General features: G+C 67.2%; 49 protein-coding genes, 1 other RNA gene, 1 pseudogene and 1 riboswitch (1 of these 52 cut by a window edge). Of the genes and pseudogenes, 20 read left to right on the forward strand and 31 right to left on the reverse strand.

Annotated elements, in window-relative coordinates:
• On the reverse strand, positions 1-878 hold an 878-nt coding region (locus DI041_RS14275), incomplete at its 3' end, for an MFS transporter (protein ID WP_136640142.1).
• Positions 879-973: 95 nt separating this feature from the next.
• Between DI041_RS14275 and DI041_RS14280 the strand changes: the two genes are divergently transcribed.
• From DI041_RS14280 to DI041_RS14300, 5 genes are all read left to right on the forward strand, one after another.
• Positions 974-1891, forward strand: a complete 918-nt coding sequence (locus tag DI041_RS14280; protein ID WP_136638876.1) for a LysR family transcriptional regulator — start codon at positions 974-976, stop codon at positions 1889-1891.
• A gap of 81 nt (positions 1892-1972) precedes the next feature.
• Complete coding sequence (locus DI041_RS14285) at positions 1973-2413, forward strand: hypothetical protein (RefSeq protein ID WP_046982725.1); 441 nt, start codon at positions 1973-1975, stop codon at positions 2411-2413.
• Positions 2414-2572: 159 nt separating this feature from the next.
• Entirely contained in the window at positions 2573-3568 is a 996-nt protein-coding gene (gene dusB / locus DI041_RS14290) for a tRNA dihydrouridine synthase DusB (RefSeq protein WP_046982740.1), read from the forward strand.
• A gap of 60 nt (positions 3569-3628) precedes the next feature.
• Positions 3629-4456: a class I SAM-dependent methyltransferase gene (locus tag DI041_RS14295; protein WP_046982724.1), complete on the forward strand. Its 828-nt coding sequence runs from the start codon at positions 3629-3631 to the stop codon at positions 4454-4456.
• A gap of 222 nt (positions 4457-4678) precedes the next feature.
• Positions 4679-6427 (forward strand): DUF7657 domain-containing protein, encoded by a 1749-nt coding sequence (locus DI041_RS14300; RefSeq protein WP_248298475.1) that lies wholly within the window; start codon positions 4679-4681, stop codon positions 6425-6427.
• A 31-nt stretch (positions 6428-6458) separates the two neighbouring features.
• On the opposite strand, the gene DI041_RS14305 is transcribed toward DI041_RS14300, so the two are convergent.
• From DI041_RS14305 to DI041_RS14315, 3 genes are all read right to left on the reverse strand, one after another.
• Positions 6459-7523, reverse strand: a complete 1065-nt coding sequence (locus tag DI041_RS14305; protein ID WP_136638875.1) for a metal-dependent hydrolase — start codon at positions 7521-7523, stop codon at positions 6459-6461.
• Between the two features lie 220 nt (positions 7524-7743).
• Positions 7744-8544 (reverse strand): UDP-2,3-diacylglucosamine diphosphatase, encoded by an 801-nt coding sequence (locus DI041_RS14310; RefSeq protein WP_046982721.1) that lies wholly within the window; start codon positions 8542-8544, stop codon positions 7744-7746.
• Positions 8541-10256: a bifunctional ornithine lipid synthase OlsF gene (locus tag DI041_RS14315; RefSeq protein ID WP_046982720.1), complete on the reverse strand. Its 1716-nt coding sequence runs from the start codon at positions 10254-10256 to the stop codon at positions 8541-8543. Before DI041_RS14315 ends, DI041_RS14310 begins: the two co-directional genes overlap by 4 nt.
• 333 nt (positions 10257-10589) lie before the next feature.
• Here DI041_RS14315 and metK point away from each other — a divergent pair, with 333 nt between their 5' ends.
• Positions 10590-11801 (forward strand): methionine adenosyltransferase, encoded by a 1212-nt coding sequence (gene metK / locus DI041_RS14320; RefSeq protein WP_012510070.1) that lies wholly within the window; start codon positions 10590-10592, stop codon positions 11799-11801.
• A 139-nt stretch (positions 11802-11940) separates the two neighbouring features.
• Positions 11941-12447 (forward strand): acyl-CoA thioesterase, encoded by a 507-nt coding sequence (locus DI041_RS14325; protein WP_046982718.1) that lies wholly within the window; start codon positions 11941-11943, stop codon positions 12445-12447.
• A gap of 63 nt (positions 12448-12510) precedes the next feature.
• On the opposite strand, the gene ppc is transcribed toward DI041_RS14325, so the two are convergent.
• Positions 12511-15222: a phosphoenolpyruvate carboxylase gene (gene ppc, locus DI041_RS14330; protein WP_136638874.1), complete on the reverse strand. Its 2712-nt coding sequence runs from the start codon at positions 15220-15222 to the stop codon at positions 12511-12513.
• A 126-nt stretch (positions 15223-15348) separates the two neighbouring features.
• Positions 15349-17871 carry a S9 family peptidase gene (locus tag DI041_RS14335; protein WP_136638873.1) on the reverse strand — a complete coding sequence of 841 codons (2523 nt, stop codon included), beginning with the start codon at positions 17869-17871 and terminating at the stop codon, positions 15349-15351.
• A 120-nt stretch (positions 17872-17991) separates the two neighbouring features.
• Positions 17992-18074: riboswitch (S-adenosyl-L-homocysteine riboswitch) on the forward strand.
• Positions 18075-18110: 36 nt separating this feature from the next.
• Here DI041_RS14335 and ahcY point away from each other — a divergent pair.
• The 3 genes from ahcY (at position 18111) to DI041_RS14350 (ending at position 20697) form a co-directional block, all read left to right on the forward strand.
• Positions 18111-19556, forward strand: coding sequence for an adenosylhomocysteinase (ahcY, locus tag DI041_RS14340; protein WP_136638872.1), 1446 nt, complete (start codon positions 18111-18113; stop codon positions 19554-19556).
• A gap of 182 nt (positions 19557-19738) precedes the next feature.
• Positions 19739-20212 (forward strand): Cys-tRNA(Pro) deacylase, encoded by a 474-nt coding sequence (gene ybaK, locus DI041_RS14345; protein WP_136638871.1) that lies wholly within the window; start codon positions 19739-19741, stop codon positions 20210-20212.
• Positions 20212-20697, forward strand: coding sequence for a hypothetical protein (locus tag DI041_RS14350; RefSeq protein WP_136638870.1), 486 nt, complete (start codon positions 20212-20214; stop codon positions 20695-20697). Before ybaK ends, DI041_RS14350 begins: the two co-directional genes overlap by 1 nt.
• Positions 20698-20767: 70 nt before the next feature.
• On the opposite strand, the gene DI041_RS14355 is transcribed toward DI041_RS14350, so the two are convergent.
• Both DI041_RS14355 and DI041_RS14360 read right to left on the reverse strand, forming a co-directional pair.
• Positions 20768-21376, reverse strand: a complete 609-nt coding sequence (locus DI041_RS14355; protein ID WP_248298474.1) for an energy transducer TonB — start codon at positions 21374-21376, stop codon at positions 20768-20770.
• 135 nt (positions 21377-21511) lie between these two features.
• Positions 21512-22069, reverse strand: coding sequence for a DUF3228 family protein (locus DI041_RS14360; protein WP_046982711.1), 558 nt, complete (start codon positions 22067-22069; stop codon positions 21512-21514).
• Positions 22070-22205: 136 nt separating this feature from the next.
• Here DI041_RS14360 and DI041_RS14365 point away from each other — a divergent pair, with 136 nt between their 5' ends.
• Positions 22206-23720, forward strand: a complete 1515-nt coding sequence (locus tag DI041_RS14365) for an amidohydrolase family protein (RefSeq protein WP_136638869.1) — start codon at positions 22206-22208, stop codon at positions 23718-23720.
• Positions 23721-23726: 6 nt separating this feature from the next.
• On the opposite strand, the gene DI041_RS14370 is transcribed toward DI041_RS14365, so the two are convergent.
• Genes DI041_RS14370 through DI041_RS14380 form a run of 3 tightly spaced genes read right to left on the reverse strand, consistent with a single transcriptional unit; the run spans position 23727 to position 26467 of the window.
• Positions 23727-24458, reverse strand: coding sequence for a LytR/AlgR family response regulator transcription factor (locus DI041_RS14370; protein ID WP_136638868.1), 732 nt, complete (start codon positions 24456-24458; stop codon positions 23727-23729).
• The gene (locus tag DI041_RS14375; RefSeq protein WP_136638867.1) at positions 24455-25504 is read right to left on the reverse strand and encodes a sensor histidine kinase; all 1050 of its coding nucleotides are present in this window, start codon (positions 25502-25504) and stop codon (positions 24455-24457) included. The genes DI041_RS14370 and DI041_RS14375 overlap by 4 nt, the downstream gene beginning before the upstream one ends.
• A 36-nt stretch (positions 25505-25540) precedes the next feature.
• Positions 25541-26467, reverse strand: coding sequence for an alpha/beta fold hydrolase (locus DI041_RS14380; RefSeq protein ID WP_136638866.1), 927 nt, complete (start codon positions 26465-26467; stop codon positions 25541-25543).
• Positions 26468-26672: 205 nt separating this feature from the next.
• Here DI041_RS14380 and metF point away from each other — a divergent pair, with 205 nt between their 5' ends.
• Positions 26673-27500 carry a methylenetetrahydrofolate reductase [NAD(P)H] gene (gene metF, locus DI041_RS14385; RefSeq protein WP_004143823.1) on the forward strand — a complete coding sequence of 276 codons (828 nt, stop codon included), beginning with the start codon at positions 26673-26675 and terminating at the stop codon, positions 27498-27500.
• A gap of 40 nt (positions 27501-27540) precedes the next feature.
• Entirely contained in the window at positions 27541-28125 is a 585-nt protein-coding gene (locus DI041_RS14390; protein ID WP_136638865.1) for a DUF4124 domain-containing protein, read from the forward strand.
• A gap of 98 nt (positions 28126-28223) precedes the next feature.
• Here DI041_RS14390 and DI041_RS14395 read toward each other — a convergent pair whose 3' ends face one another.
• The 3 genes from DI041_RS14395 to DI041_RS14405 all read right to left on the reverse strand — a co-directional run bounded on the left by DI041_RS14395 (position 28224) and on the right by DI041_RS14405 (position 33232).
• Entirely contained in the window at positions 28224-29180 is a 957-nt protein-coding gene (locus tag DI041_RS14395) for a Nudix family hydrolase (protein ID WP_046982705.1), read from the reverse strand.
• A 112-nt stretch (positions 29181-29292) separates the two neighbouring features.
• Positions 29293-32025 (reverse strand): preprotein translocase subunit SecA, encoded by a 2733-nt coding sequence (gene secA / locus DI041_RS14400; RefSeq protein WP_136638864.1) that lies wholly within the window; start codon positions 32023-32025, stop codon positions 29293-29295.
• A gap of 250 nt (positions 32026-32275) precedes the next feature.
• Positions 32276-33232, reverse strand: a complete 957-nt coding sequence (locus tag DI041_RS14405; protein WP_012510051.1) for a M23 family metallopeptidase — start codon at positions 33230-33232, stop codon at positions 32276-32278.
• Between the two features lie 12 nt (positions 33233-33244).
• Here DI041_RS14405 and DI041_RS14410 point away from each other — a divergent pair, with 12 nt between their 5' ends.
• Positions 33245-33694, forward strand: coding sequence for a DciA family protein (locus DI041_RS14410; protein ID WP_012510050.1), 450 nt, complete (start codon positions 33245-33247; stop codon positions 33692-33694).
• 282 nt (positions 33695-33976) lie between these two features.
• On the opposite strand, the gene lpxC is transcribed toward DI041_RS14410, so the two are convergent.
• The 15 genes and pseudogenes from lpxC to mraZ all read right to left on the reverse strand — a co-directional run bounded on the left by lpxC (position 33977) and on the right by mraZ (position 50814).
• Positions 33977-34888 (reverse strand): UDP-3-O-acyl-N-acetylglucosamine deacetylase, encoded by a 912-nt coding sequence (lpxC, locus tag DI041_RS14415; RefSeq protein WP_046982702.1) that lies wholly within the window; start codon positions 34886-34888, stop codon positions 33977-33979.
• Between the two features lie 192 nt (positions 34889-35080).
• Positions 35081-36316: a cell division protein FtsZ gene (gene ftsZ / locus DI041_RS14420; protein ID WP_004143720.1), complete on the reverse strand. Its 1236-nt coding sequence runs from the start codon at positions 36314-36316 to the stop codon at positions 35081-35083.
• A gap of 170 nt (positions 36317-36486) precedes the next feature.
• Positions 36487-37722, reverse strand: a complete 1236-nt coding sequence (gene ftsA, locus DI041_RS14425) for a cell division protein FtsA (RefSeq protein ID WP_005408083.1) — start codon at positions 37720-37722, stop codon at positions 36487-36489.
• Positions 37723-37790: 68 nt separating this feature from the next.
• Positions 37791-38468, reverse strand: a pseudogene (locus DI041_RS14430) (cell division protein FtsQ/DivIB); the annotation flags it as partial.
• Positions 38465-39427, reverse strand: a complete 963-nt coding sequence (locus tag DI041_RS14435; RefSeq protein ID WP_136638863.1) for a D-alanine--D-alanine ligase — start codon at positions 39425-39427, stop codon at positions 38465-38467. The gene DI041_RS14435 and the pseudogene DI041_RS14430, both read right to left, overlap by 4 nt.
• Entirely contained in the window at positions 39424-40860 is a 1437-nt protein-coding gene (murC, locus tag DI041_RS14440; protein ID WP_012510048.1) for a UDP-N-acetylmuramate--L-alanine ligase, read from the reverse strand. Before murC ends, DI041_RS14435 begins: the two co-directional genes overlap by 4 nt.
• 40 nt (positions 40861-40900) lie before the next feature.
• Positions 40901-41989: an undecaprenyldiphospho-muramoylpentapeptide beta-N-acetylglucosaminyltransferase gene (gene murG, locus DI041_RS14445; protein ID WP_136638862.1), complete on the reverse strand. Its 1089-nt coding sequence runs from the start codon at positions 41987-41989 to the stop codon at positions 40901-40903.
• Complete coding sequence (gene ftsW, locus DI041_RS14450; RefSeq protein WP_004143661.1) at positions 41986-43311, reverse strand: putative lipid II flippase FtsW; 1326 nt, start codon at positions 43309-43311, stop codon at positions 41986-41988. The genes murG and ftsW overlap by 4 nt, the downstream gene beginning before the upstream one ends.
• Before the next feature lies 1 nt (position 43312).
• Complete coding sequence (gene mraY, locus DI041_RS14455; RefSeq protein WP_004143659.1) at positions 43313-44398, reverse strand: phospho-N-acetylmuramoyl-pentapeptide-transferase; 1086 nt, start codon at positions 44396-44398, stop codon at positions 43313-43315.
• Positions 44388-45782, reverse strand: coding sequence for a UDP-N-acetylmuramoyl-tripeptide--D-alanyl-D-alanine ligase (locus DI041_RS14460; RefSeq protein WP_046982699.1), 1395 nt, complete (start codon positions 45780-45782; stop codon positions 44388-44390). The genes mraY and DI041_RS14460 overlap by 11 nt, the downstream gene beginning before the upstream one ends.
• Positions 45779-47287 (reverse strand): UDP-N-acetylmuramoyl-L-alanyl-D-glutamate--2,6-diaminopimelate ligase, encoded by a 1509-nt coding sequence (locus tag DI041_RS14465; RefSeq protein ID WP_136638861.1) that lies wholly within the window; start codon positions 47285-47287, stop codon positions 45779-45781. The genes DI041_RS14460 and DI041_RS14465 overlap by 4 nt, the downstream gene beginning before the upstream one ends.
• Positions 47284-49128 (reverse strand): peptidoglycan D,D-transpeptidase FtsI family protein, encoded by a 1845-nt coding sequence (locus DI041_RS14470; protein WP_046982697.1) that lies wholly within the window; start codon positions 49126-49128, stop codon positions 47284-47286. Before DI041_RS14470 ends, DI041_RS14465 begins: the two co-directional genes overlap by 4 nt.
• Positions 49125-49388, reverse strand: coding sequence for a cell division protein FtsL (gene ftsL / locus DI041_RS14475; RefSeq protein WP_005412242.1), 264 nt, complete (start codon positions 49386-49388; stop codon positions 49125-49127). The genes DI041_RS14470 and ftsL overlap by 4 nt, the downstream gene beginning before the upstream one ends.
• Positions 49385-50353: a 16S rRNA (cytosine(1402)-N(4))-methyltransferase RsmH gene (rsmH, locus tag DI041_RS14480; RefSeq protein ID WP_136638860.1), complete on the reverse strand. Its 969-nt coding sequence runs from the start codon at positions 50351-50353 to the stop codon at positions 49385-49387. The genes ftsL and rsmH overlap by 4 nt, the downstream gene beginning before the upstream one ends.
• 14 nt (positions 50354-50367) lie before the next feature.
• Positions 50368-50814, reverse strand: a complete 447-nt coding sequence (gene mraZ, locus DI041_RS14485) for a division/cell wall cluster transcriptional repressor MraZ (RefSeq protein WP_004143635.1) — start codon at positions 50812-50814, stop codon at positions 50368-50370.
• 323 nt (positions 50815-51137) lie between these two features.
• Between mraZ and DI041_RS14490 the strand changes: the two genes are divergently transcribed.
• Together DI041_RS14490 and DI041_RS14495 are read left to right on the forward strand one after the other, a co-directional pair.
• Positions 51138-51914, forward strand: coding sequence for an NRDE family protein (locus DI041_RS14490; RefSeq protein ID WP_136638858.1), 777 nt, complete (start codon positions 51138-51140; stop codon positions 51912-51914).
• A gap of 101 nt (positions 51915-52015) precedes the next feature.
• The gene (locus tag DI041_RS14495) at positions 52016-52495 is read left to right on the forward strand and encodes a DM13 domain-containing protein (protein ID WP_046982694.1); all 480 of its coding nucleotides are present in this window, start codon (positions 52016-52018) and stop codon (positions 52493-52495) included.
• Positions 52496-52581: 86 nt separating this feature from the next.
• Here the strand turns inward: DI041_RS14495 and rnpB are convergent.
• Positions 52582-52933: RNase P RNA component class A (gene rnpB, locus DI041_RS14500), an RNA gene on the reverse strand.
• A 134-nt stretch (positions 52934-53067) separates the two neighbouring features.
• Positions 53068-53886: a 16S rRNA (cytidine(1402)-2'-O)-methyltransferase gene (gene rsmI, locus DI041_RS14505; RefSeq protein WP_136638856.1), complete on the reverse strand. Its 819-nt coding sequence runs from the start codon at positions 53884-53886 to the stop codon at positions 53068-53070.
• 81 nt (positions 53887-53967) lie between these two features.
• Between rsmI and DI041_RS14510 the strand changes: the two genes are divergently transcribed.
• The 4 genes from DI041_RS14510 to DI041_RS14525 form a co-directional block, all read left to right on the forward strand.
• Positions 53968-55689, forward strand: coding sequence for a penicillin-binding protein activator (locus DI041_RS14510; protein WP_136638855.1), 1722 nt, complete (start codon positions 53968-53970; stop codon positions 55687-55689).
• Positions 55679-56047, forward strand: a complete 369-nt coding sequence (locus DI041_RS14515; RefSeq protein WP_211195200.1) for a YraN family protein — start codon at positions 55679-55681, stop codon at positions 56045-56047. The genes DI041_RS14510 and DI041_RS14515 overlap by 11 nt, the downstream gene beginning before the upstream one ends.
• A gap of 110 nt (positions 56048-56157) precedes the next feature.
• Positions 56158-56802 (forward strand): metal-dependent hydrolase, encoded by a 645-nt coding sequence (locus DI041_RS14520; RefSeq protein WP_136638853.1) that lies wholly within the window; start codon positions 56158-56160, stop codon positions 56800-56802.
• Positions 56799-56884 carry the 5' end (the start) of an FAD-binding oxidoreductase gene (locus tag DI041_RS14525; RefSeq protein WP_136638852.1) on the forward strand. The gene runs 1300 nt beyond the window's last position, so only the first 86 of its 1386 coding nucleotides appear in the window; it begins with the start codon at positions 56799-56801; its stop codon lies off the right edge, out of view. The genes DI041_RS14520 and DI041_RS14525 overlap by 4 nt, the downstream gene beginning before the upstream one ends.

The raw sequence follows: 56884 nt of genomic DNA on the forward strand, positions 1-56884 counted from the left end.
CCCAGCGCCAGCACCGTGCAGAACGCCAGCGTCGCGGCCAGCGGTGCACGATCCACCCAACGCCCGCCCAGTGCATTGCCAAGCAACCCGACCGCACCGAAGCCCATCAGCCACCAACCCACCTGCGCGGCGGGAACCTGCAACAGGCGCTCGAGCACGTCAGCCAGATAGGTGTAGGCGGTGAACATGGCGGTGAACACCAGCACCGACAGCAGCACGTTGCCCAGCAACCACGGCTGCCGCAGCACGCGCGCCTGTTCGCCCAGCGCGCGCCGTGACTCTACTGCGGTGCCCGGCATCCACAGTGCGAGTGCGCCCGCCATCAGCAGTGACAGCGCCGACAGCAGCCAGAAGCTGCCGCGCCAACCGATGGCCTCGGCGGCCAGCGTACCCAGCGGGATGCCGAACAGCATCGCGGCGGTGATGCCCAGATAGACCCGTGCCACCGCACGCCCCCCCTGCCCCGCCGGCGCCAGCTGCGCGGCAGTCTCGCTGGCCGTGCCCCAGAACACCGGCAGCGCCAACGCAGGCAGCACCCGCGCCAGGGCCAGCAACCACGGCAGCGTGGCCACCGCCGCGAGCGCGTTGGAGACCGCAAACAGCAGCAGGATGGCCACGAACAGGCGACGCCGGTCGAGATGCGCCAACAGTGCGGTCAGTGGTGGTCCGGCCAGCATCACGGTGAACGCGAACAAGGTGACCAGCTGCCCGGCGCGTGCGATGCCCAGGCCGAGATCGCGCGCCAGCGCCGGCAGCAAGCCGACGATCAGGAATTCGGTGGTGACGATGACGAACGCGGAGACCGCCAACAGTGCAACGGACAGGCGGGCACGGGCAGCACGGTGACCGGTGGCAACGGAACAATCGAGGGAAGACATGCAGGACCGCCAGGGACAAGGGCCGCCCAGCCTATTCCCTCCCCCGATTCCGATTACTGCTATGTTTTCCATCCATTCCGGACAGATATTCGCCCATGCTTCCCAACGAACGGCTGCGCGGCATCGAGGCCTTCGTCGCCACCGCCGACGCTGGCAGCTTCACCGCCGCCGCGGAGCGGCTGCATCTGACCAGTTCGGCGGTCGGCAAAACCGTTGCCCGGCTGGAAGCGCGCCTGGGCGCGCGGTTGTTCGAACGCAGCACCCGCCGCCTGCGCCTGACCGAGGCCGGCGAGGGCTTTTACCGCACGTGCGTGCGCGTGCTTGGCGAACTGGCCGATGCCGAATCGGTGCTGGCCGCGCATGCCGATGCCGCGGTGGGCCGCCTGCGGGTGGACGCACCGGCCACCTTCGGGCGATTGAAAGTCTGGCCGCTGCTGCTGCAGCTGGCCGCCGAGTTTCCCCGGCTGCGGCCACAAGTGACCTTCAGCGACCGCTTCATCGACCTGGCCGAGGACGGTATCGATCTGGCCGTGCGCATCGGCGGCCCGGAACCGTTGCCGGCCACCCTCGGCAGCCGCCTGCTCGGTTACGAATGCCTGCGCTTCTGCGCCTCACCGGCCTACCTGCAGCAGCACGGCCTGCCGACCTCCGGGGCGGAGCTGGCCGACCACGATGGCGTGCTGTTCGGCCGTGCCGACGGCAGTATCGGCCCGTGGCAGGTGGCCGATGGCGGGCAGCGCAGCGCACCGCTGCAGGCCCGCGCACGGCTGGTGGTCGGCAGTGCCGAAGCACAGGTGGCGGCCGTCGAGGCGGGCTTCGGCATCGCCCAGCTGGCCAGCTGGCTGGTCGATGACGCGCTGGCACGTGGCAGCCTGGTCTCGATCCTGCCGGCGCTGGACTGCCGTGGCCTGCCGTTGCGGCTGTTGTGGCCGCAGGGCCGGCAACGGCTGCCGCGTGTGGATGTGGCATTGGACCATCTCGGCACCGGATTGCGGATCGACCCTCCGCACTGATTCCGGCTGCGACCACCCGTCGCATTGCCCGCACTGCGGCCCTCGCCCACCATCCGCGCAGCTTCCTTGCACGGGCAGGACATGGACGGATTCCCCTGGCTGCTGGTCGCAGCCGCTGGCAGTGCCATCGCAGCACTGCTGCACATCGGCTGCATCGCCTTCGGCGCGCCGTGGTACCAGCGTTTCGGCGCTGGCTCGCGCATGGTGCGGCTGGCCCGGGCCGGCCACTGGTGGCCACCACTGATGACCGCCGCCATCACCGCCGTGCTGGTGGCCTGGACGCTGTATGCGCTGGCAGCCGCCGGCTGGCATTCGCCGCTGCCGGCCAGCCGTCTGGTTCTGCCCTGCATCGCTGCATTGTTGCTGCTGCGTGCAGCGATGGGCTTCGGCCTGGCGTTGTTCCGGCCGGGGTACAACGGCTCACGCTTCTGGGTGACCAGCTCATTGGCCTGCCTGGGGCTGGGCCTGGCCTTCGCCCTGGGCACCCGCCAGGCCTGGCAGGCCTGGCAGGCGTTGGGCTAGGCCCTCACCCAGCCGCCTACCATCGCCTGCCCATGGGGGCGGCGGAAGCAACCGTCAAGCATCTGCTGATACCCGTGCGGCATGAGAACGGTCCGGATCGGCCTGAACCCGGCCGTGCCGGACACGTTCGCGTGGGCGCCCGCGCCCTACAATGGGCGCATGCAGATCGGCCCGTACTCCATTGCTCCCAACGTCGTGCTGGCGCCCATGGCCGGCGTCACCGACAAGCCCTTCCGCCTGCTGTGCAAACGGCTGGGCGCGGGACTGGCTGCCTCGGAAATGACCATCAGCGACCCGCGCTTCTGGAACACGCGCAAGTCGATCCACCGCATGGACCACGACGGCGAACCGGCACCGATCAGCGTGCAGATCGCAGGCACCGAGCCGCAGCAGCTGGCCGAGGCCGCGCGCTACAACGTCGACCACGGCGCGCAGATCATCGACATCAACATGGGCTGCCCGGCCAAGAAGGTGTGCAACGCCTGGGCCGGTTCGGCACTGATGCGCGACGAGCAGCTGGTGGCGCGCATCCTCGAAGCCGTGGTCAACGCGGTGGACGTGCCGGTCACCCTGAAGATCCGCACCGGCTGGGACTGCGACCATCGCAACGGCCCGCTGATCGCGCGCATTGCCGAGGACAGCGGCATTGCTGCGCTGGCCGTGCACGGCCGCACCCGCGACCAGCACTACACCGGCCAGGCCGAGTACGCCACCATCGGCGAGATCAAGGCCGCGCTGCGCATACCGGTCATCGCCAATGGCGATATCGATTCGCCGCAGAAGGCCGCCTTTGTGTTGAAGCAGACCGGCGTGGATGCAGTGATGATCGGTCGCTCGGCGCAGGGACGGCCGTGGATCTTCCGCGAGGTGGCGCATTACCTGGCCACCGGCGAGGAACTGCCGCCGCCGTCGCTGGCCGAAGTACGCGACATCCTGCTCGGCCATCTGCACGCACTGCACGCGTTCTACGGCGAGCCACAGGGCGTGCGCATCGCACGCAAGCACCTGGGCTGGTACGCCAAGGACCGGCCGGAAAACGCGGCGTTCCGTGCGGTGGTCAACCGTGCCGAGGATCCGGCCAGCCAGATCGCACTGACCACCGACTACTTCGACCGCCTGATCGCTGGGGAACCGGCGCTGTCTTCGGCGGCCTGAGCCGCCCGCCCCGCGTTTCCGAACAGTCGAGCCAGCTCGACGCTACAAGAGCCCGCCGTCATGACTCCGCCGATCTCCTCCCCGACCTACCTGCACGGATTCTCCGGCACCGAGCAGCAGCGCCTGATGACCCAGGCCCGCCTGCTGGAATCGAGCATCTTCGGCCAGATCGACTACAGCGGCGCGCGGCGCCTGCTGGAAGTCGGCAGCGGCGTCGGCGCACAGACCGAGATCCTGCTGCGCCGCTTCCCGGAGCTGCACGTGACCGGTGTGGACCTGAGCGAAACGCAGCTGGCCACCGCACGCGAGAACCTGGCGCGCACGCCGTGGTGCAGCGACCGTTACACCCTGCAGCAGGCCGATGCCGGCGAACTGCCGTTCGAGGCCCGCAGCTTTGATTCGGCGTTCCTGTGCTGGGTGCTGGAGCACGTGCCGTCACCGGCGCGCGTGTTGAGCGAAGTGCGCCGGGTGCTGGCCCCGGGCTCGCCGGTGTACATCACCGAGGTGATGAACGCTTCGTTCCTGCTCGACCCGTACTCACCGCACATCTGGCGCTACTGGATGGCCTTCAACGACTTCCAGTACGACCACGGCGGCGACCCGTTCGTCGGCGCCAAGCTGGGCAACCTGCTGCTGGCCGGCGGCTTCCGCGATGTGCAGACCGAGATCAAGACCATCCACCTGGACAACCGCGAACCGGCCCGTCGCAAGACGATGATCGCGTTCTGGGAACAGCTGCTGCTGTCGGCGGCCGACCAGCTGCTGCAGGCCGGCTCGGTGGACGAGGAAACCGTGGAAGGCATGCGCCGTGAATTCCGCCTGGTGCAGAACGACCCGAATGCGGTGTTCTTCTACTCGTTCGTGCAGGGCCGCGCGACGGTGTATTGAACGCAACCTCGCCGCGGCGAGGGCAACCCGCTAGAATTTCGCCAACATGGCTGCACAAGGTGCATGCCGCGTCCCATGCTGCCAGCCGGATTCCGGACGGCATGCGCGCCACACCGGCGGCACCTGATCTGTGAGCGAAAGATGACCGACAGCGGACGACCGCCAACGCCTGCGCACGATGCGGGCCTGCCAGGTGGATGGAGTACAAATCAGGCAAGGCTCTTGCTGGGCCTGCTGGCCGCGTTCTGCATCCTGTATGTTGCTTTTGCGTTGACTCCTTCGTCCTACGCGCTGGCATTCGAGCGTATGGGCCTGGAACCTTTGCAGCCGTTGCTCGGCTCTGCCCGGTCTATCCGCTCGGATGAGTGGATGGTTTACACGCCCTACGTACAGATCGCCGTCGCTAACGATTTCGGCCAGATGAATGCGCACTCACCCTATCGTGAGTCGCTGCGCACCTTTCAGGCGCTTCCGCTGCTTGACTGGGGTCTATTGTTCAAGCCTTACCACTGGGCGTTCTTCATTCTGCCTCCGGCAAACGCCTATTCGTTCTTCTTCGTTTTCATGGCCGTGGCATTCCTGTCCGGCTGGACAACGTTCCTGCGTCAACTTCGATTACCTCCGCTTCCCGCACTGCTGATCGCCAGCATCCTGTTCTTCTCGCCGTTCGTGCAGGTCTGGTGGTCCAGCAACGCTGGTGCGTTCGCCCTTGCACCCTGGTGCGCAGTCGCCTGGCTCGGCATCGGCAACCGCTGGCTGCGCATACTGGCCAGCGCATATGCACTGTCTGCCTGGCTGGTGGCAGCAACCTATCCCCCGTTCACCATCGGCTCGCTGCTGACGATGGGTTTACTGGTTCTGGCATTTCGCCGTGAGACGTTGTCGCTTCCCCGGTTGCTCGATGCAGTTGCCGCCGGCCTGCTTTCGTTGGCGGTGTTCTTCGGCTACTTTCACGAGATCATCCAGATCGCCCGCGACACGGTCTACCCTGGGCAGCGTGTGAGTGCAGGAGGTGGGGTAAGCCCGGTGTCCCTGCTGGCGCATGTATTTCCCAACCTGATGACTTACAAGTTCGTGCCGTTGCCGTCCTTCACGACATCCAACGAATGCGAGATCGCAGTACTGGGCAGCCTGTTGCCGCTATTCACGCTGGTGCTGATCGACGGGAGCCGGTTCCGTTGCTGGGTGCGCAACAACCGCCGCGCGCTGTCGATCCTGGTCGCAGGCCTGCTTTTGGTGGCGTGCTGGATGTTTCTGCCGGTTCCGGCACTGATCGGCAAGCTCACCGGCCTGTCGCTGGTACCACCTATCCGTGCCCTGCTTGCCTTTGGCCTGCTGCTCAACATCGCCTGCGCCATTATCCTCATCCAGTGCGGCGCGCTTCTTCAACGCGGGCGCCTACTGCTGCTAGCAGGTCTGCTGGCCATCGGCAGCCTGGCCAAGTACCCGCTCGGTAACGATGGTTTCCACCATTTGTATAGCGCCTACGACATAGTTCCTTATCTCTGCCTTGCCGCTCTCGCAGTTGCTGCCAGCCGCCCTCAGTGGTCGAAGAATGCACCCACGCTGGTACTGGCCGCCGCCGCATTGACCAATCTGCTGGGCAACGGCCTGTTCAATCCGGTGCAGCCGGCGGGGCCCATCTTTTCGATTGATCGCCAGGCGGTGCTGCAGGCACAGCAGGCGCGCGGCGCGCGCATCAATGCGGATGGCGCGCTGGTCGCGACGGGCAGCTTGGGTGGTCTCCTTCCCGGCGCTGGCATTCCGGCAGTAAACCACGTGTTGTATCTGCCGCAGATGGGTTACTTCCGAAGGTACTTCCCGACGATGCCGGAACGAGATTTCAACTTCATCTTCAACCGCTATCATCATGTCAGCGTGAACCCAAGCAGCGATATCCCTCGCCTGTTGCAGGCAGATCTGGTGGAAGTCCCAGCGAAGGTAATGCTGGCTCCGCCCACCGAACGCTGAGCATCTGCCGCAACCGCCAATCACCGCGCGATCAATGCACAGCAGTGTCATCCCCCCGGGGCTGCAATGCCGGAACCTGCCAGATCCGCTGCCACATCGCTGCCAGCCGGCGCCCGGCATCGGCACGCGCGGCCGGGCTGCTGTAGTCCACCCGGAGCTGTTCGGGCGTGATCGCCCGCCACTGGCCATCAACCTGTTCGGCCACCGCGAAGTTGAAGGTGTAGTCCGGTTCCAGGCCCATGCGTAGATCACTAAGCACCAGCCGGCCGTCAACCACCCGCGCACGCATGAAGCCGCGGTTGAACCACTGCAGCTGCTGCACCGCAGGAATGCCCTCCGCTTCGCGCAATGCCTGCACGTTGGACGCATACCCTTCGAACTGCATCGGCCCATGGTCGGCCACCAGCGAGCGGTCGCCCACCACGTAGCCGTTCGGCGTCATCGCCACCACCCGCCACAGCAGCGTGTTGAACGGCATCGGCACCGAGAAGCGCGGCGCATCGCCCAGGCCCATTGCAGCCAGGCTCTGCTCCGCGGCACGGTCGACCTGCGCCTTGGCGATCAGGCCCCAACCCAGGTAGCCACTACTGATCAGCAGCGCCACACCCAGCACCTTGCCAGCCCAGGGACGGGCGCGGCCAAACCAGGCCAGCACGCAGCCCAGCAGCAGCCACACCGTGTAGCCAGGATCGATGATGAAGACGCTGGAACCCATGGTCGGGTGTGGCCGCAACGGCCACCACAGTTGGGTGCCGTAGACGGTGAACGCATCCAGCACGGGATGGGTGACCAGCGCCAGCTGGATCGCCCAGAACCAGCGCACCGGTGACTGCGCGACGCGGCCATTGCCGAAGCGCTTGAACAACCACCAGATCAGCGCGGCCACCCACGGCAGCACCAGCAACGAATGGCTGAAGCTGCGGTGCTCCACCATGTTCGCCACCGGGTCTGCGGCAGTGAAGCCCAACCACAGAGCATCGAGGTCCGGCAGGGTGCCAAGTGCGGCACCGGCCAGCAGGGCCGCGCGGCGATGGCCGGGCGGAGCGATGACAGCGGCGACGGCGCCACCGAGCACGATCTGGGTCAGGGAATCCATGGGCCGATGCTAGCGGCTTGCGCGCGGTGTATGTAGAGCCGAGCCGCGCCACCATTGATCAAGGGCGCCAGTCCGTAGGGCGCATCGCAATGCGCGGGGAAGCATCCGCCCCGCTCGTGCCCTTGTGGAGTCGAGCCATGCTCGACTGTTTTTCGGTTCGCCCCCCGTCGCGCCACGTCCGCAGAGCATGGGCTCGGCTCTACAGGAGGACAGACGCGCGTTACGCCGCCTGCGACAGCCGCGCGCCCGGCAGTTCCACCAGGGTCTGCCCGTTGTGGTCGAGCAGGCGCAGCGCGCCATCGTGGTCTTCGACCAGCGCGGTCAGGCTCTCCACCCAGTCGCCATCGTTGGCGTAGACCAGGCCATCGCGCTCGATCAGCGCGGCGCGGTGGATGTGGCCACAGACGATGCCATCCAGGCCGCGCCGGCGCACGTCGTCCAGTCCGGCCTGCACGAAGCGCTCGATGTAGCGCTCGGCTGCACCACTACGCTTTTTCAGGAATTCAGACAGCGACCAGTAGCGCATGCCCAGCACGCGCCGCACCGCGTTCAATGCCTGGTTGCCGGTGAGGATCCGGTAGTACAGCCAGTCGCCGAACTTCTCCTGCAGCCCCCCGAAGTGGGTCACGCCATCGTAGTCGTCGCCATGCACGACCAGCAGCCGGCGGCCGTCAGCAGTGGTATGGATCGCACGGCGGCGCACCTGCATCGCCGGCAGCATCAGCCCGCACACCTGGCGCAGCGAGGCGTCGTGGTTGCCGGGAATGTAGATGATCTCGGTGCCAGCACGGCGCAGCGCATGCAGGGCCTGGATGACTTCACTGTGCGACTGCCGCCAGTTGGCGCGGCGGTGGGCCATCCACCACAGGTCGATGATGTCACCGACCAGGTACAGCCGCTCGCAGCGCAACTGCGAGAGGAACCGGGCCAGCTCGGCGGCGTGGCAGTGGCGCGAGCCCAGGTGCACGTCGGAGACGAACACTGCGCGCCGGTGTGGCGACAGGTTCGCCAGCGTGCTCATGCCGGCATCCCCGCATCGCGCAGGTAGCGTTTGCGCTTGTTGGGCCGTATCGCACACAGGTCCACTTCGATCAGGCCATCGATCGAATCGCTGAAATCCGGATCGACACCGAAGGCAAGGAAGCGGGCGCCGCCGGGTTCGCACAGGTCGGTGTACTGGCGGTACAGCGTCGGTACGCCGGTGCCGAGTGCGGCCAGGTTGGCCTTCAGCACATCGAATGCGGCGCCGGCATCCAGCTCGCCGAAACTCGGTGGGGCCGCGAAGTACTGGAACGGCCGGTTCGATTCAACCAGGCCGGCGCTACCGCTGTAATAGCGCTGGTAGTACGCCACCAGCTGCTCGCGCGCATCACGCGGCAGTGCCGCGCTGATAGACACTGCGCCGAACAGGTAGCGGATGCCCGGCCGGCACTGCAGGTAGGCACCGATGCCCTGCCACAGGTAGTCCAGGCTGCGGCTGCCCCAGTAATCGGGCACCACGAAGCTGCGCCCCAGTTCCAGGCCCTCGGCGATGTGAGTGATGGCGTCGTCGGAATAACGGAACAACGACGCGCTGTAGAGCCCGGAAAGACCATGCCGGGCCAGCGCATGGGCACCGCGCATGATGCGGTAGGCGCCGGCGATGCGCTGCGCGGCCGCGTCCCATATCACGATGTGCTCGTACTGCGGATCGAAGGCGTCCAGGTCGCGGCTGCGGCCGGTGCCCTCGCCGACCTGGCGGAAGGTCAGCTCGCGCAGGCGGCCCAGTTCCAGCAGCAGCGGCGAATCGGCCGCGCAGGTGGCCAGCAGGATCTGCTTGCCGTCGGCGGTCTGGCCCAGCTGGGTAGCGGCCGCGATACCCGCGGCGACCTGCGAGGGCGGCACCGGCGCGGCCAGCGGCTCGGGACCTGCGCAGACAGCGGCATCTGCGGCCGCGCCATTGCGACCCAGCGCGTAAAGCGCGCGACGCACCGCGAGCAGCTGTGCGCCCGGGTCACCGCCCTTGCCCAGCTGCATCGGCTCACCGATGCACAGCCGCAGCGGGCGCCCACGACGGGTGAACATCTCGCGCGCCAGCAGCGCGGTACCGGCCGGCTTGAACAGGGTCGAGGCGCCGTAGAACAGCGCCGAGTTGCGCGCTTCCACCCGCACCGGCAACACCGGCGCACCGGCAGCGCGGGCGAAGCGGACAAAACCGCGCTGCCAGCGGCCATCGCGGATGCCGCGCAGCGACAACCGCGAAACCTCACCGGCCGGGAACACGATCACGCACTGCTCGGCGGCCAGCGCTTCTTCGACCGCATGCAGGCTGCCACGTTGGGCCTTGCCACCGAGAATGCGCACCGGCAGCAGCAGGTCCTGCAATGGCGCGATCGCACCTAAAAGGTCGTTGGCCACGATCCGTACGTCGCGGCGGATGCGGCCGACCGCGTCCAGCAGGGCCAGCGCGTCCAGCGCCCCGGACGGATGGTTGGCGACGATCAGCAGGCGGCCGGTGGCGGGAATCTTCGCCAGCGCGGCTGGATCCACCTGGTACTGGCCATCGATGAATTCCAGGCCGGCGGCGACGAAGCCGAATCCGCGCAATCCTGCACTGCGCTGCAGGAACGCTTCGATCTGGTCCAGGCGCGACCAGCGTCCGACGCTGCGCAGCAAGGGCCGGGCCAGTTGGCCACGACGACCATGGAACCAATCGGGGAAGCGTTGCTGGAGACGCTGTTCGAGTTCCTGCATGGCGTGTTCGCTCGTGCCCGGCGGCCGGATTGGCCGACAGCCTGCGCCCGGCAGGCGGCAGCCAGATGGCGGTTTCGGGGCAGAACGATGACGGCCGGGTGCCCCGGAGCGGGGTCGCAGACTGCGCGGCCGGGGCCAGGCAGGACCCGCGCCGTTGTCACGCTGGTGGAACACTGGGCGTCGAGGCTGGGCCTCAATCCCCCTGCAGCGGGCCCTGCAGGCCTACATGGGCTTAACCACCGGCAACCGGTACAGGTTCACAATGCACAGGCGGCGCACCCCGTGTATCATTCGCGCCCATCTTTCCATCCGAATCAAAGGATATTAAGCCTGATGTCCAGCTACCTCTTCACCTCCGAGTCGGTCTCTGAAGGCCATCCGGACAAGGTTGCCGACCAGATCTCCGATGCGGTGCTGGACGCGATCCTGACCCAGGACCAGCGCGCCCGCGTGGCCTGCGAGACCATGGTCAAGACCGGCGTTGCCATCGTGGCCGGTGAAATCACCACCAGCGCCTGGATCGACCTGGAAGCGCTGACCCGCAAGGTCATCGTGGACATCGGCTATGACAGCTCCGACGTCGGCTTCGACGGCGCCACCTGCGGCGTGCTGAACCTGATCGGCAAGCAGTCGCCGCACATCGCCCAGGGCGTGGACCGCAAGAAGCCCGAAGAAATGGGCGCTGGCGACCAGGGCCTGATGTTCGGCTATGCCACCAACGAGACCGACAGCTACATGCCGGCCGCGATCCACCTGTCGCACCGCCTGGTCGAGCAGCAGGCCAAGATCCGCAAGAAGAAGAACTCGCCGCTGTCGTGGCTGCGTCCGGACGCCAAGAGCCAGGTCACCCTGCGCTATGAAAACGGCGTGGTCTCGGCCATCGACGCCGTGGTCCTGTCGACCCAGCACGCCCCGGGCATCAAGCAGAAGGACCTCATCGAGGCCGTCCGCGAAGAGATCATCAAGCCGGTGCTGCCGGCCAAGTGGCTGCACAAGGGCACCAAGTTCCACATCAACCCGACCGGCAAGTTCGAGATCGGCGGCCCGGTGGGCGACTGCGGCCTGACCGGCCGCAAGATCATCGTCGACACCTACGGCGGCTGGGCCCGTCACGGTGGTGGCGCGTTCTCCGGCAAGGACCCGTCCAAGGTCGACCGTTCGGCTGCCTACGCGGCCCGCTACGTCGCCAAGAACGTGGTTGCCGCCGGCCTGGCCGACCGTTGCGAAGTGCAGGTCTCCTACGCCATCGGCGTGGCTGAGCCGACCTCGATCTCGGTCACCACCTTCGGCACCGGCAAGATCAGCGACGACAAGATCGAGAAGCTGATCCGCAAGCACTTCGACCTGCGCCCGTACGGCATCATCAAGATGCTGGACCTGGTGCACCCGATGTACCAGCAGACCGCGGCCTACGGCCACTTCGGCCGCAAGCCGAAGGAGTTCAGCTACCTCAACGGCGAAGGCGAGACCGTCAACGCCACGGCCTTCTCCTGGGAGAAGACCGACCGCGCCGCCGCCCTGCGCGCCGATGCGAAGCTGAAGTAAGAAACACGAAGGGCCGCGCAAGCGGCCCTTCTGCTTCTGGTAGAGCCGGCCGCTGGCCGGCTTTTTCATGGCCTGCGGAAACAATCGCGTGGTTGCCGGCCAGCGGCCGGCACTACCCGGTTGCCGATACAATCTGGCCATGTCGACCGAACTGAAAACCCACCAGCTGTCCATGACCGTGCTGATGTCGCCGGAGATGGCCAATTTCTCCGGCAAGGTCCACGGCGGCGCCATCCTGCGCCTGCTCGACCAGGTGGCCTATGCCTGCGCCAGCCGCTATGCCGGCCGCTACGTGGTCACCCTGTCGGTGGACCAGGTGGTGTTCCGCCAGCCGATCGCGGTCGGTGAACTGGTCACTTTCCTGGCCTCGGTGAACTACACCGGCACCTCGTCGATGGAAATCGGCGTCAAGGTGGTGGCCGAGGACATCCTCAAGCGCAGCGTGCGCCACGCCAACAGCTGCTTCTTCACCATGGTGGCGGTGGACGAGGACGGCCGGCCGACGCCGGTTCCATCGCTGCAGCCGGCCAGTTCGGACGAAAAGCGCCGGCAGGCCGCAGCGCTGATCCGCCGCCAGCTGCGGCAGGAAATGGAGCAGCGCCATCTGGAACTGCTGGCGTCCAATCCGCCGTCGCCGGAGGATTGAGGGCGTGCGGGGCAAGCCCCGCACCCACCGAGGCAGGTAGCGCCGGGTCATGCCCGGCGCGGATCAACCCGTGTTCTGCACGCCCTGCGAGACACCATTCACGCAGGCCACCAGCGCACGCAGCAGGTCATCATCCTCGCGTCCGCTTTCGCGCCAGCGCTGCAGCAGGTCCACCTGCAGCACGCTGATCGGGTCCACGTAGGGATTGCGCAGGCGGATCGACAGTGCCAGCCGCGCGTCGTGGTCCAACAGGGTCTGCTGCTCCATCAACGCCAGCAGCCAGTGCCGGGTCAGTTCAAGCTCGCGTTCGACCTGCGGGAAGAACGCGTCGTGCAGCTCACCCGACAAACGCGAGAACTGCTCGGCAATGGTGATATCGCCCTTGGACAGCACCATCGCGATGTCGTCGAGGAAGGTGCGGAAGAACGGCCAGTCACGCGCCATCTCGCGCAGCGTCTGCTCGTGGCCAGCATCGACTGCCGCCTGCAGGCCGCTGCCCACGCCATACCACCCGGGAATGACTGCACGCGCCTGGCTCCAGGCGAACACCCACGGAATCGCGCGCAGATTGCCCAACGCCGCGTCCTGGCCGAGCCGGCGCGACGGCCGCGAACCCAGCGTCATCCGCTCGATCACATCGATCGGTGTCGCCGTGCGGAAGTAGTCCATGAAGCCGGCCTGGCCGACGAAGGCGCGATACACCTCGCTGCTGGAGCCAGCGACCACATCCATCACCGGCCGCCAGTCATCCTCGCGCGGCTCCGCTGCACGCGGGCGCAGGCTGGCCCGCAGCACGGCACCCGTGGCCTGTTCCAGCGAGCGCAGGGCCAATGCACGGATGCCGTACTTGCGGTGGATCACCTCGCCCTGCTCGGTCACGCGCAGGCGGCCATCGATGCTGCCGCGCGGCGAGGCATCGACCGCATGCGTGGTCTTGCCGCCACCGCGGCTGATCGAGCCGCCGCGGCCATGAAAGAAGGTCAGGCGGATGCCGGCCTCGGCCGCCACCTCAAGCAGTTCCACCTGCGCACGCTGCAGGCCCCAGCGCGAGGCGGCGATGCCGCCGTCCTTGCTGCTGTCCGAATAGCCCAGCATGACCATCTGCACGTCATCGCGTGCACGCAGATGCGCACGGTACACCGGGTCGGCCAGCAGGTCGCGCAGCGTCGCGGTGCCGCGCTTGAGATCGTCCACGGTTTCGAACAGCGGCGCGATATCCAGCGGCACGTGACCGGCGTCATCGACCAGACCACCACGGCGTGCCAGCGCCAGCACCGCCAGCACATCACTGCGGTCGTGTGCCATCGAGATGATGTAGCTGCCCAGTGCATCGCCACCATGGCGTGCACGCGCATCCGCCAATGCGGCGAACACTGCATCCAAACGCTGATTGCCTTCGTCCTCGCCCTTCGGCAAAGGCACCTCGCCACCGGCATGCGGCGCCAGCAGGCGCGCACGACCCAGTACATCCAGGCCCTCCCACGCAGCGTCGCCACCCAGCACTGCCGCCAGCGCGCGCGCATGCACGCTCGATTCCTGGCGCACATCCAGCCGCGCCAGATGGAAACCGAAGGTCTTCACCCGCCACAGCAGGCGTTGCACAGCGAAGCCGCCGGCATGTTCGCCCCGGTTCGCGCGCAGGCTGTCGAGGATCAGCTGCAGGTCATCGATCAGCTCGTCCGGGCCGGCATAGGCGCCGTCGGCATCATCCAGCGTGGCCTGCAGGCGTGCGCGCATGCGGTCGTTGAGCAACCGGTACGGCATGTCGGCATGGCGTGGCCGCGATTGCACCTGCGGCAGCAACTGCTGGTAATGCGCGACACGCGCCTGCAGTGCATCGCTCACCCCCACCCGTTCGGTGGATTGGCTGAGCAGGCTGGCCAGCTGCAGCAGTTCTTTCTGGTAACGGCCCAGCACGGCAACGCGCTGTGCATCCAGCGTATTGCGGATGGTGTGCGCATCCACATTGGGATTGCCGTCCATGTCGCCGCCCACCCACGTACCGAAGCGCAGCAGTCGCGGCAGCGGCAGTTCTTCGCCATACGTATCGCGCAACGCCTGCTGCAGCGATTCGTACAGCACCGGAATCACCCGGTACAGCACCTGCACCAGGTAGAAGCCGACGTGCTCGCGTTCGTCATCGACGGTGGGCCGCACCGGTGAGGAATCGGTGGTCTGCCATGACGCAGTCAGCGCCATGCGGAAGCGAGCGGCATCGGCAGCCGCTTCACCCGGCGTGCGCTGGCCGTCGAGGTTGTCGACCAGGCTGGCCACCATCAACTGCTCTTTTTCCAGCAGCGCGCGGCGTACCGCTTCGGTCGGGTGTGCGGTGAACACCGGTTCGATGTCGATGCGCGGCAGCCACTGCGCCAGCTCGTCCAGGCCCACCCCCTGTGCCTTCAGGTGCTGCAGGGCATCCTGCAGGCCATCGGGCTGCGGTGCGGCTGCGACGGCGCGCTGGTAGTCGCGGCGGCGGCGGATGCGATGCACGCGCTCGGCGATGTTGACCACCTGGAAGTAGGTGCTGAACGCACGCACCATGGTCTCGGCCTGCTGTGGCGCACGCCCGGCCAGGCCTTCGGCCAGTTCGGACAGCGGTGCCTGGTTCTCGCGGCGGGCGATGGCACGCGTACGCACGTCCTCGACGTCATCGAGGAAGGCGGCCGACACCTGCTCGAACAGCAGGTCGCCGACCAGTGCACCCAGACGGCGTACGTCGTCACGCAGGGGAAGATCGGGGGAAGCAAACTCGATACTGCTGCGGTACTCGTTCATCGGCGACGCACAGGCCTCGGTCAACGGATCCAGACCCCAAGCCTAAACCAGAACGGGCGTCGTGCTGCGATGCAAAAATGGTTTCATCTGGTAGTGCCGGCCGCTGGCCGGCACTACCGGGTCCGGTCAGCGCTTCTTCTTGGCCTTGTCCTGATCGGCCGGGCCGATGGTCTGCTCCAGCCAACGCTCGCTCTCGGCCAGCATCGTCATGATCGATTCGCGCGCGCGGTAGGCATGCGATTCGTTCGGCAGCATCACCAGGCGCGCGGTGCCGCCCAGACCCTTCACCGCAGCGAACATGCGCTCGCTCTGGATCGGGAACGTACCGGAGTTGTTATCGTCCACGCCGTGGATGAAGAGGATCGGATCCTTGATCTTGTCGGCGTAATTGAACGGCGCCATCTTCTGGTAGACATCCTGCGCCTGCCAGTAGTTGCGCTCCTCGGCCTGGAAACCGAACGGCGTCAGCGTGCGGTTGTAGGCACCACTGCGGGCGATGCCGGCCTTGAACAAGCGCGTGTGCGCGAGCAGGTTGGCAGTCATGAACGCACCATAGGAATGACCGCCAATGGCGATGTGATCGCGATCGGTCACGCCACGACGCACCACTTCATCCACCGCCGCCTGCGCGTTGGCCACCAGCTGTTCGATATAGGTGTCGTTCGGCTCCTTGTCGCCCTCGCCGATGATCGGCATCGACGGGCTGGCCAGCACCACATAACCCTTGGCCAGGAACGCCTGCGGGCCCCAGTAGCTGACCGCATTGAAGCGGTACGGCGAATCGGTGACCTGGCTGGCCGCGGCAGCGCTCTTGAACTCACCCGGGTAGGCCCACATCAGCAGCGGGCGCGGACCGTCGCGCTTCGGGTCGTAGCCCGGCGGCAGCAGCAGGGTCGCGGTCAGATCTACTCCGTCCTTGCGCTTGTAGCGGATCTGTTCCTTCTGCACGCCCTTCAGCTGCGGCAGCGGATGCGCGAAGTGGGTCAACGCACGCGGCGCAGCACCAGCGTCGGCCAGCGACTGCACGTAGAAGTTGGCCGGCTCGTCCGGGCTCTCGCGGCTCAGCAGCAGCGAGCTGGCCTGGTTGTCCAGCAGCGCCACCGGCAGCGCGTAGCTCGGCGCCTGCGAGTGGAACAGGCGGGAGGCCTTGCCCGTGGCGACATCGAAGCGGTCCACGAACGGACGATCGCCTTCCGGCGATGCACCGGCACCGGCCAGATACAGGCTGCTGCCATCGGTGCTGGTCTGCAGCAGCGAGCGGCCGCGGTCGTCGCTGGACAACAGCGGCCGGCCCGGATCGGAATAACGGTCCTGCGCGTCACGATCCCACAGCAGGCGCGGCTCGGCGCTGGCATTGTCCGGGGCGATCAGCCAGGTCTTGGTCTTGCGCGTCTTCCACCACGATTCGGTCAGCAGCGCCAGGTCACCGCGGCCCCAGCTGATGCCGGCCAGACGGCTGCCAAGCTGGGCCAGCGTCACCGGCGGCGTGTCGAACGGCGCGGCCTGCATCAGCACCGCATCGCGCACCTTGGCGTCCTTGTTCGGGTCGCCACCATCCTGCGCTTCGGCCCAGACCAGGGTGGCATCGGCATCACCGCGCCAGCTGATATCGCGTACGCCGGTCACTTCGGCATCGTTGCCGGTCGGCAGGCCTTCCACCAGCGGACGCACGGCCACGGTGTGCACCAGCTTGCCGCTGGCACGGTCGATCACTTCAATGCGGCGCGGGAAGCTGCTTACCGGCACCACGTACGAGTACGGGCGCTGCACCGGCTGGCGCAGCACGAAGCGGCCATCCGGCGACACAGCGAAGCCCATGAAGATGCCGGCCGCGCCGATCGCGCGGGTACTGCCATCCAGGCTGACTTCCATCGGCTGGGTGGTCGCGTAGTAATCGAACTGGCGCGCGTCGGCCTCGTTCTTCAGCAGATCCTGGTAGGTGCGGATCGACACCACGCCGCCACCCTGGCTGGTCTGCTGCACGGCCGGACCGGTCGGGATGCCATCGGCGGCCGGAGCCGCACCGAGGTTGGCCGGGCGCGTGAACACCACCAACCCGCGGCTGTCCGGCAGCCACTGGTAGCCACTGCCGATCACCGTGTTCAGGCCGGCGACCAGACAACGGGCGCTGCCACCGGCCATATCCACCAGCCACAGTTCATTGGCGCCGCTGGCGGCATCGACCTGGTTGAACGCCAGCCACTTCTGGTCCGGCGACCACATCACGCTGGCGATCGACAGCTTGGCCGGCAGGCCGCTGATCTGCCGTTCCTTGCCGTCGGCCACGTTCATCAGCCACAGCTTCTCGCCGAAGCTGAAGCGGCTGTCGGAGAACGTGCGCGGGTTGATGCGCAGGCCGGCCAGCTTCAGTTCCGGCTGCGCCACCACCTGGATCGACGGCAGCGACGGCATCTGCATCATCGCGGCCACGTCGCGGCGCGGCGACAGGTACAGCGAGGGTGCGCGTGGCGCGTCGACCACCGCCTGCAGCGCCGCCGAGGGCAGCTCGTAGCCGGTGGCGCCCTGCGCCTGCGTCTGGCCCTGAGCGGCCTTTGGCGCAGCGGCCAGCGCCAGCGGAGCCACCGCCAGCAGGGCCATCGACAGGACCAGGCCTGTCAAGCGCCGGTTGCGGCGCGGGTGCATGCTCATCGTTCCACCTGTGTGATGCGTGAAAACAACGACCTTAACAGGCCATGCCCGCCGGCCCACCTGCCGATGGTTGGGTCATCGGCGTGTCACACCGGAGGCGCGATATAATGGCCGTCCTCCCCTGCCGAGGGGCGCTGCGACCGGATCCCTTGAGGCCGGCCAGGCTCGGCCAGGTGGTACTGCAACAACGGCGCCCGGCCAGAAGCGAGCATCCGCTCGTCCACAACCGGAGCTATTGCATGAATGCTGTTGCCAAGACCTTCTCCACCGAAGGCGATTACAAGATCCGCGACATCACCCTGGCCGACTGGGGCCGCAAGGAACTGGACATCGCCGAGCACGAGATGCCGGGCCTGATGTCGATCCGCCGCAAGCACGCCGCCAGCCTGCCGCTGAAGGGCGTGCGCGTGACTGGTTCGCTGCACATGACCATCCAGACCGCGGTGCTGATCGAGACCCTGAAGGACATCGGCGCCGACGTGCGCTGGGCCTCGTGCAACATCTTCTCCACCCAGGACCACGCTGCTGCCGCCATCGCTGCTACCGGCACCCCGGTGTTCGCCTGGAAGGGCGAGTCGCTGGAAGAGTACTGGGACTGCACCCTGGACGCGCTGACCTTCACCCTGGCCGACGGCACCCTGACCGGTCCGGAGCTGGTGGTCGACGACGGCGGTGACGTCACCCTGCTGATCCACAAGGGCTACGAACTGGAAAACGGCAGCACCTGGGTCGACGAGCCGGCTGCATCGCACGAAGAGCAGGTCATCAAGAACCTGCTCAAGCGCGTTGCCAAGGAGCGCCCGGGTTACTGGGGCCGCGTGGTCAAGGACTGGAAGGGCGTTTCGGAAGAAACCACCACCGGCGTGCACCGCCTGTACCAGCTGGCGCAGGCCGGCACCCTGCTGATCCCGGCGATCAACGTCAACGACTCGGTCACCAAGAGCAAGTTCGACAACCTGTACGGCTGCCGCGAGTCGCTGGCCGATGGCCTGAAGCGCGCGATGGACGTGATGCTGGCCGGCAAGGTCGCCGTGGTCTGCGGCTACGGTGACGTCGGCAAGGGCTGCGCCGCGTCGCTGCGTGCCTACGGCGCGCGCGTGATCGTCACCGAGATCGACCCGATCTGCGCCCTGCAGGCGGCGATGGAAGGCTATGAAGTCAACACCATCGAATCGACCCTGGGCCGTGCCGACCTGTACGTCACCACCACCGGCAACAAGGACATCATCCGCATCGAGCACCTGAGCGCGATGAAGGACCAGGCCATCGTCTGCAACATCGGCCACTTCGACAACGAGATCCAGGTCGATGCGCTGGTGGGCTTCAAGGGCGTGCAGCACGTCAACATCAAGCCGCAGGTGGACAAGTACATCTTCCCGAACGGCAATGCGATCTTCCTGCTGGCCGAAGGCCGCCTGGTCAACCTGGGCTGCGCCACCGGCCACCCGAGCTTCGTGATGTCCAACTCGTTCGCCAACCAGACCCTGGCCCAGATCGACCTGTGGGCCAACAAGGACAGCTACGAGAACAAGGTGTACCTGCTGCCGAAGAAGCTGGACGAGGAAGTGGCGCGTCTGCACCTGGAAAAGATCGGCGTGAAGCTGACCACCCTGAGCCAGGAACAGGCCGACTACATCGGCGTGCCGGTGGAAGGCCCGTTCAAGCCGGACCACTACCGCTACTGATCGTGCCGGGGTCGGATCCCTTTCCGCAGGAAAGGGCTCTGACCCCAGCAACGGAAGCAGGAAGAACGGGCGCCTTCGGGCGCCCGTTCTGCGTTTGCGTGGAGCCATGCACCACGCGTCCACCGGACCGAGGGGCGAGCCTCGGTCAAGGCAACGCCTCCACGCCACGCTACGATGTGCCCATGACTCCGGCCATCAACCTGCTCAAGCGCGAGAAGATCGCCCACACCGTGCGCAGCTACGTGCACGACGCCCACGCCGAATCGTATGGCGGAGAAGCCGTCGACAAGCTCGGCCTCGACCCGGCCCAGGTGTTCAAGACCCTGCTGGCCAGCACCGAGACACACGAACTGCTGGTGGCGATCGTGCCGGTGGCCGGCCAGCTCGACCTGAAGGCGCTGGCCGAAGCCGCCGGGTGCAAGAAGTGCGAAATGGCTGCGGCCGATGCCGCGCAGCGTGCGACCGGCTACCTGGTCGGCGGCATCAGTCCGCTCGGGCAGAAGAAGCGCCTGCGCACCTTCCTCGATACCAGCGCGCAGGTGCTGCCCACGCTGCATGTCAGCGCCGGCCGCCGTGGCCTGGAAGTGGAGCTGACACCGGCCGACCTGCTGCACCTGACCGGCGGCCACTTCGCTGCCATCGGCAAGGCGCGCTGATGCGCTGGCCGTGGTCCGCCGCACTACCGCCCCGCCTTGAGGACGCACAGGCCGATGTATTGCTGCAGGACCTGTTGTCGCGCGACGGCGCGCGCATCACCAACGCCGCACGCACGGTCGCACGGCTGTTCAGCCCGTCCTCGCTGGAAGCACTGGCCACGCACGCGGACCTGATCGAGCAGCGCTGCCAGGGCATCGCGCTCGGTGGCATGCTGATCAGCAATCAGGCGCACCTGAAAGCCGCGCTGAAACGGTTGCGCTACTGGCGTGCGCGCGAGGGTTGCCTGTGTGCGCTCAATCCCGGCTACCCGTTCTTCGATCCCCGTCGTCTGCTTGAACAGGGGCAGATGCGGCTGCTTTCGGTGGGCGAAGCCGAAGGTGGCTGGGGCGAGTGCCACGCGGTTGCCTGCACACAGTGCGCCCGGCACTGGCAGGCCATCGACCGCGAGTACCACTACCCTTGGTGGGAGTGGATGGCCGCCTGACGGGATGCAGCCACGCATGGCGTGGCGCTACTGCGGCAGCGCGCAGCTCCGGGCCGTGCGTGGATCGCTATCACTCCACCAATTCGTACCGCATCGGCACGCGCACGATGGTCAACTCCGGCACCGTGCTCTTCGCGTCGGCGCGGACGAAACGCCAGCCGCGCAGTTCTTCCACCGCCGCTTCATCCAGCAGCGCGTAGCCGCTGGAGGTCTCCACGATCACCGCGGCAACGGTTCCTTGCGCATCGATCAGCGCCTTCAGCTGGCTGCGTCCGGAAAGTCCCTGCTGCATGGCCTCTGGTGGGTAGCGTGGCGACACGCCGCGTGGCTGCATCCACGGGATGCCCTCGCCCGCGAACAGGTCCCGGCCGCCGCGCGCCGCGCAATGCTTCGGCAGGCGCAACTGAAGAGACATCTGCGCGCCGTCCACTGTCACCTCCGCAGGCGCTGCACAGGCATGCTGTGCCAGTACATTCAGCATCTGCTGCTGCCGAAGCAGCGCCTTGCCGCCGGCAGCGGTCACCTCGACCACGCAACGCCCCCCCTCGGGCCGCATCGACAACGCGGTCACGCCCCTGTCGCGCAGCCCCGGAACCGCCGCCAAGGGCGAACAGGCCGTCTCTGCAACCGGCGCCGCCGCCAGTGCTGTGGTGGCCGGCAGCAGGCCAGCCAGCACCATCAGGATCATCCTTGCGCAGGTACCCATGCTCCGCCCTCCGTGCGTTGGTCTGGCCCGATCATAGATCAGCCGGGCATGGCACGGGCGCATGGGGTCGAATGATCGGGTCAGCGCCCCGCGTTACGGGGATCCGAGTCAGGGACGCCAGTTGGCGTTGTTCTCCCAGAACTGGACGGAACGCCGGTAGGCCTCGCGATCCAGCGGCACGCCCGAGCCGCCCTCTTCCACGCCCAGCGCATTGCGCATCATCGTGATCGGCGCCATCGGCACTTCCTCGGGCTCGGCGGTGTAGATGCAGCCGACGATGCCCCAGTCGGCCTCGATCGGTGAACCTTCCTTCGCCAGCTGCTCGGCGCTGTACAGGATCACCACCAGGTAGCTCGCACGCGGCGACTCCACACCCTCGAACCAGCGCACCAGCACCGGCAGCTCCTCGCGATTGCGTGCCTCGTAGCCGCTACGCAGCAGATGACGGTTGGCGTCGGTGACCGGCACCGTCAGGCAGCGCGTGCTGGTCCAGTTCTCGTAGACGAACAACTTGCAGAACGGGGCGTAGCCGTCGAGTACCTTCAGCGGCGCGTGCGCATTGAGGTGTGCCTCGAACTGCTCGGCAGTGCAGTCCTGGATGGTGTTGCCGCGCGGCACGCGCGGGAACAGGCGGGGACGGGCGAAATCGGTAAGGACGATGGACATGGCGCGGCGTGGTCAGGGAATCCGCTGCACAGGGTAACCGCCCCGGCGCCAGGGAGGACGGCATGCCGATGGTCACTGGCATCCCCCGCCCTCTTGCCGCACCCTGCGCACGACCCACCGCAAGGATCGCCGGCTCATGGAAGCAGCACGCGCGTTGCCCCACCCCGTCCGCCGCCGATGGCTGAAGGTGCTGGCGGTCGTCCTGCTGGCACCGCCATTGCTGTTCATCGCCGCCCTGCTCTGGCCGCTGCGTGCACCGCCGCTGCCCGAGGTCGGCGACAACCGGATGATCATCAATGCGCGGGTGGTGGACGTCATTCGCGGCCAAGCCAGTGAACCCACCACGGTCACCATCCGCAACGGCACGATCACCGCCGTCGGCGAAGGCGTTGCCGATACAGCGTTGCCGGTCTTCGACGCCGGTGGCCGCTGGCTGCTGCCCGGCTTCTGGGACATGCACACCCACGTCCTGCAGCTGTCGCCGCAGCTGCAGTTCCCGCTGATGCTGGCCAACGGCATCACCGGCACCCGCGACATGATGGACTGCCCGCAGGCTGCCGATCCGCTGATCGCCTGCGTGGCCGACAAGCGCCGCTGGACCACACAGGCCATTGCCGGGCAGCAGGCGGCACCGCGCTTCGTGCAGATCGCCAGTTTCTACTTCGAAGATCCGTCGCTTGCGCCGGAGGCCGCCGCCGGGCGTGCACGCACGTACAGCGCGCGCGGCGTCGACGCGTTGAAGGTCTACAATCGGCTGCGTGCGGATACCTACCAGCGGCTGGCCACCGAGGCGCAGCAGCTGCGCCGTCCGCTGGTCGGCCACCTGCCCAGGGCCGTGCCTCTGGAAGACGCGGTGCAGGCAGGCCAGCGCAGCTTCGAACACGCCCATCTGTTCGTGCGTCATTGCTTCGACAACGCTGCCGCGTGGCGCGGCGGTACGCTGGATGGCGAAGACCCGACCGCACTGGCCGAACGCATGGTCGGCGGCTACCAGCCTTCCGTGTGCAATGAGGCATTCGGCTTGATGCAGGCCAGCGGCGCCGCGTTCGTGCCGACCCATGTCACCCGCGAAGAGGATGCACGCGCACGTGATCCGGCGTTCGTCGACGATCCGCGCCTGGCCTATCTGGATCCACTTTCGCGCTGGGCATGGCGCGATGATCTGACGGCCACCACCGAACGCTATCCTGGCCTGCGCGGCGAAGATGCATTGAAGGCGTACTTCGCGCATGGACTGGCCCTCACCGGTGCCGCGCACCGTGCCGGCGTCAGCGTGCTGGTCGGCACCGATACCGGGCTGGGCGCCTTGCGCTATCACGATGAACTGCAGTGGCTGCGGCAGGCAGGCCTGAGCCAGGCCGAGGTGCTGCGCGCGGCAACGTTGCACGCGGCGCGCCATCTTGACCTGCAGGCGTTGCATGGCAGTGTCGAAGTCGGCAAAGCCGCCGACCTGGTATTGCTCGATGGCAATCCGCTCCAGGACACCGCCAACACCCGTCGTGTGCACGCGGTGCTTCTGGCCGGGCACCTCTACGACCGCCCGCGGCTGGATGCACTGCTTGCCTACGCTCGTGCGCAGGCACGTTCACCGGCGGTGATGGCGCGCCTGCTGTGGGGCTTCATCACCAGCCCGGTCAGTGCCGAGCTGTAGCGGCAGCTACAACGCCATCCGCTCGCGCAGTTCACGCGCCTGCCGCCGCGACACCTCCACCTCGCTGCCGTCATCCAGTGCCAGGTCGTAGCCGTCGCCGATGCTGGGCGTCACACCACGGATGCGCCGCAGGTTGACCAGCGTGTTGCGGTTGGCACGGAAGAACAGATCCTGCGGCAGGCGTGCCTCCAGCGCGCTCAGGCTGCGGGCCAGCAGCGCGTTCTGGTCGCGGAACCACAACCGCGTGTAGTTGCCATCCACCACCAGCCGGCGGATTTCGGACACCGCCACGAACCAGCAGCGTTCGCCCTCGCGCACGAACACCTGGTCCTGCGCGCCCAGCGTGCCGCGAGATTCCGGCGTTTCTGCCGCCACGACTTCTCGCTCACGTGCCCGCTGCAGCGCCTCCAGCAGCCGTGGCGCTTCCACCGGCTTCACCAGATAGTCCAACGCATTGGCATGGAACGCGCGCACTGCGTAGGTGTCGTAGGCGGTGACGAACACCACGGCCGGCACCGTCTCCAGACCATCCAGCACATCGAAGCCACTGCCGGAGGGCATCTGCACATCCAGCAGCACCAGGTCCGGCGCCAGCGTGGCGATCGCCTCGCGTGCGGCAGGCACATCGTCGGCCTCGCCCACGCACTGCACCCACGGCAGCGCCGACAGCAGCGTGCGCAGCTCCTGCCGCGCCAGCCGCGCATCATCAACGATCAACACGCGCAGCACGCCACTCATTGCGGAATCTCCAGCAGGGCCTGCATGCGGTCACCAACCGGCTGCAGGATGAAACGACCGCGCGTGCCGAGCTGGGCACGCAGGTAGGCCAGGCCGACGCCATGGCCATGCGTGGGCTCGCTGACGCCGCCCAGTGGGTTGTCCACCTGCAGGCGCAGCACATCATTGTCCAGCGTGGCACGGATCTGCACGTCACCACCACCCGGGCGACTGGCGATGCCGTGCTTGATCGCGTTCTCCACCAGCAGCTGCAACGCCATCGCCGGCAACTGCGCCTGCGTGGCATCGGCATCGATGTGCTGCTGCACCTGCAGGCGCTGTTCGAAGTGGATCGCCTCGATGGCGAGATAGTCGTCGACCACCGCCAGTTCCTCGGCCAGAGTCACCTGCTCGCTGCGGTTGTGCGCCAGCGCCTGGCGCAGCGTGCGCGACAAGCGGGTGACCATGTCGCGTGCGCGCTCGGGATCTTCCAGGATCAAGGCACGCAGGTTGTTCAACGCGTTGAACATGAAGTGCGGATTGAGCCGTGCGCGCAGGGCATCGCGTTCCAGCGCACTGCGCTCGGCTTCGGCACGCAGGCGGGCCAGCTCACTGTGGCGTGCGCGGCGCAGGCCATGCAGGCCGGCCCACAGGCCGGTCCACATCAGCAGGAACAGCGCGGTGTTCATCCAGTACACCAGCAGCGAGGACCACTGGTAGTCGGCGTGCCCTCCGGGCAACCGCACCCAGTCCAGTGCCAGCGACGGCAGCAGCAGTGCAGCCGTCACCGCCTGTGCAACGCTGGCGCCGATCATCACCCCGGCAGCCAGCTTCAACACCAGCAGGCCCAGCCCGCCGTCCCACCAGCGCTGGCGCAGCGCGACCGAACGCAATGCACCGCTGCACAGCCAGAGCGTGACCGCGATGCTGACGCTGATCAAGGCCACGCCGCTGAACAGTACGCCGCCCCCGATCCGCATCCCGACCCACAGGCTGTACATCGCGTAGCCGGCCCACGCCAACGCGTTGAGTGTCCAGAAACGACGGGATGACGTGGTGGCGTCCATGCGGGCTCTCGGCGGTGGCAGGAGGGCGGACAACGGTCAGGGATGTGCGGCGAGGAAACGCTGCACCTGCTCCTGCAACCAGCGCGGATCATCCCACATCAGGAAGTGGAAGCCCCGCGCACTCATCGCGATCTGCACGCCGTGCAGCTTCGCGTACTGGGCCTGGAACACCGCCCGGGTGCTGTCCTCGGTAGCGCCCATCGGCTGGTAGCCGGCCCAGCTGCCCAGCACCAGGGTTGGTGCGCTGATCGAGGCGATGCTGCCGCGCAGGTCGGTGGTCATCACCGCATGCATGGCATCGGCCGTGGTCTGGCGGTCGCTGCCCTCGCCCCAGCGGCCCAGCTCCGCCTGGTGCTGCGGATCGCGGGTCATCCCCGGCAGACCTGCCTTCAACTGCGCCTGCCATTGCGCGGCATCGGCGGCGAGCATGCCCTTGCGCAGCTGGTCGGCCATCGGCCGCACGCTGTCAGCCGTGGCGTTCGGGTCACGCGCGGCCGGCAGGAACGGCAACGCATCGACCACCACCAGTGCGCTGACCGCCGCCGGCTCGGCCTGCGCCATCTGCAGCCCCAGCAGGCCACCGAGGCTGTGGCCGATCACCACCACCGGGCCCAGGTGCTGGTCATGCAGGTAGGCAAGCAGCTGCCCACGCATCGCCGGCAGGAATTCGGCCGGGCGCGGATCGGCCGGTGCGGCGCCGGCAAAGCCGGGCAGCTGCACCAGGCGGCACTGCACATCCTTCAGCGCCAGGCACGTCTCGCGCCAGACCTCAGCGCTGCTGTTCAGGCCGGGGATCAGCAGCAGCGGGCGGCCCTTGCCGACCACCTCGACCTGCACCTTGCCGGTGCCGGTGGCGGCGGCCGCATGGGCCGAACCGGAGCCAAGCACGGCCATCGCCATGCCGATCATGACCAGCCGGGCCAGCGCCTTCAGTGCGTACCAGAGTGCCAGGAAGATCTTCATCGTCTGCTCCTTCATCGGGTGGGTGTTGCCGGGTCTGGGGTCAGCGTGGCCGCAGCGGCGGCACCCCGGTTGCGATTCCGGAGCAACGGCCGGGTGCCGGGGCGAACGGTCGCAGGCGGCGGACGGTGTACACCCGCACAAAATTGACAACATCTATCTTGATGAAGAGATATACTGGTCCGCACCCGCCGCTGCCGCCCGTGCCATGACCGCCATCAGCTTCGAGTTCTATCCGCCCAAGACCGACGAACAGCGCAGCCAGCTGGACCGCGCCGCCGCCAAGCTGAAGGACTACGGCCCCGAGTACGTGTCGTGCACCTTCGGTGCCGGTGGCTCGACCCTGAGCTATACCTCGGAGACCGTGCGCCACCTCAACCAGCACCATGGCTTCGATGCCGCACCACATCTGTCCTGCGTCGGCGGCACCCGTCAGGAAATCCGCGAGCTGCTCAAGCTGTACCGCGCGATCGGTTGCCGGCGTCTGGTCGCGCTGCGCGGCGACCTGCCCTCGGGCATGGGTTTCCCCGGCGACATGCGCTATGCCGCCGAACTGATCGACTTCATCCGTGCCGAGCACGGCGATGCGTTCCACATCGAAGTGGGCGCCTATCCGGAAACGCACCCGCAGGCTTCCGACGCACTGGCCGACCTGAAGCACTTCAAGGCCAAGATCGACGCCGGTGCCGATGCGGCGATCACCCAGTACTTCTTCAACCCTGACGCCTACTTCCATTTCGTCGATGAAGTGCGGCGGCTGGGCGTGCAGGTGCCGATCACCCCGGGCATCATGCCGATCGCCAACTTCAGCCAGCTGCGCCGCTTCTCCGAGCAGTGTGGTGCGGAGATTCCGCGCTGGATCAGCCGCAAGATGCAGGCCTATGGCGATGACGCCGAATCGGTGCGTGCATTCGGCACCGAAGTGGTGGCCCGGCTGTGCCAACGGCTGATCGAAGGCGGCGCGCCCGGCCTGCACTTCTACACCCTGAATCTGGCCAAGCCGACCACCTCGGTGCTGAAGCTGCTGCAGGGCTGAAAGCACGCCACACCGCCTTGAACGGCGCTACCCTGCGTCGATGAACCGGCTTTTCTTCCTGCTGATGCTGTTGCCACTGTGGTCGGCAACGAGCGCTGCCCATGCGCAGTCCATGCGCCTGAACCGCTGCACCGATGCGCAGGGCCAGAGTGTCTACACCGACCGGCCCTGCGACAGCCTGGGCGCGCGGTCGCGGTTGCCACCGCCTGCGCCCGCCGGCAACACGATGCCGCGCGATACCCTGGGCGCGCGCTGTCCGCGACGGTTGAGTGAGCTGGTGGAAGCGCTGCGCACCGGCATCGTCAGCAACGATGTGAACCGGCTGTCTTCGCTGTACCTGTGGAGCGCAGTCTCCGACGCAGGCGCACAACGTATCCTCGGCCAGTTGGAATCGTTGGCGCGGCGGCCGTTGGTGGACGTGGTGCCGGTGTATCCGTCACAGGCGCTGGCGTCCTCGCAGGAGCAGGGTCAGAGCCCTGCTGCGCAGGGATCCGACCCTGAGCCTCGTGCCGCGCGGCATCCGGTCGGTCTGCGCCTGGAGCAGACGCTGCCCGGCAGCGCGTCGCGCGCTTCGACGGTGCTGGGATTGCGACGGCAATACGGGTGTTTCTGGATCACGTTGTAATCGGGAGGGGTTCATCCACGCATGGCGTGGATCTACTGCATCCGGTGGGGGTCGGATCCCTTTCCAGCGGAAAGGGCTCTGACCCCGCGTGCACGGCGTTACGCTGGCCACAGCCCGCGAATCGCAGCGATGCCCTGCCCGCCATGGCGGCGCGCCTCGGCGATGTGGCCGCTGCCCATGCCACCCAGTGCATAGATCGGCAGCGATACCTGCGCGCGCAATGCGGCGAAGGCATCCCAGCCCATCGGTGTGGCAGCGGGATGGCTGGCCGTGGCCTGCACCGGGCCCAGCACGGCGAAGTCACAGCCCAGCCGCTGCGCAGCCTGCAGCTGCCGCAGGTCATGACAGGACGCGGCAACCAGCTGCCCCTCTGGCAGCGGTCGTTTCTCCAGTTCCAGCAGCTGTTCGCTGCCCAGGTGCACGCCCACGCCCAGTGCGCGCGCCAGTTCGATATCGCGGTTGAGCAGCCACTGCACGCCGCTGCGCCGATGCGTGCGCAGGGCCTGTTCCAGCATCGCCTGCCGCTGTGGATGCGTCGGAGGCAGGCGCAACTGGATGCGCTGCTGGCCCGCGCCTACCGCGCGCTGCAGCTGCTCATGCCAGTGCTGTATGCCACTGTCATCGTCGGCCGGCGCCGGGGTGATCAGGTAGCTGTCGGGCTGGCGCAGGGCGGCCACCACTGGCAGGTCGGCCGGCGGCATCGAGTAGCGGCCCAGCTTGTCCGGCGCCACCCAGGTGATCGCCTGGCCCTCGCGCCCGCGCGGGGTGCCCTTCCAGCTACGTACATGGCGCACTTCCAGGGTCAGGTGCTTGTCCGGGTAGCGCTGTGGCACGTCCATCAGCCACTCGCCGACATCCGCCTCGATACCCAGTTCCTCACGCAGCTCGCGCACCAGCGCCTGTTCGGAGGTTTCGCCGGATTCGCGCTTGCCGCCGGGGAATTCCCACAGGCCGGCCATGTCGCGGTTCTCGGTACGGCGGTTGAGCAGCACGCGGCCACGGGCGTCGGTGATGACGGCGGCCACGACGTGGATCGATCGGGTGGGGGAAGGCATGGGGGAAGCATGCCCAGAACAGGGCGGGCCGCGCAATCTCGGATCTGGCCGGATCAGCCGCGCGAAACAGCCGCCATGAAAGAAAAGCCCCGCTTTCGCGGGGCTCTTCGGGTCAGCTCAGCTGGCCGTGGCAGTGCTTGTACTTCTTGCCACTGCCGCAGGGGCATGGATCGTTGCGGCCGATCTTCGGCTCGTCACGCTGCGCCTGTGCGATGCCCTGCTGGGCGGCCTGCACCTGCGCCGCTTCCTCGTCGGCACTGTAGCTGCCAACGTCCTGGTGCTGGAACTGCGACTGGCTCAGGCGGGCTTCGACCTGCTGGCGCTCGGCCGCTTCCAGTGCCTGCACTTCCTCGTCGCTGCGGATGCGCACGCGCGACAGCAGGGTCACCACTTCGCGCTTGACGTTCTCCAGCATGTCCGAGAACAGCTCGAAGGCTTCCTTCTTGTACTCCTGCTTCGGCTGCTTCTGCGCATAACCACGCAGGTAGATGCCCTGGCGCAGGTAATCCATGCGTGCCAGGTGCTCCTTCCAGCTCTGGTCCAGCACGGTCAGCATCACGTGCTTCTCCAGCGCGCGCATGGTCTCTTCGCCCACGCCGGCTTCCTTCTCGGCGAAGTGCTGGTTGACGCGCTCCTGCACCTTGGCGGCAATCGCCTCGGCGTCCAGCTCCTCGTGTTCCTTGACCAGACCGGTCAGCGACATCTGCAGGCCGAAGTCCGACTCCAGGGTCGCTTCCAGGCCACGCAGGTCCCACTGCTCGTCGATCGAGTTCGGCGGCACGAAGCGGGCGACGATGTCGAAGATCACGTCGTCGCGGATGCCATCCACGTTGTCCTTCACCGACTCGGCGTCCAGCAGCTCGTCGCGCTGGGCGTAGATCACCTTGCGCTGGTCGTTGTTGACGTCGTCGAAGTCCAGCAGGTTCTTGCGGATGTCGAAGTTGTGGGCCTCGACCTTGCGCTGCGCCTTCTCGATCTGGCGGCTGACCAGGCGGTCCTCGATGACGTCGTCTTCCTTCATGCCCATCATGCGCATGGCCTTCTGCACCCAGTCGGAGGCGAAGATGCGCATCAGGTTGTCTTCCAGCGACAGGTAGAAGCGGGACGAACCCGGGTCACCCTGGCGGCCCGAACGGCCACGCAGCTGGTTGTCGATACGGCGCGATTCGTGGCGCTCGGTGCCGACGATGTGCAGGCCGCCGGCAGCCTTCACCGCTTCGTGGCGCTGCTGCCAATCGGCCTTGACCGCGGCCTTCTGCGCATCGGTGGCGTCCTCGCCCAGCTCATGGATCTCCGCTTCCAGGGAACCACCCAGCACGATGTCGGTACCACGGCCGGCCATGTTGGTGGCGATGGTGACCGCGGCCGGGCGGCCGGCATTGGCGACGATGGTCGCTTCGCGGTCATGCTGCTTGGCGTTGAGCACTTCGTGCTTCACGCCGGCCTTGCGCAGGTGCTCGGACAGCATTTCCGAGGTTTCGATCGAGGTGGTACCCACCAGCACCGGCTGGCCACGCTTGGCGCACTCTTCGATGTCGGCCAGCACCGCGTTGAACTTGCCCTTGCGGTTGAGGAACACCTGGTCCGGGCTGTCCTTGCGGATGGTCGGGCGGTTGGTCGGGATCACCACCACTTCCAGGCCGTAGATGCTCTGGAATTCGAAGGCTTCGGTATCGGCCGTACCGGTCATGCCGGACAGCTTCTTGTACATGCGGAACAGGTTCTGGAAGGTGATGCTGGCCAGCGTCTGGTTCTCGCGCTGGACCGGCACGCCTTCCTTCGCTTCCACCGCCTGGTGCAGGCCATCGGACCAGCGACGGCCGGACAGGGTGCGGCCGGTGAACTCATCGACGATGACCACTTCGCCATCGCGCACGATGTAGTCCACGTCACGCTGGTAGATCGCATGCGCGCGCAGCGCGGCGTTGAGGTGGTGGACCACCGTCAGGTTCTGCGGCGCGTACAGGCCTTCGGTCTCGGCATTGAGGATGCCGGCCTCGACCAGCAGCTGCTCGGCGTGCTCCATGCCTGCTTCGGACAGGTGCACCTGCTTGCCCTTTTCGTCGACCCAGAAGTCGCCTTCGCCGTCTTCCACTTCCTGCTTGACCAGGTTCGGCACGACGCGGTTGACGCGGATGTACAGCTCCGGGGAATCATCGGCCGGGCCGGAGATGATCAGCGGGGTACGCGCTTCGTCGATCAGGATGGAGTCGACTTCGTCGACGATGGCGTAGTGCAGGCCGCGCTGGTAGCGGTCGGCCTTGGACAGCGCCATGTTGTCGCGCAGGTAGTCGAAACCGAATTCGTTGTTGGTGCCGTAGGTGATGTCCGAGGCGTAGGCTTCGCGCTTGTCGCTGTGCGGCATGCCCGGGTATACCACGCCCACGCTCAGGCCCAGCCAGTTGTACAGCTTGCCCATCTGCGCGGCGTCGCGGCGGGCCAGGTAGTCGTTCACGGTGACCACGTGCACGCCCTTGCCTTCCAGCGCGTTGAGGTACACCGGCAGGGTTGCCACCAGGGTCTTGCCTTCACCGGTGCGCATTTCTGCGATCTTGCCCAGGTGAAGCACCATGCCGCCGATCAGCTGCACGTCGTAGTGGCGCATGCCCAGCACGCGGCGGCCGGCTTCACGGCAGACCGCGAACGCTTCCGGCAGCACCTTGTCCAGGGCTTCACCATCGGCGATGCGCTGCTTGAACTCCGGCGTCTTGGCCTGAAGCTGCTCGTCGGAAAGCTTCTCGATCTCCGGCTCCAGCGCATTGATCTTGGCGACGATGCGGTTGAGCTGGCGCAGCTGTCGTTCGTTACGACTGCCAAATACGCGGGTAAGCAGGCTGTTGATCATTGAAGGAACCGGGTTGGATGGACACGACGCCCGGCCTCCCCCTTGGGATCCGTCCGTCGCAAACGAAACAGGGCGCCTGGCGCCCTGTCGATGGCAACACCCATTGTAGCTTGGGACGGCCGGCTGAGGTTTCAACCCTTCGGCGATGGGGTCAGAGCCCTTCCGCGCTGCGGAAGGGATCCGACCCCGTGCGGGATCGGGGTCGGATCCCATTCGCCATGGCGAATGGGCTCTGACCCCAGACCAGGGTTCAGCCGCGGCTGATGCGGCCGACCGGCGTGTTGCCGCCGTCGCCGAGGAACTTGCGCGGGTTGACCACGTTGCCGTTCTCCCACACCTCGAAGTGCACGTGGGCACCGGTCGAACGGCCGGTGGAACCGGCCTTGGCCACTTCCTGGCCGGCACGGACCAGGTCGCCGACCTTCACCACCAGGCGCGAATTGTGCGCGTAGCGGGTGACATAGCCATTGCCGTGGTCGACGTCGACGACGTTGCCGTAGCCGCCCTTCACGCCGGAGAAGCTGACCACGCCTTCGGCCACGGCCATCACCGGGTCACCGACCCTGGCGTGGAAGTCCATGCCCTTGTGGGTGGCCGCACCGCGGCCGAACGGGTCGGCACGGGTGCCAAAGCCGGAGGTCACGTAGCTGTTGCGGATCGGCATGCGCGACGGCACGGCGTTCTGCTGCAGCTGGTGGTCGAACATCAGCGATTCCATCACCGACAGCTGGCGGCCTGAAGCAGCGAAGCGCTGCTCCAGCACCTGTAAGTCGGCGTTGACGTCCTTGACCGGGATGTCGGTGGTCGGGCCACCAGCATCGCCGTCACCGAGGCCGGGGGTCTCGTTGAAGTCGAACTCGCCGTCTTCCAGCTTGCCCATCTGGGTCAGGCGTTCGCCGAGGGCGTTGAGGCGGGTGGCCTGGGCCTGCAGCTCGCCAAGGCGGGCTGCCAGCGCGTTGACCTGGGTCTGCGCGTCGCGCCGGACCTTGGCCAGCTCCGCGTCCTGGCGCTCGACCTTGGCCTGCAGCCGGGAATCATTCAGCGCGCTGGCGCCAATGCCGCCAGCAAGGCCGATAATGCAGCCTACCCCGAGCACGCTGCCCAGCAGGGCACGGGGGCGGTCCTCGAAATAGAACCGCAAACGCGCGATGGGCGACGATTTGGCCTGTCCTTCACGCGTTTTGATTACGATCTTTTTGAATGCCATCAGTGAGTTTTCATGTCTGAGCCGAAATCCAGCGTTCGCCCCGCCTCCAAGCCCAAACCGGCGCTGGATGCGGTGATGGCTGACAAAAGCGGGAACCCGCTGCGGCGTGCCTTGTGGCTCGACGCGCTGGACCGTCAGTTGCGCCCCCAGTTGCCGCCACCTCTGCGCAGCCGTTGCCGGCTGGCCAATGTGGACGGGGAACACCTCGTTTTTCTCGTCGAATCCCCGGTCTGGCATGCCAAGTTGCGGCTTGCCGAAGCCCAGTTGCTCGACGCGGCCCGTTCCATCGGGCTGAAGGCCACCAAGGTGACCATCAAGACTGCGTCCTCCACTCCCACGCGCTCCCCAGCGCTCGACAACCGGAATGGACCCCACGCAGTTTCAGCCGCCACGCACAAAGGGCTACGCGACGCCTTGGCTTGCCTGCAGGACGTTCCTTCAAAGCCGAAGAAACGGTCCTGATGACAACGGAGCATCCGGCTCCGCTCCCCGTCGCGCGTGTCACCACGGCGTGAAACATTTCGGGGGCCGGGTCGCATCCTAGCTGCCATCCGGGGCCCTGTCGTTAGATTGTTGTTAAAACTACGTTAAATTCAGGCTTCCGATCCAACAGGTTCACAAAACCGTGACCTCGAACCGGCCTTGACGCCCCTCAAGCGCGCTGAATGCGCGGCGGGCGCCTGAAACGACAACGCCGCCCTTGAAGGCGGCGTTTTTGTCTTTGAATTCAACAACCTATGTGGATCAGGCGTAAGCCGGCGTCGCATACTCGACCGGGTCCGGGGTGGCCGGCGAGTCGAAGCTGACCCATTCCCAGGCGGTGGCGTCGGCCATCAGCGCCCGCACCAGCTTGTTGTTGAGCGCGTGGCCGGACTTGAAGCCCTCGTAGGCGCCCAGCACCTGGCCACCGGCCAGATAGAGGTCGCCGATCGCGTCGAGGATCTTGTGGCGCACGAATTCGTCGGCGTAGCGCAGGCCGTCTTCGTTGAGCACGCGGAACTCGTCCAGCACGATGGCGTTGTCCATCGAACCGCCCAGGCCCAGGTTGCGTTCGCGCATGTACTCCAGGTCGCGCATGAAGCCGAAGGTGCGCGCGCGGGAGATTTCCTTGGTGTAGGCCAGCGTCGAGAACTCGATTTCCTGGCGCGACTGCTTGGCCGGGATCATCGGGTGGTCGAACTGGATGGTGAAGCCCAGCTTGTAGCCCTCGTACGGGGTGAAGCGGGCCACCTTGTCGCCTTCGGTCACTTCCACCGTCTTCAGCACGCGGATGAAGCGCTTGGGCGCACCCTGTTCCACGATGCCTGCCGACTGCAGCAGGAACACGAAGGGACCGGCCGAACCGTCCATGATCGGCAGCTCGGCCGAGGACAGTTCGACGATGATGTTGTCCACACCCAGGCCGGCCAGCGCCGACATCAGGTGTTCGACGGTCTGGATCTTGGCGTCGTTGCAGGTCAGGCCGGTGCACAGGGTCACTTCGGTGACCAGTTCGGCCTTGGCCGGCACTTCCACGACCGGGTCCAGGTCCACGCGGCGGAACACGATTCCATGGTTGACCGGTGCCGGGCGCAGGGTCATGTAGACCTTGTCACCGCTGTGCAGGCCAACGCCGGTGGCGCGGATCGTGTTCTTGAGGGTGCGTTGCTGGATCATGGGGGTGGACCGGAAGTGACACATTAGATTAACACGCAGGGTCCCCTACCCCGACTGAAACGCCGGCAGGACACACCGGCGCGCCGGTAGGACACGCGTGAAGCAGGGCGGCCGGGCCCATCCTGGCCCGGCGCCCGCGTTTTCAGGACATGGTGGCGCAACCCGGGGAGGACAAGCCCCGGGCCGGGCCGCTTAGTCCGCCTGGCGGCGCAGGAAGGCCGGGATGTCCAGGTAATCGTTCGGCAGTTCCGCCGCCGCCGGGGCCGAAGCGGCCGGGGCCGACGGAGCGGAGGCTGCCGCGGTATCGCTGCTGGCACGACGCAGGCCCAGGCCCATGCCACCCACCGCCTTCGACACGGCGTCGCCGCCATTGTCGAACTCGCCGAACTCCGGCTGGCCGGTGGTGGCGTTGCGGACCAGCTTGATCGGCGCACGCTCGCCCGGACGCTGGGACTTGCTGGCCGAGACGCGGTTCAGGCCGGTGGCGACCACGGTCACGCGCACTTCGTCCTGCATGTCCGGGTCGAGCACGGTACCCACCACCACGGTTGCATCTTCCGAAGCGAAGCCGTCGATGGTTCGGCCGATCTCGTCGAACTCAGCCATGGTGAAGTCGGCGCCGGCGGTGATGTTGACCAGGATGCCGTTGGCACCGGCCAGGTTCACGTCGTCCAGCAGCGGGTTCTGGATCGCCGATTCGGCAGCGGCCTGCGCGCGGTCATCACCGCGGGCGGTGCCGGTACCCATCATTGCCAGGCCCATTTCGGACATGACGGTGCGCACGTCGGCGAAGTCGACGTTGATCAGGCCCGGACGCACGATCAGGTCGGCGATGCCCTGCACGGCGCCCTGCAGCACGTCGTTGGCGGCACGGAAGGCCTGGATCATGGTCGCGTTGCGACCCAGCACGGTGATCAGCTTCTCGTTCGGGATGGTGATCAGCGAGTCGCAGTGCTGGCTCAGCTCTTCGATGCCCTTCAGCGCGACCTGCATGCGGCGACGCCCTTCGAACGGGAACGGCTTGGTGACCACGGCCACGGTCAGGATGCCCATTTCCTTGGCCAGCTGTGCCACCACCGGCGCAGCGCCGGTGCCGGTGCCGCCGCCCATGCCGGCGGTGATGAACACCATGTCCGCGCCCTGCAGCGCGTCCATAATGCGCTCACGATCTTCCAGAGCAGCCTGGCGGCCGACTTCCGGGTTCGCGCCTGCGCCCAGGCCCTTGGTCACGTTGGTACCCAGCTGCAGCTGCAGCTTGGCACCACAATTCTTGATGGCCTGCGAGTCGGTGTTGGCGGTGATGAACTCCACGCCATCCACCGCCGAGTTGACCATGTGCGCCACGGCATTGCCGCCGCCGCCGCCCACGCCAACCACCTTGATCACCGCATTGGGTGCCATCTTTTCGATCAGTTCAAAATGCGCCATGTCCGTGTCCTCGTTGTATCCGCTTCGGCTGGCATGGGCATTCGGGCGTCCTGCCTTCCTGCTGCATGCCGGCGTTGCGGCTGTGTGGGTTGTGTGTTGCCGGTGCTGCGTTGTGTTGCGGGTACTGCGGGTGTTGCGCCCGGGCGATGCCGGGGTTTACCGGTTCCGCGTCAGAACTCGCCGCGGAACCACGTCTTGAGTTTCTTGAACATGCTTCCCGCGCGCCCGGTCGGCAGCGACGGCCGGCGCGGGTGCTCGATCTGGCTGCCCATCAGCAGCAGGCCCACGCCGGTGGCGTGTACCGGGTTGCCGACCACTTCACCCAGGCCGGTGACGTGCTGCGGGATGCCCACGCGCACCGGCATCTGCAGCATTTCCTCGGCCAGCTCCACCACGCCCTCCATCTTCGAAGCACCACCGGTCAGCACCATGCCGGCGCGCACCAGTTCCTCGAAGCCGGAGCGGCGCAGTTCGGCCTGAACCATCTCGAAGATTTCCTCGTAACGGCCCTGCACCGCCTGCGCCAGCGAGTGGCGCGGCATGCGACGCGGCGGACGATCGCCCACCGACGGTACCTGGATGCTCTCCTCGGCAGTCGCCAGCTGGGCCAGGGCGCAGGCGTAGCGCACCTTGATCTGCTCGGCTTCCGGGGTCGGCGTGCGCAGCATGTGCGCGATGTCGTTGGTGACGTGGTCGCCGGCGATCGGCAGCGAGGCGGTGTGGCAGATCGCACCCTGCACGAACACCGCGATGTCGGTGGTGCCGGCGCCCATGTCGACCAGCACCACGCCCAGCTCGCGCTCGTCGGCGGTCAGCACAGCCACGCTGGAGGCCAGCGAGGACAGCACCAGGTCGTCCACCTGCAGGCCGCAGCGCTGCACGCACTTGCTGATGTTGGCCGCGGCCGACTGCGCGCACACCACCAGGTGTGCATGCACTTCCAGGCGCACACCGGTCATGCCGACCGGGTTGCGGATGCCTTCCTGCGAATCGTCCAGCACGTACTCGCGCGGAATCGCGTGCAGGATCTTCTGGTCGGCCGGGATCGCCACCGCCTTGGCCGCATCGAGCACGCGATCCAGGTCGCCCCAGGTCACTTCGCCGTCGCGGATCGGCACGATGCCGGGCGAGTTCTTGCACTGCACGTGGTTGCCGGAGATCGAGGCATACACCGAGCGGATCTCGCAGCCGGCCATCAGCTCGGCTTCTTCCACCGCGCGCTGGATCGACTGCACGGTCGATTCGATGTCCACCACCACGCCGCGCTTGAGCCCACGCGATTCATGCGAGCCGATGCCGATCACTTCGATCGGATTGCCCGGCGAGTACTCACCCACCAGCGCCACCACCTTGGAGGTGCCGATGTCCAGGCCAACGATCAGCGATTTGTCACCCTTGCGATTCATGTTCTTTCCTGCGTGCTTCTGGCCGGGGTCGCCGGCGTTTTCGCCGACGTGGCCGGGGTACCCCAGCTCAGCGTGAAACCATTGGTGTAACGGAGGTCGGCGCGCTCGATCGGCGCGTCCTGACGGTTGAGCTGCGGCAGCACCTTGACGAAGCGCTGCATGCGCGAGCGCGCGTCATCGCGGCCGACCACCACTTCGGTGCCATTGCTGAGCACCAGCGACCAGCTGCCGCGCGCATCCATCGTCACCCGGCGCACGTCCACGCCGGCCGGTGCGAACAATGCACGCGAGTCGCTGTACAGCTTCATCACTTCTTCGGTCTGGCTGTCCGGGCCGTCCAGTTCGGGCAGCGCCAGGTCGGCCAGCTTCTTCGGCGTCGGGAACAGCTTGCCCTGCTCGGAAACCAGGCGGTCGTTGCCCCAGCGCGCGAACGGCTTGTGCTCGACCAGGGTCACTTCCAGCACGTCCGGCCACTGCTTGCGCACCCGCGCGCTCTCCACCCACGGCAGCTTTTCCAGCGCGTCCTGCGCGTCCTGCAGCTTGACTGCGAAGAAACCGGAGCGCGCATACGGCATCAGCACCTGCTGCAACTGCTCGGCCGGCACCCGCTTGAACTCACCGTGCACGCGCAGCTTCGCCAGCGGCCAGCGCTCGGCGCCGACCCAGCCATTGACCACGGCCACCACCGGCAGTGCAACCACCGACAGGGCCAACAGCCAGACGAAGATGCGCAGCAGCGCGTTCATGCGTGCGATGCCTCCAGAGTCTGTTCCAGCACGCGCCACACCAGTTCCTCGAAACCGATGCCGGCCTGGCGTGCGGCCTTGGGCACCAGCGAATGGCTGGTCATGCCCGGCGCGGTGTTCACTTCCAGCAGGAAGAAGCGGCCGCTGTCGCGGTCGCGCATCACGTCCACGCGGCCCCAGCCACGGCAGCCGGCAGCACGGAATGCAGCCAGCGCAATGCGGCGGATTTCATCTTCGGCATCACCGTCCAGGCCCGGGCACAGGTACTGGGTGTCTTCAGCGATGTACTTGGCGTTGTAGTCGTACCACTGGCCCTTGGGCACGATGCGGATCGACGGCAGCGCGACATCGCCGAGGATGGCCACGGTCAGTTCGTCGCCCACCACCATCTGTTCCATCAGCAGCTGGCCGTCGTAGCGCGCGGCCAGGGCCACCGCTTCGTCCAGGCCGGCGTCATCGGTAACCCGGCTGATGCCCACGCTGGAGCCCTCGTTGGCCGGTTTGACCACCACCGGCAGGCCAAGTTCGGCGGCATTGGCGTGCACGTCCTCGGCAGTGACCTTCCGGTACTGCGGGGTCGGCAGGCCCAGCGACAGCCACACCTGCTTGGTGCGGATCTTGTCCATGCTCAGCGCCGAGCCCAGCACGTTCGAGCCGGTGTACGGCACGCCGAAGGCGTCCATCAGGCCCTGCACGATGCCGTCCTCACCGCCACCGTTGTGGCCGTGCAGGATGTTGAACACGCGATCGATGCCACCGGCTGCGAGCGCCTTGGCCAGCGCCGGAATGCCATCCACCGCGAACGCATCGACGCCACGCGACTGCAGGGCTTCAAGCACGTTGCGGCCGGAATCCAGCGACACCTCGCGTTCGCTGGAGCTGCCGCCGAGCAGCACGGCGACGCGGCCGAACACAGCCGGGTCGGTCACTCGCAGCGGCGGGAAGGTCAGCGCGCTCACGCCTCGCCCTCCCCCTTGAAGCCTTCCACCGCGATGTGGGTGGCCACGGCACCGATGTCGCCGGCGCCCATCATCAGCAGCAGGTCACCGTCCTGCAGCACGTCCGGCAGCACGCTGGCCAGCTCGGCGGCCTTGCCCACCACCACCGGCTCGCTGCGGCCACGCGCACGGATGGCGCGGGCCAGCGCATGCGAATCGGCACCGGCAATGGGTTCCTCGCCGGCCGGGTAGACCTCGCTCAGCACCAGTGCATCGACGCTGGACAGCACCGCGGCGAACTTGTCGAACTGGTCGCGGGTACGGCTGTAGCGGTGCGGCTGGAAGGCCACCACCAGACGCTTGTCAGCCCAGCCACCACGGGCGGCGGCGAACACCGCCTCCAGCTCGCTCGGGTGATGACCGTAGTCGTCGATGATGCGGACCTTGGCGCCGCTGGCGGTGGTCACTTCGCCCAGATCGTTGAAGCGACGGCCAACACCGGCGAAACCTTCCAGCGCACGCGCGATCGCGTCCGGCGCAACGCCCAGCTGCCAGCCCACCGCAGCGGCGGCCAGCGCGTTGAGTACGTTGTGCTTGCCCGGCAGCGCCAGCACCACTTCCTGGCTGGTGCCCTGCGGCAGGCGCAGGGTGAAGCGCATGCGCGAGCCTTCCTGCACCACGTTCTCGGCACGTACGTCGGCCTGCGGGCTCATGCCGTAGCTCATCACGTGGCGCGGGGTCTTGGCGGCCAGCGCAGCCACTTCGGGATCATCGATGCACAGCACCGCCAGGCCGTAGAACGGCAGGCGCTGCAGGAACTCGGCGAACGCCGCCTGCACCCGCGCGAAGTCGTTGCCGTAGTTCTCCAGGTGGTCGGCATCAATGTTGGTGATGATCGACATCAGCGGATTCAGGCGCAGGAAGCTGCCATCGCTTTCGTCGGCCTCGGCCACCAGCCACTGTCCACCGCCCAGCTTGGCGTTGGCACCGGCAGCCAGCAGCTGGCCACCGATCACGAACGTCGGGTCCAGGCCACCTTCGCTCAGCACCGCAGCGGTGAGGCTGGTGGTGGTGGTCTTGCCGTGGGTACCGGCCACCGCGATGCCGCGGCGGAAGCGCATCAGCTCGGCCAGCATCGCCGCACGCGGCATGATCGGAATACGCTGGCTGCGCGCTTCCATCAGTTCCGGGTTGTCTTCGCGGATGGCACTGGAGACCACCACGCAGTCGGTGCCCAGCACGTTGGCTGCGGAGTGGCCGCGCATGATGCGCGCCCCCAGGCTGGCCAGGCGACGGGTCGCCACGTTGTCGGCGTTGTCCGAGCCGGACACCTCATAGCCCAGCGTCAGCATCACTTCGGCGATACCGCTCATGCCGGTGCCGCCGATGCCGACGAAATGCACGCGCGGGAACGCGCGCACCAGATCGTTGGTGTCGTGCAGGCGACGGATCATGCGCGGCCTCGCGCAGGGCAGGCGCGGTGGCATGCCTTCTTCATACAGCTTCCTCAAGAATGATATCGGCGATGCGCTCGGCGGCATCGACCTTTGCCAGAGCACGCGCGGCTTGCGCCATCTGCATGCGGCGGGCGGGATTTTCGGACAGATCACGCAGCAGTGCGGCAATGCCGTCAGCCAGCGTTCCGTCCTGCTTCAGCAAAACCGCCGCGCCGCGCTCGACCAGGTACTCCGCATTGCGGGTCTGGTGATCGTCGACGGCAGCGGGGAATGGCACCAGCACGCTACCGACACCCACCGCGCACAGCTCGGCCAGCGTCGAAGCGCCCGCGCGGCACACCACCAGGTCGGCCCAGGCAAAGGCCTCGGCCATGTCGGCAATGAACGGGGTGATGTCAGCCTGCACGCCGGCCTTGGCATACGCCTCGACCGCTTCGGCATGCATCTTCTCGCCACTCTGGTGGCGCACCTGCAGCGGCACCCCGGCGCCCAGCGCGGCGATCGCCTGCGGCACGCCGTTGTTGAGTGCACGCGCGCCCTGGCTGCCACCGACCACCAGCACGCGCAGCGGGCCATGACGGTCGGCGAAGCGCTGTTCCGGCGGTGCGATGGCGGCGATTTCGGCACGCACCGGGTTGCCGACGAACTCCTCGCGCTTGGCGAAGGTGCCCGGGAAACCGGTCAGCAGGCGGCGCGCATAACGCGACAGGATGCGGTTGGTCAGGCCCGGCGCACGGTTCTGCTCATGCACGATCAACGGCAGCCCATGCAGGCGCGTGGCCATGCCGCCCGGCCCGGAGGCAAAGCCACCGAAGGCGACCACCGCGCGAGGCTGGCGCTTGCGGATGATCATGCCGGCGGCGCGCAGCGCGCGCATCAACCGCCACGGTGCACCAAGCAGGGCCAGTTTGCCCTTGCCGCGCAGGCCGGTGATGGCCAGGGTGTCGATCGGAATGTCGTGCTGCGGCACCAGACGGGTTTCCATCGCACCATCGGCGCCCATCCAGGCGACGGGCACGCCACGCTCGCGCAGCACGCGGGCCACGGCCAGGCCGGGGAAGATGTGACCGCCGGTGCCACCGGCCAGGATCATCACCGGCCGTGCAGTGTTGGTGGCTGCGCTCATGACAGCCTCCCGAAGGTCGGTTCGATGCGCGACTGCAGGCGGCTGGTGCCACGTGCGGCGGCCGGCCCGGCAGCGGCGGCCACCGGTTCGGCGCTCATCGGCACGCTGGCCGCAGCCGGTGCGGCCGGCGCGTCCACGGGTGCATCGGCCACGGCCTCGTCGCCACCGCCGATACGCACGGCCTGGCGACGCTCGGCACGCTTGAGTTCATAGGACACGCGCAGCAGCAGGCCCATCGCCACGCAGGTCATCAGCACCGACGAACCACCGGAGGAGATCAGCGGCAGGGTCAGGCCCTTGGTCGGCAGGATGCCCAGGTTCACGCCGATCGAGACGAAGGTCTGCATGCTGATCCACAGGCCGATGCCGAAGGCGATGTAGCCGGAGAAGTGGCGCTTCATTTCCACGCAGCGCATGCCCAGCCAGAAGGTGCGGCCGACCAGCAGCGCGTACAGCGCCACGATCACGCAGGTGCCGAGGAAGCCGAACTCCTCAGCGGTGACCGAGAAGATGAAGTCGGTATGTGCTTCCGGCAGGTAGTACAGCTTCTGCACCGAGTTGCCCAGGCCAACGCCGGTCCACTCGCCGCGGCCCACCGCCATCAGCGCGTTGGACAGCTGGTAGCCGTCGCCCTGCTGGTCGGCCCACGGGTCCAGGAAGGAGGTGATGCGGCGCATGCGGTAAGGCTCGATGATCGCCAGCGCGCTCATGCCGACCAGGCCGATGATCACCGGCATCGACATGCGCGGCATGTTCACCCCGCCCAGCACCAGCATGCCGGCGGTGATCGCCAGCAGCAGGGTGGACGAACCGAAGTCCGGCTGCAGCAGCAGCAACAGCACCAGCGCACCGGCCACGCCCAGCGGCTTGAGCATCGCCGGCCAGGTCGCGTTGACCTCGTCGCGGAAGCGCACCAGGTAGCTGGACAGCCAGACGATGTAGAGCACCTTCACCGCTTCCACCGTCTGGAACTTGGAGATGCCCAGGTTGATCCAGCGGCGCGCACCGTTGACGGTGCTGCCCAGGCCCGGCGCGAACACCGCCAGCAGCAGCACGAAGCAGCCCAGCAGCAGCATCTGGTTGTACTGCTCGATGGACTTCAGCTCGGTGCGGGCGGCAACGACCGCCAGCACGATGCCCACCGCCAGGAAGATCAGGTGGCGGTTGAGGTAGTAGAACGGGCTGCTCATCAAAGCGATCGAGCTGGACGCCACCATCACCACGCCGATGCCCGTGAGCGCGATGATCGCGCCCAGCAGCCACTTGTCGTAGCTGCCTTCGATGGCTTCAAGGCGTGTTGCCTGGCGGGACAGGTCGTTCATCTCAGCGCACCTTCAACGTGGCCAGGCCAATCAGCACGAGCACGACGGAGATGATCCAGAAGCGCACGATCACGCGCGGCTCGGGCCAGCCCTTCAGTTCGAAGTGGTGATGGATCGGCGCCATGCGGAACACGCGCTTGCCGGTCAGCTTGAACGAGGCGACCTGGATCATCACCGACAGCGTTTCGATGACGAACACACCGCCCATGATCACCAGCACCAGCTCCTGGCGGGTGATCACCGCGATCGTGCCCAGCACGGCGCCCAGCGCCAGCGCGCCGATGTCGCCCATGAAGACCATGGCCGGGTAGGTGTTGAACCAGAGGAAGCCCAGGCCTGCGCCGGCGATGGCCGCACAGATGATGACCAGCTCGCCGGCGCCCGGGATCTGCGGGATCTGCAGGTAGTTGGCAAACACCACGTTGCCCGAGGCATAGGCGAACACGCCCAGCGCGCAGGCCACCAGCACCGTCGGCATGATCGCCAGGCCGTCCAGGCCGTCGGTCAGGTTCACCGCATTGGAGAAGCCAACGATCCAGAAGTAGGCGATGGTCACGAAGCCGATGCCGGCCAGCGGCAGCGCCACCGACTTGAACATCGGGATGTAGAAGGTCAGTGCGGCCGGCACATCGGCCGTATAGAACAGGAACAGGCCCGCAGCCAGGCCGAAGATCGACTGCAGCAGGTACTTCCAGCGCGACTTCAGGCCGTTCGGATCGCGGCGGACGATCTTGATCCAGTCGTCGTACCAGCCGATGGCGCCGAAGCAGAGCATGACCGCCAGCACCAGCCACACGTAACGGTTGCGCAGGTCGGCCCACATCAGCACCGACAGGGTGATGGTGAGCAGGATCAGCGAACCTCCCATGGTCGGCGTACCGGCCTTGGAGAAATGGGTCTGCGGACCGTCCTTGCGGATCGGCTGGCCGCCCTTGAACTGGGCAAGCTTGCGGATCATCGCCGGGCCGAGCCACAGCGACAGGAACAGGGCCGTCAACGCGGCAAGGATGGCGCGGAACGTCTGGTAGTTGAACAGCCCGAACAGGCTCTCCAACTGCTGCAACCATCGAGCCAGTTCATACAACATGCGGGGATTCCTCTCCTTGCGCCAGCAGCGCTTTGACAATCGTGTCCATGGCGCTGCCACGGGAACCCTTGACCAGGCAGCGCACGCCAGCGTGCAGCTCGTCCTTCAGCGCCTGCGACAGCGCGTCATGGGTGGCGAAATGACGGCCGCCTTCGCCGAAGGCGGTGGCGGCAGCGGCGCTGAGCGGACCCAGCGCATACAGGCGCTTCAGGCCAGCCGCGCGGGCGCGCAGGCCGGCCTGCGCATGCAGCGCTTCGGCATCCGGGCCCAGCTCGCGCATGTCGCCAAGCACCAGCCAGCCTTCTTCCGGAGCAGCAGCCAGGGCATCGATGGCCGCAGCCAGCGAACCCGGGTTGGCGTTGTAGCTGTCGTCCACCAGCACCGCACCGTTGCGCAGCTGATGGGCAATCTGGCGGCCGGGCACCGGCTGCGCATCGGCCAGGCCAGCTGCAACCAGCGCCAGCTCGATACCGGCGGCCAGTGCCAGGCTGGCCGCGGCCAGCGCGTTGCTGACGTTGTGGCGGCCCGGCAGACCCAGCACCACGCGGGCTTCGCCCATCGGCGACACCAGGGTGAACTGGCTGCCCTGCGCACCGGCGCGGATATCACGCGCAGTGACATCGGCGGTATGTTCCAGCCCATAGCGCAGCACACTGCAGCGCGCCGGGGTACCGACGAAGTGCTGTTCGAACCAGCGACCGTAGGCATCGTCGACGTTGATCACGGCCACGCCGTCAGCCGGCAGCGCGGCGTAGATCGCGCCCTTGGTGACGGCGACGCCGAGCAGGCTGCCCATCCGCTCCAGGTGCGCCGGGGCGATGTTGTTGACCAGCGCATAGCGCGGACGGGCGATGTCGGTCAGGTAGGCGATGTCACCCGGCTTGCCGGCACCCATCTCGTAGACCGCGTAGTCAGCATCTTCCGGTGCATCAATCACTGCCAGCGGCAGGCCGATTTCGTTGTTGCGGTTGCCCGGATTGGCGTAGACCACCTTGTGCGCGTGGCGGGCCACCTGCTGGAGAATTGCCAGCAGCAGGCTCTTCACGCTGGTCTTGCCGTTGCTGCCGGTGATCGCGAACACCTCGGTATCACGGTCACGCTGCATGCCGGTGGCGATCTTCGCCAGCGCCAGCTCGCTGTCGGCCACCAGCACCTGCGGCAGTTCGATCGGCAGCAGGCGCTCGACCAGCAGCGCGCTGGCACCGCGTGCCAGTGCGTCGGCGGCGAAGTCATGGCCGTCGAAACGCTCGCCACGCAGCGCCACGTACAGGCTGCCCGGGCCGAGGCTGCGGGTGTCGTTGCTGATCGCGTCGATGGCCACGTCGTCGCCGTGGATCTCGCCGCCGGCCCAGTGTGCGATCAGCGAAAGCAGGGTGCGCTTCATGCGATGCCCTCCCCGGCCTGCGATCTCAGCACGCCGACCTTGGCGGCCAACGCAGCGGCAGCCACTTCGGTGTCATCGAAGTCATGGCGCACGCCATTCACTTCCTGGTACGGCTCGTGGCCCTTGCCGGCGATCAGGATGATGTCGCCTGCATTGGCGCGCTTCACCGCCAGGCCGATCGCGCGCGCGCGGCTGCGCTGCACGGTCACGGCGGAGGCATCGGTGAAGCCGGCCAGGATGTCGGCCACGATCACGTCGCCATCTTCGCCACGCGGGTTGTCGTCGGTGACGATGACCTGGTTGGCCAAGCGCTCGGCAATCGCGGCCATCTGCGGACGCTTGCCGGTATCGCGCTCACCACCGCAGCCGAACACGCAGAACAGCGTGCCCTGCAGGTGGCCGTGCAGGCTGTCCAGCGCCTGTTCCAGTGCATCCGGGGTGTGCGCGTAATCCACCACCACGGTCGGCAGGCCCTCTTCGCCACCGAGGCGGTTCATGCGGCCGCGGATCGGCTGCAGCGCCGACAGCACCTCGGCAATGCGCGCAAGCGGCTGGCCCTGCGCATGCAGGGTGCCGGCCACGGCCAGCAGGTTGTCCACGTTGAAGCGGCCCAGCAGCGGCGACTGCACTGCCGCGCGCTGGCCGTCGATGACCAGTTCGAAGGCGATGCCACGGCCGTCCAGCTGCAGCGCTTCGGCGCGCACGCTGGCGTCGGTGGCACCGCGCGAGCTCAGGCCGATCGGCTGCACGCCCGCCGGCAGGCCGGCGAACAGCTGGCGACCGAACGCATCGTCCAGGTTGATCACCGCGGCCTTCAGGCCCGGACGATGGAACAGGCGCGCCTTGGCCGCACCGTAGCTGGCCATGTCGCCGTGGTAGTCCAGGTGATCGCGGGTGAGGTTGGTGAACACCGCCACGTCGTAGTGCACCGCATCCACGCGGCCCTGGTCCAGCGCGTGCGAGCTGACTTCCATCGCCACAGCGCGCGCGCCGGCGTCGCGCAGCTGCGCCAGCAGCGCATGCATCTGCAGCACCAGCGGCGTGGTGAAACCGGTCGGTTCAACCGCACCATAAAGTCCGGCGCCCAGCGTGCCGATACTGCCACTGGGCGTTCCGAGCAGGTGCCAGGCCTGGGCCAGCAGCTGCACGGTGGAAGTCTTGCCGTTGGTGCCGGTCACGCCCACCATCGCCATTGCCCGCGACGGTGCGCCATGGAACTGGTCGGCCATCGCGCCCATGCGTGCGCGCAGGCCAGGCACCGCGATCGCATCGGCCGGTGCCGGCAGCTCGGCAGGTGCCGGCGGCTCGAACAGGATGGCGCCGGCGCCGGCCGCACGGGCCTGCTCGACAAACCCCAGGCCATGCGCGCCGAAACCGGCGATGGCGACGAAGGCATTGCCGGGCCGCACGGCGCGGCTGTCCAGCACCAGGCCGGTCAGAACGGGGTCGTGCCCTGCAAGAGCAACGTCCGGAAGCAACTGCGAAAGCAACATCGAAGGACTCATTGCGTGCCTCCCGTAGCGGGCGGCGTCTGGGCATGCGCGCTGGGCAGCGCAGCATCGAATTCAGCGGCGGCATCGACCGGCAGCGCGGCCTCGGCCGGTGGCGCCGGCAGGATCGAGGCCGAATGGCCGACCTTGCCGGACTGCTGTGCGGCCAGCCACGACTGCAGGTCGTCCAGCGGCACGTCCATCAGGCGCAGGGTGCCTTCCATCACGTTGTGGTAGACCGGCGCCGACACCAGGCCACCGTAGAACTTGCCGGCCTGCGGGTCGTTGATGACGATGACGGTGGCAAAACGCGGATTGGTGGCCGGCACCACGCCGGCGAACAGCGCGTTGTAGTGGCCGCGCTCGTAACCGCCGGGGCCGGCCTTGCGCGCGGTACCGGTCTTGCCGGCCACGCGGTAGCCCAGCACCGCCGCCTGCTTGGCGCCGCCCTGGGTGACCACGGTTTCCATCATCGCCACCACCTGCTTGGCGACGTTCTCGTCGATGATCTGCTGGCCTTCGTTGCGCTGGCCCTTGACGAAGGTCGGCGCGATCAACTTGCCGCCGTTGGCCAGCGCAGAGTAGGCAGTGGCGATCTGCAGCGGCGTCACGTTCAGGCCATAGCCGTAGGACATGGTGGTTTTGGTGGTGCCCGACCAGCGCGCCGGGCGCAGCACCACGCCGCCGGACTCACCCGGGAAGCCGCTGTGCGGCACCGAGCCGTAGCCGAAACGGCGCACGCCGTCGTAGAACACCTGGTCCGGCATCTTCGCCGCCACCTTGGCCGCGCCCACGTTCGAACTGCGGGTGATCACGCCGGTCACGTTCAGCACGCCGTTGTTGCGCGGCACGTCGCGGATGGTGAAGCGACCCAGAGTCATGTAGCCCGGGTTGGTGTCGATGATGGTGTCCTTGGTCACCGCGCCGGACTGCAGCGCGGTGGCGATGGTCAGCGGCTTCATCGTCGAACCCGGCTCGACCAGGTCGGTCACCGCGCGGTTGCGGCGGGTATCCGGGGCCGCGCCGCCCACCGAATTCGGGTTGTAGGTCGGCAGGTTGACCATCGCCAGGATCTCGCCGGTGGTCACGTCCATGATCACCATCGAACCGCCGGCCGCCTTGTTGGCCACCAGTGCGTTGCGCAGTTCCTTGAACGCCAGGTACTGGATGCGGCGGTCGATGCTGAGGGTCAGGTCCTTGCCCGGTTCGGCGGCGCGCAGCAGATCGCTTTCGACGGTCTCGCCCTTGCGGTTGCGGATCACCCGCTTGGCGCCGGCCTTTCCACGCAGCCATTCGTCGAACGCAAGTTCCAGGCCTTCCTGGCCGCGGTCGTCGATGTTGGTGAAGCCCAGCACGTGTGCCATCGCCTCACCCTGCGGGTAGAAGCGACGGAACTCGCGCTGCGCGGCCACGCCCGGAATCTTCAGCGCGACCACCTTCTCTGCCTCGTCCGGATTGATCCGGCGACGCAGGTACATGAATTCCTTGTCCGACTTCTGAGACAGGCGACTGCTCAGCTCATCCACCGACATGCCGACTGCCTGCGCCAGCTCGGGAATGCGCTCGGGCGAACGCAGCAGGTCCTGCGGATTGACCCAGATCGAGGCGACCGGGGTCGACACCGCCAACGGCTCGCCGTTGCGGTCGGTGATCATGCCGCGCGAGGTCTTGATCGGCAGCTCGCGCAGGTAGCGGGCCTCGCCCTGGCGCTGGTAGAAATCGCTGTTGATGATCTGCACGTAGGCCGCACGGCCCACCAGCGACACCGAGCACAGGCCAAGCGCCAGGGCAACCCAGCGCAGGCGCTGGCGCAGGTTGAAGGCGTTGCGCGGGCGGTTGCGACCGGTCTTGCTCATGGGCGCACCACCACGATGTCGGCGGCCTCTGGGAACTTCATGCCGAGCTTCTCGCGGGCGATGCGATCGACACGGTTGGCTTCAGCCAGCGTTGCCTGCTCCAGCTGCAGGCGGCCGAATTCCAGATTGATGTCATCGCGCTTGCGCTCGGCGCGCGACAGCTCGATGAACGTCTGCCGGTGACGGTGACGCACGAACACGACGCCGATCGCCGAGGCCACGGTCGAGGCCAACAGGATGATCAGCAGCAGCCGGCTCATGCATCGGCCTCCCGCTTCTGGGCCAGGCGCAGCACGGCGCTGCGGGCACGCGGGTTGGCCGCCAGTTCTTCGTCGGTGGCCTTGATGGCACCGCCGATCAGATCCAGGGTCGGTACGAACACCTCCGCCTCGGGCAAGCGGCGGTTGGCCGGCGGTGCCTTGGCCAGGCGGTTCATGTACTGCTTGACGATGCGGTCTTCCAGCGAGTGGAAGCTGATCACCGCCAGGCGACCACCGGGCTTGAGCCGCTCCACCGCCGCATCGAGGCCGGCTTCCAGATCGGCCAGCTCGCGGTTGATGTGGATGCGGATGGCCTGGAAGCTGCGCGTGGCCGGATGGATCTTGTCCTTGCCACGCGGCATCACCGAGGCGATCAGCTCGGCCAGTTCTGCGGTACGGGTGAACGGCTGCTTCTCGCGACGCGCCACGATGGCACGGGCGATACGGCGGCTCTGGCGCTCTTCGCCGTAGGTCCACAGCACGTCGGCAATCTCACGGTCTTCGACGCGGTTGATCCACTGCGCGGCGCTTTCACCGCTGTCCGGGTCCATGCGCATGTCCAGCGGGCCGTCCTTGCCGAAGCTGAAACCACGTTCGGCCACGTCCAGCTGCGGCGACGACACGCCAAGGTCGAACAGCACGCCGTCCAGGCCTTCGGCCGTCGCATCCCACTGCAGCAGCTGGGCGAAGCTGCCACGGAAGATGGACACGCGCGGGTCCGGCGCGAAATCACGCTCGGCAACGGCGATGGCTTCCGGATCCTTGTCCATGACCAGCAGGCGCCCCTCGGGACCGAGCAGGGTGAGCACGCCACGTGCATGACCGCCACGACCGAACGTGCCATCCAGATAACGTCCGTTTTCGATCACCCTCAGGCCTTCAAGGACCTGGGTGTACAGGACCGGCAGATGCACCGCCGGCGACTGCGACACCGGAAGGTGACCGGCCTGCGCTTCTGGGCGCATCCGGGCACCCCGGCTCACAACTTCAGGTCGAGCAACCCATCACCCAGATCCTCGTCAGACAACGTCTGCTGGATCAGGGCCCGATGCGCCTGCTCGCTCCACAATTCGAACTTGTCGCCCATACCGAGCAGTACCGCCTTCTTCTCAATGCCCACCGCACCGCGGTGGCTGGCGGGGATGCTGATGCGACCGTTGCCGTCCAGCTCCAGATGGGCGGCCGAGCCGACCAGCTTCTGCTGCAACAGGCGCACGACGCGCTGGGTGTTGGGTTTGGACATCACATCGTCGCGGACCCGCTCCCATTCCGACTCTGCGTACAGCCACAGGCAGCCGGCTTCGAACGGGTTGTAGGTCAGCACGAGACGGTTGTTGCTGGCGCGCGCGACGAGGTCGCGGTAAGCGGTGGGAACCGCCATGCGCCCTTTATCGTCAACTGTGATGGCCGTCTCGCCCTGGAACACGACGCGTGCACCTATCCTTCGCCCGGTGAAACATTGAACCACGAAAACCCACAAAACACCCGGATTTCCCTCTGATGCCCACCTTAGCAGCGGCCCGAAGGTTGTCAACAACTTTTCAGCGGGGAAATCGCCAGCCGCATCAATGGCTTGCAACAACCTTTAGAGAATTGTTCAAGGCTTATCCACAAGTTGCTGATCCGTCTCAATTTTTGAGATTGAACGGAAGTTCAGGGCTGTAGACAGCGCGTGAAACATTGGCCGCGCATTCATCCAAAACGAGCCGGAAGCGGCGCCAGACTGCGCAAACCGTGCACAATGAGGCCATGTGCCTGCTCGCTCTTGGCTGGATGCACCACCCGCGCTGGCGGCTGGTGATGACCGGCAACCGTGATGAGTTCCACGCCCGTCCCACGGCGGCGCTGGCCCCCTGGCAAGATGAGACCTCCGTCATCGGCGGACGCGACCTGCGCTCCGGTGGTGGCTGGGCCGGGGTCGGCGCCAAGGGCCGGATGGCGGTGGTCACCAACGTGCGCGATCCGCTGGCCGCACAGACCGGCCCCTCGCGTGGCGCACTGGTGGCCGACTTCCTGCGTGGCCGTGATGCCGCCGCCGTGCATATCGACCGGCTGGCGACCGTGGCCGGCGCCTACGCCCCGTTCAACCTCCTGCTGGCCGATGGCGACAGCCTGGAGTACCTGGGCAACCACCCCGCCGAACGGCAGCGCCTGGGCCCGGGCGTGCATGGCATGTCCAACGGCGCGCTGGACGCGCCGTGGCCGAAGACCCGACGGCTGATGGACGCCCTTGAAGCATGGCTGCAGGAAGACGGGGTCAGATCCCTTTCCCAGGGGGAAAGGGATCTGACCCCGCTCTGGGATGCCCTGGCTGACGAGCACCGCCCCGCCGACAGCGACCTTCCCGACACCGGCATCGGCCTGGAGCGCGAGCGCTGGCTGAGCCCGGCCTTCATCCGCGGCGACGACTACGGCACCCGCGCCAGCACCGTGCTGCTGATCGACGCCAACGGGCATGGGCAGATCCACGAACGTCGCTTTGGCCCGCAGGGCGTCGCCCTGGGCCAGAGCCAGGTCGATTTCTGACCCTGTACCTGTTTTCTGTGTCTATAAATGTCTGCACGCACGCCACACGATGATCTGGCGCGGTCCTGCCGCGCGCCTCACCGATCCACAGGGAGTCATTGATGCGCCGTGTTCTCGTACTTGTCGTCACCCACCTGCTCACCCTCGGCCTGGGCTTTGGCCTGGGCATCTACCTCCTGCCGATCCTGATCGCCCCTGACGACCCGCCGGCGGCGCAGGTGCAGGCGGTCATGGGTGACGCCACCTACCACACCACCTTCCGTCGCGACCTCAAGGGCAGCGATGCAGTGCATTGGGCCGAAGGCAAGGTCAGCGTCAGCCCGCGCCAGGTCGCCTTCGACGGCAAGATGGGACCGGGCCCGGATTACAAGGTCTACCTGGTTCGCGACTTCGTCGACAACAAGGCCGACTTCCTGAAGATCAAGGCACAGGCCCAGCGCATCGGCGAGGTGAAAACCTTCAGCCGTTTCCTGGTGGACGTGCCCGACAACGTGGACGTGGACGACTACACCACGGTGGTGGTGTGGTGCGAGCGTTTCTCGCAGTTCATTTCCGCCGGGCAGTACCGTACGCCGGGCTGAGCACCGTGGGGTCAGAGCCCTTTCCTCCGGAAAGGGCTCCGACCCCGCAATCACGGTAGATCCACGCCATGCGTGGATGAAGAAGGAGGCGGAGCCGGCCGATAAGCCGGGTTCTGTCGTGGACAGTCATTCCTCTAGGCGTTACGTCACCGCAACGCTCAAGCAACCTACCCGGATCCAACGCGGGCCGCGCCAAAGGATCCCTATTTGGTCTTGCTCCAGGTGGGGTTTGCCGTGCCGGTCTGTTGCCAGACTCGCGGTGCGCTCTTACCGCACCATTTCACCCTTACCGGCCTTCCGAAGAAGACGTAGGCGGTATCTTTCTGTTGCACTTTCCGTCGGCTTGCGCCGCCCAGGCGTTACCTGGCACCTTGCCCTATGGAGCCCGGACTTTCCTCGGCACCCCCGAAGGGATGACGCGACTGTCTGGCCGGCTCCGCCAGCGCACATTCTAGCCTACGCACGCCCTTCCTGCCGTGCTGATCGCGGCGTGCGGTTCATCCATCCACGCGGGGCGTAGATCTACCGGTTCCGCTGCTCTGGTGGGTGCGGACCTTGGTCCGCACGATCCATCAGCTGCCGTACAACGCCTTGCGCGGTGCGCCGGTCAATTCGGCCGCCAGCTTGGCCGCGGTCGACGGCGGCAGGTGCTCGCTCAGCTTGGCGTACACGCGACGGCCATGCGCCAGCTGCGCTTCCTCATCGTCGCCGGCGCCCTGCACCATCACCACGAACTCGCCCTTGCGCTGGTTCTCGTCGGCTTCCACCTGCGCCAGCAGCCCCGCCAGGTTGCCATCCAGCACGGTCTCGAACAGCTTGGTCAGCTCGCGCGCGAGCACGGCCGGGCGCTCGCCGCCAAAGATCGCCGCCATGTCGGCCAGCGACTCGGTGATGCGGTGCGAGGATTCGTAGAACACCATCGTGCGCACTTCACCGGCCAGCGCCTGCAGGCGGTCGCGGCGTCCGCTGGCCTTGGCCGGCAGGAAGCCCTCGAAGCTGAAACGGTCGCTGGGCAGGCCGGCCACGCTCAGCGCGGCGATGGCGGCGCAGGCACCGGGAATCGGGCTGACCTTGATGCCTGCCGCCCGCGCGGCACGCACCAGGCGGAAACCCGGATCACTGACCAGCGGCGTACCCGCATCACTGACCAGCGCCAGCGACTCGCCGGCCTGAAGGCGCGAGACCAGGCGCTGGGCCAAGGCTTCCTCATTGTGTTCATGCAGGGCTACCAACGGCTGCTGGATGCCAAAATGGGACAGCAGCTGGCCGCTGCGGCGGGTGTCTTCGGCACAGATGGCCGCCACCGAACGCAACACCTCCTGCGCGCGCGGGCTCAGATCGGCCAGGTTGCCGATCGGGGTGGCGACGACGTACAGGGTTGGGACACTCATTTCAGCGGTACTCACGGGGCAAGGGTAGAATCGTAGCGTGTACCCGGCCAAGGCCGCTGCCCTCATCGCATGGACCCGATCATGAACAAGCCCGCCGCACGGATCTCCGCCCTGTCGTTGTCGCTGATGCTGCTGGCCGGCTGTGCCACCACCAGCCTGACCAGTGCACCCGAATCGCCGGCCCAGAGCCAGGCGCTGGCGCTGATCGAACAGGGCAAGCCGCGCGACGCCGCACTGCAGCTGGAAGCCCTGGCTGCAACCCTGCGCGGCGGTGCCCGCAGCAACGCGCTGGCCGACGCGGCCTGGGCCTGGAACCTGGCCGGCGACAGCGCCCGCGCGCGCAGCCTGCTGGGCCAGCTCACCGCCCGCCAGCTGACCGGCGCCAGCCTGCAGCGCTACCAGTTGACCGGCGCCGAGCTGGCGCTGGCCGACAAGCAACCGGCGCAGGCACTGGCACTGCTGAAGGACCATGCCGACAGCGTTGCGGTCGGCCTGCGCACGCGCTGGCTGCTGGCCCGCGCCCAGGCCCTGCTGGGCACCGGCGATGCCTTCGGTGCCGCCAACGAGCGGGCCCGCGCCCATGCCAGCCTGACCGGCAGCGCGCGCAGCGAGAACCAGGCTGCAATCTCCGGCCTGCTCGGCACCCTCGACGATGCCACCCTGCGCAGCCGTGCCGCCGCACTGCCGGCCAACGATCCGCTGTACAACTTCGCCGGCCGCGCGCTGATCGCGCGTGGCCTGCCGCTGCCGCGCCCGTTCGACCGCGATGGCGCCGCCCAGTTCGATACCAGCAAGCGCCCGCCGGCGATGAGCGACGGCTACCGTCCGCCGGCCAAACTGGCGGTGCTGCTGCCGCTCAGTGGTCGCCTGGCCACCGCCGCGCAGCCGGTACGTGATGGCCTGCTGGCCGCTTACTACGGCGAGACCCGCCGTCGCCCGGAGATCAATTTCATCGACACCGCCGGTACCGCGGCCGGTGCGCTGGCCGCGTATGACAAGGCCGTCGCCTCCGGTGTCGACTTCGTGGTCGGTCCGCTGGGCCGCGACGAGGTGGACGCGGTGTATGGCCGCCAGCAGCTGCAGGTACCGGTGCTGGCACTGAACCGTGGCAAGGATGCGCCGCCGGCCGGCAGCGCCGGTTTCTCGCTGGCACCGGAAGACGACGGCATCGTCGCCGCCGAGTACCTGCGTGGCCGCGAACGCAACCGCGCACTGGTGATCAGCAGCAATGACGATACCGGCCGCCGTTCCGCCGCTGCCTTCGCACAGCGTTTTGCCCAGCGCGGCGGCCAGGTCGTGGCGACCTTCAACGTCAGCGATGCCGTCGGTGATGTCGGCGCGCAGGTGCGCAATGCCGGCCAGGTCGACGCCGTGTTCCTTGCCGTGCGCGCGCCGCAGGCCCGCCTGCTGGCGCCGCAGCTGGCGCTGGCCGGTGCCGGTGGCGCCACCCGCGTCGGCACCTCGCAGTTGACGGTCGGCAGCGGCAAGGTGGAAGAAGACGTGGCGCTGGACGGCATCGTCTACCCGAACGAAGCCTGGAACGTACGCAGCGTGTCCGGCCTGCCTTCGGCCAGCCAGGTGGCCAGCACCCTGCCGAGCGCGCGCGGTGCGGCTGGCCGCCTGTTCGCCTTCGGTGCCGATGCCTGGAAGATCACCGCCTACCTGGACAAGCTGTCCAACGAAGGCGGCCTGGACGGTGCCACCGGTACCCTGTTCCTGGACAGCAACGGCAACATCCTGCGCCAACCGGCGTGGTCCACCTTCAATGGCGGCCGGCCGATGCCGATCGTCGGTGGTCGCTGAGCGCAGCCAACGTGGCTCGGCGGTGGAAGCCGCCGCCGAGCAGCATCTGCAGCAGGCTGGGTTGCGGCCGCGTGCGCGCAACGTGCGTTACCGCGGCGGTGAACTGGATCTGGTGATGGATGACGCCGGCACCGTGGTCTTCGTGGAAGTGCGCTACCGCGCGCGATCGGATTTCGGTGGCGGCGCCGCTTCGGTGGATGCGCGCAAGTGCCGGCGCCTGGCGCATGCCGCGCAGCTGTACCTGCAGGACAACCCGGCGCTGGCCAATGCGCCCTGCCGTTTTGATGTGGTTGAGGCCACGGGCGAGCCGCCGCAGCTGCGGTGGCTGCGTGATGCATTCCGGCTGGATGACTGCTGATGGGTACCGTCCGCTCTGGTAGAGGCCGACCTTGGTCGGCGCTTCTGTGCCAACCAAGGTTGGCACCTACCAGAGCGCAGCCTGGCCGGCACTACCACGGTGCGTGACTGATGCCTTCGATCATCACCCACGCAGCCGTGCCGCTGGCGCTGTGGTGCGCCGCTGATCGTGGCCGCATCCCGCCGCGACTGCTGGCGGCCGGTGTGGTCGCGGCAATGCTGCCCGATGCCGATGTACTGGCCTTTGCACTGCACATTCCCTATGCCGATGCGTTCGGCCATCGCGGGGCCAGCCATTCGTTGCTGTTTGCCTGCGCGCTGGCCATATTGGCGGCGTTATTGCTGAACCTTGGTAGCGGCCGACCTTGGTCGGCACCCCGCAGCTCCGGTAGCCGCCGACCTTGGTCGGCGGTTTCGTGCCAACCAAGGTTGGCACCTACCAAAGCGCGACCAACGGTGGCATCGACCGTACAAGCCGCGGTGTTCGTGTTCGTCTGCGCCGCCAGCCATCCGCTGCTGGATGCGTTGACCTCCGGCGGCCTTGGCGTTGCCCTGGCCTGGCCTTGGAGCGAACACCGCTTCTTCGCACCGTGGCGGCCGATCCGCGTTTCACCGTTTGCCCCGCAGTTCTTCAGCGCGCGCGGCCTGGCCACCCTGCTGTCGGAACTGCGCTGGGTGTGGCTGCCTCTGGCCGGCGCCGTCGTTGCCTGGAAACTGATTCACCCCGCCCCCGCTGCCCCACGAGATCCGTCATGAGTACCGCACTACCCGCTGCACTGGTTGCCGAACTGTCCGCCCTGCTGGGCGCGGAAGGCTGGCGCATGGATGACGGCGCACT

The sequence above is a fragment of the Stenotrophomonas maltophilia genome, from assembly GCF_004920835.1.
In the GTDB taxonomy this organism is placed as follows: Bacteria; Pseudomonadota; Gammaproteobacteria; order Xanthomonadales; family Xanthomonadaceae; genus Stenotrophomonas; species Stenotrophomonas maltophilia_AQ.

Excerpts from the sequence above, each read along its gene's own strand:
- DI041_RS14280 (WP_136638876.1), top strand. The coding sequence starts at position 974 with ATGCTTCCCAACGAACGGCTGCGCGGCATCGAGGCCTTCGTCGCCACC.
- DI041_RS14285 (WP_046982725.1), top strand. The coding sequence starts at position 1,973 with ATGGACGGATTCCCCTGGCTGCTGGTCGCAGCCGCTGGCAGTGCCATC.
- dusB (WP_046982740.1), top strand. The coding sequence starts at position 2,573 with ATGCAGATCGGCCCGTACTCCATTGCTCCCAACGTCGTGCTGGCGCCC.
- DI041_RS14295 (WP_046982724.1), top strand. The coding sequence starts at position 3,629 with ATGACTCCGCCGATCTCCTCCCCGACCTACCTGCACGGATTCTCCGGC.
- DI041_RS14305 (WP_136638875.1), bottom strand. The coding sequence starts at position 7,523 with ATGGATTCCCTGACCCAGATCGTGCTCGGTGGCGCCGTCGCCGCTGTC.
- DI041_RS14310 (WP_046982721.1), bottom strand. The coding sequence starts at position 8,544 with ATGAGCACGCTGGCGAACCTGTCGCCACACCGGCGCGCAGTGTTCGTC.
- DI041_RS14315 (WP_046982720.1), bottom strand. The coding sequence starts at position 10,256 with ATGCAGGAACTCGAACAGCGTCTCCAGCAACGCTTCCCCGATTGGTTC.
- metK (WP_012510070.1), top strand. The coding sequence starts at position 10,590 with ATGTCCAGCTACCTCTTCACCTCCGAGTCGGTCTCTGAAGGCCATCCG.
- DI041_RS14325 (WP_046982718.1), top strand. The coding sequence starts at position 11,941 with ATGTCGACCGAACTGAAAACCCACCAGCTGTCCATGACCGTGCTGATG.
- ppc (WP_136638874.1), bottom strand. The coding sequence starts at position 15,222 with ATGAACGAGTACCGCAGCAGTATCGAGTTTGCTTCCCCCGATCTTCCC.
- DI041_RS14335 (WP_136638873.1), bottom strand. The coding sequence starts at position 17,871 with ATGAGCATGCACCCGCGCCGCAACCGGCGCTTGACAGGCCTGGTCCTG.
- ahcY (WP_136638872.1), top strand. The coding sequence starts at position 18,111 with ATGAATGCTGTTGCCAAGACCTTCTCCACCGAAGGCGATTACAAGATC.
- ybaK (WP_136638871.1), top strand. The coding sequence starts at position 19,739 with ATGACTCCGGCCATCAACCTGCTCAAGCGCGAGAAGATCGCCCACACC.
- DI041_RS14350 (WP_136638870.1), top strand. The coding sequence starts at position 20,212 with ATGCGCTGGCCGTGGTCCGCCGCACTACCGCCCCGCCTTGAGGACGCA.
- DI041_RS14355 (WP_248298474.1), bottom strand. The coding sequence starts at position 21,376 with ATGGTGCTGGCTGGCCTGCTGCCGGCCACCACAGCACTGGCGGCGGCG.
- DI041_RS14360 (WP_046982711.1), bottom strand. The coding sequence starts at position 22,069 with ATGTCCATCGTCCTTACCGATTTCGCCCGTCCCCGCCTGTTCCCGCGC.
- DI041_RS14365 (WP_136638869.1), top strand. The coding sequence starts at position 22,206 with ATGGAAGCAGCACGCGCGTTGCCCCACCCCGTCCGCCGCCGATGGCTG.
- DI041_RS14370 (WP_136638868.1), bottom strand. The coding sequence starts at position 24,458 with ATGAGTGGCGTGCTGCGCGTGTTGATCGTTGATGATGCGCGGCTGGCG.
- DI041_RS14375 (WP_136638867.1), bottom strand. The coding sequence starts at position 25,504 with ATGGACGCCACCACGTCATCCCGTCGTTTCTGGACACTCAACGCGTTG.
- DI041_RS14380 (WP_136638866.1), bottom strand. The coding sequence starts at position 26,467 with ATGAAGATCTTCCTGGCACTCTGGTACGCACTGAAGGCGCTGGCCCGG.
- metF (WP_004143823.1), top strand. The coding sequence starts at position 26,673 with ATGACCGCCATCAGCTTCGAGTTCTATCCGCCCAAGACCGACGAACAG.
- DI041_RS14390 (WP_136638865.1), top strand. The coding sequence starts at position 27,541 with ATGAACCGGCTTTTCTTCCTGCTGATGCTGTTGCCACTGTGGTCGGCA.
- DI041_RS14395 (WP_046982705.1), bottom strand. The coding sequence starts at position 29,180 with ATGCCTTCCCCCACCCGATCGATCCACGTCGTGGCCGCCGTCATCACC.
- secA (WP_136638864.1), bottom strand. The coding sequence starts at position 32,025 with ATGATCAACAGCCTGCTTACCCGCGTATTTGGCAGTCGTAACGAACGA.
- DI041_RS14405 (WP_012510051.1), bottom strand. The coding sequence starts at position 33,232 with ATGGCATTCAAAAAGATCGTAATCAAAACGCGTGAAGGACAGGCCAAA.
- DI041_RS14410 (WP_012510050.1), top strand. The coding sequence starts at position 33,245 with ATGTCTGAGCCGAAATCCAGCGTTCGCCCCGCCTCCAAGCCCAAACCG.
- lpxC (WP_046982702.1), bottom strand. The coding sequence starts at position 34,888 with ATGATCCAGCAACGCACCCTCAAGAACACGATCCGCGCCACCGGCGTT.
- ftsZ (WP_004143720.1), bottom strand. The coding sequence starts at position 36,316 with ATGGCGCATTTTGAACTGATCGAAAAGATGGCACCCAATGCGGTGATC.
- ftsA (WP_005408083.1), bottom strand. The coding sequence starts at position 37,722 with ATGAATCGCAAGGGTGACAAATCGCTGATCGTTGGCCTGGACATCGGC.
- murC (WP_012510048.1), bottom strand. The coding sequence starts at position 40,860 with ATGATCCGTCGCCTGCACGACACCAACGATCTGGTGCGCGCGTTCCCG.
- murG (WP_136638862.1), bottom strand. The coding sequence starts at position 41,989 with ATGAGCGCAGCCACCAACACTGCACGGCCGGTGATGATCCTGGCCGGT.
- ftsW (WP_004143661.1), bottom strand. The coding sequence starts at position 43,311 with ATGAACGACCTGTCCCGCCAGGCAACACGCCTTGAAGCCATCGAAGGC.
- mraY (WP_004143659.1), bottom strand. The coding sequence starts at position 44,398 with ATGTTGTATGAACTGGCTCGATGGTTGCAGCAGTTGGAGAGCCTGTTC.
- DI041_RS14460 (WP_046982699.1), bottom strand. The coding sequence starts at position 45,782 with ATGAAGCGCACCCTGCTTTCGCTGATCGCACACTGGGCCGGCGGCGAG.
- DI041_RS14465 (WP_136638861.1), bottom strand. The coding sequence starts at position 47,287 with ATGAGTCCTTCGATGTTGCTTTCGCAGTTGCTTCCGGACGTTGCTCTT.
- DI041_RS14470 (WP_046982697.1), bottom strand. The coding sequence starts at position 49,128 with ATGAGCAAGACCGGTCGCAACCGCCCGCGCAACGCCTTCAACCTGCGC.
- ftsL (WP_005412242.1), bottom strand. The coding sequence starts at position 49,388 with ATGAGCCGGCTGCTGCTGATCATCCTGTTGGCCTCGACCGTGGCCTCG.
- rsmH (WP_136638860.1), bottom strand. The coding sequence starts at position 50,353 with ATGCGCCCAGAAGCGCAGGCCGGTCACCTTCCGGTGTCGCAGTCGCCG.
- DI041_RS14490 (WP_136638858.1), top strand. The coding sequence starts at position 51,138 with ATGTGCCTGCTCGCTCTTGGCTGGATGCACCACCCGCGCTGGCGGCTG.
- DI041_RS14495 (WP_046982694.1), top strand. The coding sequence starts at position 52,016 with ATGCGCCGTGTTCTCGTACTTGTCGTCACCCACCTGCTCACCCTCGGC.
- rsmI (WP_136638856.1), bottom strand. The coding sequence starts at position 53,886 with ATGAGTGTCCCAACCCTGTACGTCGTCGCCACCCCGATCGGCAACCTG.
- DI041_RS14510 (WP_136638855.1), top strand. The coding sequence starts at position 53,968 with ATGAACAAGCCCGCCGCACGGATCTCCGCCCTGTCGTTGTCGCTGATG.
- DI041_RS14520 (WP_136638853.1), top strand. The coding sequence starts at position 56,158 with ATGCCTTCGATCATCACCCACGCAGCCGTGCCGCTGGCGCTGTGGTGC.